Origin of the sequence: Bianquea renquensis, assembly GCF_014384895.1 — a bacterium.
Taxonomy (GTDB): domain Bacteria; phylum Bacillota; class Clostridia; order Lachnospirales; family Bianqueaceae; genus Bianquea; species Bianquea renquensis.
The window spans coordinates 1-57,671 of sequence record NZ_JACRSQ010000002.1; the positions used below are offsets into that span (position 1 = coordinate 1).

At 50.4% G+C, this 57,671-nt stretch carries 47 protein-coding genes (1 of these 47 running past the window's edge); 35 read left to right on the plus strand and 12 right to left on the minus strand.

The genetic code is table 11. From position 1 onward, the window contains the following. From H8730_RS01495 to H8730_RS01510, 4 genes are all read left to right on the plus strand, one after another. Window positions 1–372, plus strand: a 372-nt coding sequence (locus H8730_RS01495; RefSeq protein WP_249289219.1) for a DUF4368 domain-containing protein, incomplete at its 5' end; no start/stop codon positions are given. 390 nt (window positions 373–762) lie between these two features. After that, window positions 763–1,461 (plus strand): ABC transporter ATP-binding protein, encoded by a 699-nt coding sequence (locus H8730_RS01500; RefSeq protein ID WP_177713601.1) that lies wholly within the window; start codon window positions 763–765, stop codon window positions 1,459–1,461. A 12-nt stretch (window positions 1,462–1,473) separates the two neighbouring features. Then, on the plus strand, window positions 1,474–3,699 hold the full coding sequence (locus H8730_RS01505; RefSeq protein WP_177713600.1) for an ABC transporter permease: 2,226 nt from the start codon (window positions 1,474–1,476) through the stop codon (window positions 3,697–3,699). 6 nt (window positions 3,700–3,705) lie between these two features. Then, window positions 3,706–4,503 carry a class I SAM-dependent methyltransferase gene (locus tag H8730_RS01510; protein ID WP_177713599.1) on the plus strand — a complete coding sequence of 266 codons (798 nt, stop codon included), beginning with the start codon at window positions 3,706–3,708 and terminating at the stop codon, window positions 4,501–4,503. Here the strand turns inward: H8730_RS01510 and H8730_RS01515 are convergent. Then, on the minus strand, window positions 4,500–6,845 hold the full coding sequence (locus H8730_RS01515) for a GH36-type glycosyl hydrolase domain-containing protein (RefSeq protein WP_177713598.1): 2,346 nt from the start codon (window positions 6,843–6,845) through the stop codon (window positions 4,500–4,502). The two genes, H8730_RS01510 and H8730_RS01515, sit on opposite strands and share 4 nt — an antisense overlap. Window positions 6,846–7,109: 264 nt before the next feature. Then, window positions 7,110–7,742 carry an AAA family ATPase gene (locus H8730_RS01520; RefSeq protein WP_249289221.1) on the minus strand — a complete coding sequence of 211 codons (633 nt, stop codon included), beginning with the start codon at window positions 7,740–7,742 and terminating at the stop codon, window positions 7,110–7,112. A gap of 165 nt (window positions 7,743–7,907) precedes the next feature. On the opposite strand from H8730_RS01520, the gene H8730_RS01525 reads away from it, so the two are divergent. From H8730_RS01525 to H8730_RS01570, 10 genes are all read left to right on the plus strand, one after another. Continuing rightward, window positions 7,908–8,675: a glucosamine-6-phosphate deaminase gene (locus H8730_RS01525; protein ID WP_177713597.1), complete on the plus strand. Its 768-nt coding sequence runs from the start codon at window positions 7,908–7,910 to the stop codon at window positions 8,673–8,675. 123 nt (window positions 8,676–8,798) lie between these two features. Then, a complete protein-coding gene (locus tag H8730_RS01530) occupies window positions 8,799–9,695 on the plus strand; it encodes a sugar phosphate isomerase/epimerase family protein (RefSeq protein WP_177713596.1) in 897 nt (298 codons plus the stop codon). 136 nt (window positions 9,696–9,831) lie between these two features. Continuing rightward, the gene (locus H8730_RS01535) at window positions 9,832–10,902 is read left to right on the plus strand and encodes a Gfo/Idh/MocA family protein (RefSeq protein WP_177719082.1); all 1,071 of its coding nucleotides are present in this window, start codon (window positions 9,832–9,834) and stop codon (window positions 10,900–10,902) included. Between the two features lie 14 nt (window positions 10,903–10,916). Further along, complete coding sequence (locus H8730_RS01540) at window positions 10,917–11,795, plus strand: Gfo/Idh/MocA family protein (protein ID WP_177719083.1); 879 nt, start codon at window positions 10,917–10,919, stop codon at window positions 11,793–11,795. A gap of 294 nt (window positions 11,796–12,089) precedes the next feature. Then, window positions 12,090–12,884, plus strand: coding sequence for a sugar phosphate isomerase/epimerase family protein (locus tag H8730_RS01545; RefSeq protein ID WP_177719084.1), 795 nt, complete (start codon window positions 12,090–12,092; stop codon window positions 12,882–12,884). A gap of 56 nt (window positions 12,885–12,940) precedes the next feature. Beyond that, the gene (locus H8730_RS01550) at window positions 12,941–13,660 is read left to right on the plus strand and encodes a 5'-methylthioadenosine/adenosylhomocysteine nucleosidase (RefSeq protein WP_177719085.1); all 720 of its coding nucleotides are present in this window, start codon (window positions 12,941–12,943) and stop codon (window positions 13,658–13,660) included. A 134-nt stretch (window positions 13,661–13,794) separates the two neighbouring features. Next, window positions 13,795–14,799, plus strand: a complete 1,005-nt coding sequence (gene galE / locus H8730_RS01555; protein ID WP_177719086.1) for a UDP-glucose 4-epimerase GalE — start codon at window positions 13,795–13,797, stop codon at window positions 14,797–14,799. Window positions 14,800–15,114: 315 nt separating this feature from the next. Beyond that, window positions 15,115–15,795: a sugar transferase gene (locus tag H8730_RS01560; RefSeq protein WP_249289223.1), complete on the plus strand. Its 681-nt coding sequence runs from the start codon at window positions 15,115–15,117 to the stop codon at window positions 15,793–15,795. A gap of 5 nt (window positions 15,796–15,800) precedes the next feature. After that, window positions 15,801–16,880 (plus strand): glycosyltransferase family 2 protein, encoded by a 1,080-nt coding sequence (locus H8730_RS01565; RefSeq protein ID WP_177719087.1) that lies wholly within the window; start codon window positions 15,801–15,803, stop codon window positions 16,878–16,880. A 141-nt stretch (window positions 16,881–17,021) separates the two neighbouring features. Continuing rightward, on the plus strand, window positions 17,022–18,404 hold the full coding sequence (locus H8730_RS01570; RefSeq protein ID WP_177719088.1) for an O-antigen ligase family protein: 1,383 nt from the start codon (window positions 17,022–17,024) through the stop codon (window positions 18,402–18,404). Window positions 18,405–18,480: 76 nt separating this feature from the next. Here the strand turns inward: H8730_RS01570 and H8730_RS01575 are convergent, their stop codons facing one another. The 4 genes from H8730_RS01575 to H8730_RS01590 all read right to left on the minus strand — a co-directional run bounded on the left by H8730_RS01575 (window position 18,481) and on the right by H8730_RS01590 (window position 26,044). After that, entirely contained in the window at window positions 18,481–20,667 is a 2,187-nt protein-coding gene (locus H8730_RS01575) for a right-handed parallel beta-helix repeat-containing protein (protein ID WP_177719089.1), read from the minus strand. 81 nt (window positions 20,668–20,748) lie between these two features. Then, entirely contained in the window at window positions 20,749–22,461 is a 1,713-nt protein-coding gene (locus H8730_RS01580; RefSeq protein WP_177719090.1) for a hypothetical protein, read from the minus strand. A 421-nt stretch (window positions 22,462–22,882) separates the two neighbouring features. Beyond that, window positions 22,883–25,480 (minus strand): ATP-dependent chaperone ClpB, encoded by a 2,598-nt coding sequence (gene clpB / locus H8730_RS01585; RefSeq protein WP_177719091.1) that lies wholly within the window; start codon window positions 25,478–25,480, stop codon window positions 22,883–22,885. 222 nt (window positions 25,481–25,702) lie between these two features. Further along, a complete protein-coding gene (locus H8730_RS01590; protein WP_177719092.1) occupies window positions 25,703–26,044 on the minus strand; it encodes a hypothetical protein in 342 nt (113 codons plus the stop codon). 311 nt (window positions 26,045–26,355) lie between these two features. On the opposite strand from H8730_RS01590, the gene H8730_RS01595 reads away from it, so the two are divergent. The 9 genes from H8730_RS01595 to rsmI all read left to right on the plus strand — a co-directional run bounded on the left by H8730_RS01595 (window position 26,356) and on the right by rsmI (window position 35,674). Next, the gene (locus tag H8730_RS01595; protein WP_177719093.1) at window positions 26,356–27,180 is read left to right on the plus strand and encodes a hypothetical protein; all 825 of its coding nucleotides are present in this window, start codon (window positions 26,356–26,358) and stop codon (window positions 27,178–27,180) included. Beyond that, window positions 27,167–29,035: an FAD-dependent oxidoreductase gene (locus tag H8730_RS01600; protein WP_177719094.1), complete on the plus strand. Its 1,869-nt coding sequence runs from the start codon at window positions 27,167–27,169 to the stop codon at window positions 29,033–29,035. The genes H8730_RS01595 and H8730_RS01600 overlap by 14 nt, the downstream gene beginning before the upstream one ends. 60 nt (window positions 29,036–29,095) lie before the next feature. Continuing rightward, window positions 29,096–30,544: an aminotransferase class I/II-fold pyridoxal phosphate-dependent enzyme gene (locus H8730_RS01605; RefSeq protein WP_177719095.1), complete on the plus strand. Its 1,449-nt coding sequence runs from the start codon at window positions 29,096–29,098 to the stop codon at window positions 30,542–30,544. A 69-nt stretch (window positions 30,545–30,613) separates the two neighbouring features. After that, window positions 30,614–30,943: a cyclic-di-AMP receptor gene (locus H8730_RS01610; RefSeq protein WP_177719096.1), complete on the plus strand. Its 330-nt coding sequence runs from the start codon at window positions 30,614–30,616 to the stop codon at window positions 30,941–30,943. A gap of 35 nt (window positions 30,944–30,978) precedes the next feature. Next, a complete protein-coding gene (holB, locus tag H8730_RS01615) occupies window positions 30,979–32,007 on the plus strand; it encodes a DNA polymerase III subunit delta' (protein ID WP_177719097.1) in 1,029 nt (342 codons plus the stop codon). Continuing rightward, window positions 32,004–32,918: a PSP1 domain-containing protein gene (locus H8730_RS01620; protein WP_249289225.1), complete on the plus strand. Its 915-nt coding sequence runs from the start codon at window positions 32,004–32,006 to the stop codon at window positions 32,916–32,918. The genes holB and H8730_RS01620 overlap by 4 nt, the downstream gene beginning before the upstream one ends. An 11-nt stretch (window positions 32,919–32,929) precedes the next feature. After that, entirely contained in the window at window positions 32,930–33,682 is a 753-nt protein-coding gene (locus H8730_RS01625) for a tRNA1(Val) (adenine(37)-N6)-methyltransferase (protein ID WP_283243821.1), read from the plus strand. Next, window positions 33,679–34,821, plus strand: coding sequence for a DUF362 domain-containing protein (locus H8730_RS01630; RefSeq protein ID WP_177719100.1), 1,143 nt, complete (start codon window positions 33,679–33,681; stop codon window positions 34,819–34,821). Before H8730_RS01625 ends, H8730_RS01630 begins: the two co-directional genes overlap by 4 nt. Before the next feature lie 19 nt (window positions 34,822–34,840). Beyond that, entirely contained in the window at window positions 34,841–35,674 is an 834-nt protein-coding gene (gene rsmI, locus H8730_RS01635; RefSeq protein ID WP_177719101.1) for a 16S rRNA (cytidine(1402)-2'-O)-methyltransferase, read from the plus strand. Window positions 35,675–35,743: 69 nt separating this feature from the next. Here the strand turns inward: rsmI and H8730_RS01640 are convergent, their stop codons facing one another. The 6 genes from H8730_RS01640 to H8730_RS17820 form a co-directional block, all read right to left on the minus strand. After that, entirely contained in the window at window positions 35,744–36,733 is a 990-nt protein-coding gene (locus H8730_RS01640) for a 3-hydroxyacyl-CoA dehydrogenase (protein ID WP_249289227.1), read from the minus strand. A 530-nt stretch (window positions 36,734–37,263) separates the two neighbouring features. Further along, window positions 37,264–38,145: a GNAT family N-acetyltransferase gene (locus tag H8730_RS01645; protein ID WP_177719102.1), complete on the minus strand. Its 882-nt coding sequence runs from the start codon at window positions 38,143–38,145 to the stop codon at window positions 37,264–37,266. 135 nt (window positions 38,146–38,280) lie between these two features. Then, window positions 38,281–38,538, minus strand: a complete 258-nt coding sequence (locus H8730_RS01650; RefSeq protein ID WP_177719103.1) for a CD3324 family protein — start codon at window positions 38,536–38,538, stop codon at window positions 38,281–38,283. Window positions 38,539–39,228: 690 nt separating this feature from the next. After that, the gene (locus H8730_RS01655) at window positions 39,229–39,870 is read right to left on the minus strand and encodes an SGNH/GDSL hydrolase family protein (protein WP_177719104.1); all 642 of its coding nucleotides are present in this window, start codon (window positions 39,868–39,870) and stop codon (window positions 39,229–39,231) included. Between the two features lie 24 nt (window positions 39,871–39,894). Then, the gene (locus H8730_RS01660) at window positions 39,895–40,530 is read right to left on the minus strand and encodes an SGNH/GDSL hydrolase family protein (protein ID WP_177719105.1); all 636 of its coding nucleotides are present in this window, start codon (window positions 40,528–40,530) and stop codon (window positions 39,895–39,897) included. Window positions 40,531–40,701: 171 nt separating this feature from the next. Beyond that, complete coding sequence (locus H8730_RS17820) at window positions 40,702–41,772, minus strand: winged helix-turn-helix domain-containing protein (protein ID WP_177719106.1); 1,071 nt, start codon at window positions 41,770–41,772, stop codon at window positions 40,702–40,704. A gap of 281 nt (window positions 41,773–42,053) precedes the next feature. On the opposite strand from H8730_RS17820, the gene H8730_RS01670 reads away from it, so the two are divergent. The 12 genes from H8730_RS01670 to rdgB form a co-directional block, all read left to right on the plus strand. Next, on the plus strand, window positions 42,054–42,755 hold the full coding sequence (locus H8730_RS01670; protein ID WP_177719107.1) for a hypothetical protein: 702 nt from the start codon (window positions 42,054–42,056) through the stop codon (window positions 42,753–42,755). Window positions 42,756–42,834: 79 nt separating this feature from the next. After that, window positions 42,835–43,317 carry a hypothetical protein gene (locus tag H8730_RS01675; protein ID WP_177719108.1) on the plus strand — a complete coding sequence of 161 codons (483 nt, stop codon included), beginning with the start codon at window positions 42,835–42,837 and terminating at the stop codon, window positions 43,315–43,317. A 27-nt stretch (window positions 43,318–43,344) separates the two neighbouring features. Beyond that, window positions 43,345–43,761, plus strand: coding sequence for an HIT family protein (locus tag H8730_RS01680; protein WP_177719109.1), 417 nt, complete (start codon window positions 43,345–43,347; stop codon window positions 43,759–43,761). Next, window positions 43,758–44,825 (plus strand): undecaprenyldiphospho-muramoylpentapeptide beta-N-acetylglucosaminyltransferase, encoded by a 1,068-nt coding sequence (gene murG / locus H8730_RS01685; RefSeq protein WP_177719110.1) that lies wholly within the window; start codon window positions 43,758–43,760, stop codon window positions 44,823–44,825. Before H8730_RS01680 ends, murG begins: the two co-directional genes overlap by 4 nt. Window positions 44,826–44,900: 75 nt before the next feature. Then, complete coding sequence (locus H8730_RS01690) at window positions 44,901–47,642, plus strand: galactokinase (RefSeq protein ID WP_177719111.1); 2,742 nt, start codon at window positions 44,901–44,903, stop codon at window positions 47,640–47,642. A gap of 50 nt (window positions 47,643–47,692) precedes the next feature. Further along, entirely contained in the window at window positions 47,693–48,499 is an 807-nt protein-coding gene (locus tag H8730_RS01695; RefSeq protein WP_283243822.1) for a peptidylprolyl isomerase, read from the plus strand. A 291-nt stretch (window positions 48,500–48,790) separates the two neighbouring features. Beyond that, the gene (nifJ, locus tag H8730_RS01700) at window positions 48,791–52,333 is read left to right on the plus strand and encodes a pyruvate:ferredoxin (flavodoxin) oxidoreductase (protein WP_177719112.1); all 3,543 of its coding nucleotides are present in this window, start codon (window positions 48,791–48,793) and stop codon (window positions 52,331–52,333) included. Between the two features lie 85 nt (window positions 52,334–52,418). Beyond that, the gene (locus H8730_RS01705) at window positions 52,419–53,060 is read left to right on the plus strand and encodes an energy-coupled thiamine transporter ThiT (protein WP_249289228.1); all 642 of its coding nucleotides are present in this window, start codon (window positions 52,419–52,421) and stop codon (window positions 53,058–53,060) included. 320 nt (window positions 53,061–53,380) lie between these two features. Then, window positions 53,381–54,901, plus strand: a complete 1,521-nt coding sequence (locus tag H8730_RS01710) for a SpoIIE family protein phosphatase (RefSeq protein ID WP_177719113.1) — start codon at window positions 53,381–53,383, stop codon at window positions 54,899–54,901. Between the two features lie 150 nt (window positions 54,902–55,051). Further along, complete coding sequence (locus tag H8730_RS01715; RefSeq protein WP_177719114.1) at window positions 55,052–56,344, plus strand: S1C family serine protease; 1,293 nt, start codon at window positions 55,052–55,054, stop codon at window positions 56,342–56,344. A 307-nt stretch (window positions 56,345–56,651) separates the two neighbouring features. Beyond that, entirely contained in the window at window positions 56,652–57,344 is a 693-nt protein-coding gene (locus H8730_RS01720; RefSeq protein ID WP_177717887.1) for a response regulator, read from the plus strand. A gap of 31 nt (window positions 57,345–57,375) precedes the next feature. Beyond that, a protein-coding gene (gene rdgB, locus H8730_RS01725) for an RdgB/HAM1 family non-canonical purine NTP pyrophosphatase (RefSeq protein ID WP_346726536.1) crosses the window boundary here: on the plus strand, window positions 57,376–57,671 show its start. It continues 361 nt past the right edge of the window; only the first 296 of its 657 coding nucleotides appear in the window; its start codon is at window positions 57,376–57,378; its stop codon lies off the right edge, out of view.

A 57,671-nucleotide genomic window follows, 5' to 3' on the forward strand; every position in this document is an offset into this window, starting at 1 on the left:
GCGATCTCCAAGCGGTTGCCGGAACTGGACAAGCTGATCATGTCTGCCTATGAGGACAAGGTGCTGGGGCGTGTGCCGGAAAGCGTCTGTATTCAACTGCTCAATCAGTACGAGGCAGAACGCAGAGAAAAGCAGGATCGCCGCAGGGAACTGACCGAGCAGCTTGCCGTCAGCCGTGAGAATGAAAAGTCCGCGGACGCATGGCTGGATATGATGCAGGACTACGCCCAGCTGGAAGAACTGGATCGCCCGACACTGGTGCGTCTGATTGAGAAGATCGTCATCGGTGACCGCTACACCGTGGACGATCACGAAGAACGGGACATTCACATCTATTACAACTTCGTCGGTTACATTGAAATCGAAGAATAATGCTGTCATACTTTATGCGAAGTGAACTAAAAAATTATACCCAGAGTAATCACGATTTTTTCTCATGGTTAGTGAAGCAACAAATTGGCATGGCGTTTCATCTGCCGGATATATTGACAAACAACCGGATGTATAGTATACTGATAGTTAGCAACAACTAACTATGGAGGTTAGTATTTTGGTAGGAAATAGTTAGTTTAAACTAACCTCTATATAAAAATTGGGGATGCAAAGCATAGAAATAACAAAGGCTTTTGAAAAAGGGCGGCATTCTCTCGCGGATATGGATTTTGAGGGCGGCGGCTGTCGCTCTGCTGGTTTGGTGCGGTATATAGAAAAGACGGAATCTGCCGGTGAGATAACGGTATGCAAGATAAAGGAGAGATAAGGATGCTGATACGCGTAAAGGATGCTGTAAAAAAGTACGGCAAGGGAGAGACAGAGGTATATGCGCTTGACCATGCGGAGCTGGAACTGGATGAGGGCAAGATATGCGTCATCCTTGGCCCGTCAGGGTCTGGAAAAAGCACGCTTCTGAATATGCTGGGCGGACTGGATACACTGGACAGCGGAGAACTGACGGTAGCAGGCAGGAAGGTAACGGGACTGTCGCAGGAGCAGCGCACCGATTACCGCAAGGAGGATGTGGGCTTTGTCTTTCAGTTTTACAATTTGATTCCCGATCTGACGGTGGAAGAGAATATTGAAGTGGTGGCGGATATCTCCGCCCATCCACTGGATATGGATGAGGTGCTTCGGGCGCTGGACATTGAAAAGTATCGCCGCCGTTTTCCCAAAGAGCTGTCCGGCGGACAGCAGCAGCGGGTGGCAATCGCCCGCGCGATGATCAAGAATCCCAAGCTGCTGCTCTGCGACGAGCTGACCGGGGCGCTGGATACCAAATCCTCCAGGCAGGTGCTGAAATTTGTGGAGAAGATGAATCGGCAGTTCGGCACCACAGTCGTCATCATCACACATAACGAAGCGATTGCAGGTATGGCGGATCAGGTGATCCGGCTGAAGGACGGGCAGGTTTCGGAGAGCCTGCTAAACCAGCGGAAAATTCCGGCGGCAGAGCTTGTGCTGTGAGGAGGCGGTGGGATGAAGCTGAACAGACGCTATACCCGGAATATCCGGGAAAACCTGTCCTTTTATATTGCTTCCACGATATTGACCATCGTAACGCTGTTGCTGTATTTCCTGTTCAATATCGCCGGAAACGCAATTCTGGATTTCAGCGAGGATTTTTATGAGCGGAATCAGGTAGAGGACGCGCATTTTACCACCTATATGGCCATTCCGGAGGAAGAGCTTGCGAAGCTTTCGGATACATATCATGTGACCACAGAGGCACAAAGGTATATCAATATTGAAACGGACGGCGTGACCGCCCGTGTGTTCAGCAGAACGGAAAAAGTGGACCTGTATGAGGTTACGCAGGGCAAGGACGCTGAACGTGATAATGAGATCGTCATCTCCGAGGGATACGCCGTTGCCAATGCCGTTTCCATCGGAAGCCGTATGAAAATCGGTGACAAGGAATACACGGTCGCCGGTTTTATGCAGCGCCCGGATTATCTGTACATGCTGGAGAGCGAGGAGGATGCCTACAAAAATGTTTCCACCTTCTATCTCTGCTACATGACCGGCAGCGCGTTTGAAGCTCTGGGCGATACAGGCTGCCAGTATCTTGTGAGATATACAGGGGATTCCGACATCACGGGATTTCGCAAGGCCGTGCATGAGCAGTACTATATGCGCTCCTATTCCTCCGCCGCGGAAAATCCCCGGATCACCATGGTGGAACAGCAGGCGCAGATGTTTATCGTAATGGCGTATGTGCTGTTGTGCATCCTTCCTTTGATCGCGGTGGTCCTGATCAGTATTATTATCAGCCGTAAGGTGAAATCCGAACAGCGCATGATCGGCACGCTTTCGGCTCTCGGCTATAAAAAGGGACAGCTGATGCGCCATTATGCCGGGTTTGCGGTGATTCCGGGACTTGTGGGAGGTGTTTTCACGGCAATCATCTCCGCAATCGCAGCCCAGCCGCTCAGCGAAATGGGGCTCCAGGACTATGAACCCATGCACGTTGCGGGACATTTGAATCCGCTTGCCGCGCTGCTTGGCTTGCTGGTTCCCACGGCCCTCTATGTCATTGCCGCGCTGCTCTCTGTCCGGCGGCTGCTCAAAAAAGATACGGTGCTGCTGCTCAGCGGCAATGCCGACGGCGGAAAGAAAAAACTGAGACGCGTTTTGGCAGGAAACAAGATGTCCTTTCGAATAAAGTTGGCAATTCGCTCCCTCCTCGGCAATCCCGCGCGGAGTCTCGTCATTCTCTTGGGCGTGTTTCTCGGCTTCTTTATTATGCTGCTCGGCCAGGGCTTCTTCGATTCCATCAACCGTATGGGCGATACAGCAGCGGAAGCGGCCGGAAGCTTTGAACACCAATACATTTTAAATGAGATGCTGACGGAAAATCCTTACGGCGGGGACACCATGCTGGTTTCCGCTGTGGAACACGACGGCGGAAGTAAGCTGTCCGTCATCGGAACAACAGACTCCAATCCATACCTTGAGCCCAAGGATGCGGACGGAAACATCATCTCCATTGAGAACGGGTATTATATTACCAGTCTTGCACAGCTGACTCTCGGCTGGCAGACGGGCGATACGGTGACAGTATACAATCCGCTTTCCCTGGAAAAGAAAGAAATTCAGATCGCGGGCGTTATTCAGAATCATGTGCAGAAAAGCATTATCACCTCTAAAAGGCTTGCCGCGGAGCTTACAGGGCTCGACGAGAACAGCTTCAACTGTATAGTCAGCAGTGGTGCGCTGTCCATCCCCGAGGCGAAAATCGCGCAGGAAAGCCAAAGGTCGGATATCACCGAGCAGGCGAAAACCATGACAGCGCAGATGGATTTCCTGCTCCAAATGATTATCGGGCTGGGCATTGTCATCTGCATTGCGGCGGTGTATGTGGCGGTAAATATGCTGGTGACAGAAAGCCGCAGCAATATATCCATGCTGAAAGTGCTGGGATATCGGGATAAACAGATTAACAAAATTGTGCTGCGGACGCACCATATTCTGCTGCCTATAGGCATTTTGCTGGCAATTCCGTGTACCTACGCGGCGGCTCACGCCTTTTTCCTGATGATGGTGGATTACGGAGTGATGCTGATCGACACCTATATATCGCCTAAGAGCTATATTCTGTCCATTCTGCTCACGGCCGGCTGCTATTTCGGTTCCCTCTGGCTGCTGCGCCGAAAGGTGAAAAAGGTGGATATGATCGAAAGTCTGAAAGATAACCGGGAGTGAAACGCTATGGAAAAGGTGAATATACAAGGCGTGCCGGAAACCATGCTGCAAACACTGTATGCCCGCGCCACCTATTCCAAAAGTAACAGCCGCATCTTTTGCGATGAAAAATCCGTTGAGGTGGTCAAGGCGCTGGACTACGATTTTTCAAGCGCGGAGAAGGATATGCTGATGAGCAAGGGTGTGATTGCCCGCACGCTGCTGCTGGACCGCATGGTGAAAGTATACATAGAAAAAAATCCCAATCTCACAGTGGTGAATATCGCCTGCGGCATGGATACGCGGGTATACCGGCTGGATAATGGAAAGCTCCGCTGGTACAACCTCGACCTCCCCGAAACCATCGAGGTGCGCCGCCACTTTTTTGAGGAAAACGGGCGGATTTCCACCATTGCCAAATCCGCTATGGATGACAGCTGGGCGAGAGAGGTTGAACCGACAGAAGAACAGGTGCTGGTCATTATCGAGGGGCTGACCATGTATCTGTGCGAAACAGATGTGCGGAAGATTCTTTCCATTATCGCGGATGCCTTTGCAAACGCGGAGGTGATCATGGAGATCATGTCGCCATTCGCAGTAAAACACATCAGGGAAAAATCGATTTTGGACTCTAAAGCGAAGTTTACATGGGGACTGAAATCCGGCAAGGAATTGGAGCAGCTTGCGCCGTCCTTTCGCTGGGTAGAGGACGTCAGCCTAGCGGAAGGCATGAAAATGATGACGCCCTCTTACCGTCTGGTATCATGGATCCCTGCCGTGCGGAACATTTCTAACAAGCTGGCGGTGCTGTCTGAAAGAACTTAATACACGACAACGATTTCCACCGATTGCTTGCCGCGTATGGTATCGTAAGGCAGGAAGTTGCTGTCCAGCGTTTCCCCGTCGACGATGATTTTCTTTGCGCGCGCGTTTTCCACAGGGAGCTTGGGGGATTGAACCGTGCAGGAAATTCCCCGGTAAATTCTCGTGTAGGAGAAACCGTCCCATTCCAGCGGCACACAGGGATCGATTATGACCCCATCGTAATCCGGACGGAAGCCCAGGATATACTGAGAGGCAGCGAGAAACATCCACGAAGCCGTACCGCTGAGCCATGAGCATTCGCCGGAGCCGTAGCGCTCGTGCGACGGACCCACCATGGAGGACGAGTAGATATACGGCTCAACTTTGCATACATCCGCTCGGTCATTGCGAACCGTGGGGAGTTCTCTGTGATAGAGGGAGTAGGCATCCTCGTTTCGCCCGAGAAGCGTCTCCGCAATAATCGCCCATGTGCTTGCGTGGAAGAAGAGTCCGCCGTTTTCACGTATGCCGGTCTTCATGCCAAAGAAATATTTCTTTTGAAAATCGATTCCGGAGGAAGCGGGGGCGTGGGAGACAACGCCGAGATCGCAGAACAGATATTGTTTGACGTTTTCAAAGCAGGAATTCCCCTTTTCCGCCGATGGGAGACGGCTGAGGACCGCCCATGACTGCGGATTTAGGAATATCTTGTTGTACTCATCATCGTCGGTACCATACTTCTCGCCGTAATCGGTGAAACCTCGCAAATACCACTTGCCGTCCCATAGGACTGGTTCCACACTCCGGCACCACTCATAGTACTGTTTCGCCCACTGCGTGTTTTCGGTATCCTTCAGGTGCTCGAAGAGGTGGATCAGCTCGTAGGCTGCATGCGCGGCCTGGAAAAAGACAAATGCGCTCTCCGCCTTATGCTTATCCCATGAAATTTTCGAGAGGCTGTCGTTCCAGTCGCTTCCGAGAAAAAGCGGTACGCCGTGCTCTCCGAGATGATGTTTTGTGAATTCAAGCCCCAGCTTCAGATGTTGCAGAACCGTTCCCTCTCCGCCGTCGATAAAGGGGATCAATTCTTCGAGAAAACCGTAATCTCCAGTCTCCTTCACGTAGGTGCAGACAGAGAACACCGTCCAGATATGGTCGTCCGAGCGCCCCCCGCCCATGGACTCACCGGTTCCGGGAAAATAAAGGGTGCGAGCGTTACCATCCGACTTCTGAATGCCCATAAGGGTCCGCAGCCGCTCCTTCACTTTATCTGGAGCGGAGTGGACAACGCCGAGAACATCCTGCATACTGTCGCGGTAGCCCCATCCTCTGTCCAGTCCGCGCTCATAAAATGAAATAAATCTTGACCAATTAAAGGTCATGCGGCACTGGTAGGGGTGCCAGATATTGAGCATTGTATTCATCTGCTCATCGGGGGTTTTGACTTGAAGATAGCGGCTGTTCTTCCTCCACGCCGCCTTGAGCTCCTCAAGCTGCTCATGGACGAGGGGGTAATCTGACGCGCTTGCCACCTGCTCCTTTATCTCCTCTTCGTCGCATGCGTTTCCTATGGTAAAGACGAAGCTTTTTTCTTCCCCCGGTGCAAGGGACACCGGACAGCAAAAGCTTCCGCACGCATTATCGCCGTTTATATCGGAGTTGCCGCACACACCCCGCTCCACCGCAATGGGGTTGGATTCGTCGCGGCATGTTCCGAGAAATTCAATGCGCGCGCAATCATGCCCCTCTATGGGCAGGTCAGTGGCAATATAGCTCAGCAGCCGCTTTTCTCTGATGAAATCGTCGGAAGGATTGAAGATGATTGCGTTGCCCTTTCTCCGGCAGTCAAAAAAGTATCGCGGCCAGTCGCATTCGATATCGTATTTTGCAATATAGCAGCTGAATTCAACATAGCTAAAGAGTTTTAGATTCTTAACGGTTGCCGATGTATTTTTCACGGTTCCCTTCCAGATTTCGTACTGTTTTCCCTCTGGAATAAAATATGTGATCTCGCTTTGGATTCCGTCCTTTTCCGAAGAAATTCTTGTATAGCCCATTCCATGGCGGCAGCTGTAGCTGTCCAGCTCAGCCTGCACCGGCTGCCATGTGGGAGACCATACCGCACCGCTGCCCATATCCTTAAAGTAAAGGTATCTTCCGGGACGGTCGTAGGGAATTCGATTAAAGTTATAGCGCGTGATGCGAAAGTTTCCAGGATCTCTGTCGAACACCAGCCCACCGGCGGTATTGGAAATAATCCCGCTAAAACCGCCGTCGCCCAGATAATTGAGCCACGGTGTAGGCGTGTCCGGCCGAGTTATCACATATTCCCGATTGTCATTGTCATAATATCCATACTTCATCAAGCGATTCCTCCGTTTTTGAATGACGTACTTTGGCTAGATTATAACACAAATGAGTGTTAAATTCAACAAAGTTTGAACTTTGGTTCTGAATAAAAATTCATGAAGAATTTTTGATTTCAAATTCTTGTTTCCACAGTCATGCTGCGATTCCACCAGGCGCAGTTTTCTAGTGGTACTGGCTTTCCCTCCATACCTGGACTTTTATCAACGGAAAAGGCGGTATACTTTTATGTGATTCCCATTGTGCAGCATATGTTTTATCTATGCTTCCAAACAGTTCTGATTCAACAGAAAATCATATAATCCAATATGCAAAATGCCGTCCTCATCTGTCCATGGTTTCGCATGTGTTTTGGTTATAATAATTTTTTTAAAAAAATCATTTGTGTTTTTTAATGGTCTTAACTCTGTTGTCAATTTATCTTGTTCGCTGACGGACAAGGCAGACTGAATATAGTACCTTTTGGAACCCATATTTACAACAAAGTCAATCTCGCATTGCTTTCTTACCCTTTTTCCGTCACTTGTTTCCGAAACCTCAACAACGCCAACATCCACAGCATAACCCCGATATATTAATTCATTGTATTCACTTATATCCTTGAAATACACTTCTGAAAACAGGTTCTTGAGATAATTCATTTTTTCTTTATCATGTTTAAAAAAAATAAGCTGCGGCATACCTCCATAGAGAGCATACTCCTCATAGGCTTCTGATTTATCTCCGCCGACATACTCAAAATATTCCTTAAAGGTCAGTGGAAATACTTGAAGCTGGTCGCCTCTGCCTCTGAAAGCTGTCATTACATCTTGCGATAAAAGCTTTGAATTACTTCCCGTTACATAAATATCAACATTGCGAAGCCGCATTAAACCGTTTAAGACATTATACAACTTAATGTTTTCCGGATTTTCAATTTCCTCTTTTGAAATGGCGTACTGCGCCTATACAAAAAAATTATCAATAGTTCTTGACTTTCTCGCGAACCTGGTATAGGATAAAAGGCAGATATAGATATCGATTTCTATTAGATTCGATTGGCAAAAAAGGAGGCTACCATGAGAGATAAGGATGGACAGTATACCGCAATGTTTAGCGTCAGACAATTTCCAACGAGAGACGCATTGGGAGCGGCTTCCTGTGATGATGTGGTCAACACCATCGCAGAACTTCTCAAAGTGAAAGAGACAATTTCTATGATCTTTGCCGCTGCGCCATCACAGATGGATTTCCTGAGCCGGTTCCGGCAGGATTCCAGAGTAGACTTTACTAGGATTCACGCCTTCCACATGGATGAGTACATAGGCCTGGCGGAGGGAGCGCCCCAGGGATTTGCCCAATTTCTGAAGGATGCTCTGTTCGACCACGTTCCCTTTGCATCCGTGAACTGTCTGAATGGAAACGCGGGAGATCCGGAGGCGGAGTGCCGACGGTATGAGGCCCTTCTACAGGAAAATCCGGCGGACATAGTGTGCCTTGGCATTGGGGAGAACGGTCATATTGCCTTTAATGATCCCCACGTGGCGGATTTTCACGACCCGCGGCTGGTGAAAATTGTGGAGCTGGACCAGACGTGCCGCACCCAGCAAGTCCATGACGGGTGTTTTCAGGAGATATCCCAGGTGCCGGCCCGCGCCATGACGCTGACGATCCCCGCTCTCATCTCTGCGCCCTACCATTTCTGCATGGTGCCGGCGCCGACAAAGGCTCAGGCGGTGTACCGCACAGTCACCGGCCCCATCGAGGAGGCGTGCCCTGCAAGCATCCTGCGCACATGTAGGCAGACTGTGCTCTATCTGGATCAGGATAGCGGCGCACTTTTGTAAGGGGGCTCGTGTGAAAAATAAGCTCGATCGCGTATTTTTCGCACAGCTATTTGTGCCGGAGCGTCACAAATAGCCGTGGTGGCAGAATTGCCCCGTCGCTGACGCTCCAGAATGGAGATTTTTATGTTCAAGATAGGGGTTATCACAGATGAGGTTTCCCAGGAGTTGGAGCCCTCCATTCAGTTGGCAGAGCGTTTCCAATTGGATGGCCTGGAGCTTCGCACGGTAAAGGACAAGGGCGTTTTTGATTTTACCCCACGGGATATAGCAGAAGTCAAGGCCAAAGCGGAGGAAGCAGGTTTGTCCATCTGTGGCATCAGCGCTCCCTTTTATAAATGTGAATTGACAGATGAAAAGGAGATTGCGGAGAGTCTGCGGGGGCTGGAAACCTGCCTTCGAATGGCGCAGACCTTTCACACAAAGATGATTCGGGGATTTACCTTTTGGCGGCGGAAACCCTTTGAGGAGGTCTTGGATACCATTCTTCGGCGGTTTGAGGAGCCTGCCGCAATGCTGAAGGGAACTGGCGTCACCTTGGCGCTGGAGGCGGATCCCAGTGTGAACGCTTCCAATGCATCCCAGCTGGCGGCGGTCATCGAGGGGGTGGGATCTCCCCAGATTCAGGCGCTCTGGGATCCCGGCAATCAGCTTTACACGCCTGGCGCAGAGGTGCCGTATCCAGACGGATACCAGCGGCTGCGTCCCCATATCGCCCATGTTCACCTTAAGGACGCGGTCTTGAACCCAAAGGGGGAGGCGGTGGGCTGCGCCTTCGGAAGGGGGCTTGTGGATTACCCGGGACAATTTCGCGCCCTGGCGGAGGACGGATATGACGGATATGTGGTGATGGAAACCCATTACCGCAAGAAGGGAACTTTATCGGAGGAGCTTTTAAAGCGACCCGGCGGGGCGGCATTTTCAGCCGATGGGTATGAGCCCACGGCCGAGTGTCTAGAGAACCTGCGGGAACTGCTTACAAAACAAGATAGCGCTGGGGCGCTGGAATGGAGGTTAGTGTGAAAAATAAGCTTGATCGCTTATTTTTCACACGGCTATTTGTGCCGGAGCGTCACAAATAGCTCTGGGGGCAGAAGAGAAATCGCCTTCGCGAATTTCTCTTCGCCTCTGTCGCTAACGCTCCAGAATGGAGGTCACTATGAAAAAATTACGAATCGCAATCATTGGACAGGGCCGAAGCGGACGGGATATCCATGGGAAGTACCTGCTCACAGATACCGACCGCTTTACCATCGCGGCGGTTGTCGATGAGCTGGTGCACCGCCGCGCTCGGGCGGAGAAAGAGTACGGCTGTGAGTCTATGGCGGATTACAGGGAACTTTTTGGCCGGGACGATATTGATCTTGTGGTCAATTCCACTTTCAGCCATCTCCACATGCCAATTACGGTCGATCTGCTCAACCATGGATTTAATGTTCTGACGGAAAAGCCATGCGCCAGAACAGCGGACGAGATGCAGGCGATGATCGACGCCGCCGAGAAAAACCATCGGATGCTTGCGGTTTTTCAGCAATCACGCTTCGCCCCGTATTTCGAAAAGGTGAAGGAAGTGCTAGCGTCCGGCGTTCTAGGGCGTACAGTGCAGATCAGCATCGCATTCAATGGGTACAGCCGGCGCTGGGATTGGCAGTGCTGCCAGGATTTCAACGGCGGTAATCTGTATAATACCGGCCCGCACCCGGTCGATCAGGCGCTAAATCTATTGGATTATTATGAGGGGACGCCGGGAATCTTTTGCAGGATGGACCGGGCGAACACCTTTGGCGACGCGGAGGACTATGTAAAGCTGATTCTGACTGCGCCGGACCGGCCACTCATCGATGTGGAGATCAGCTCCTGTGACGCGTATCCGTCCTATACCTACAAAATCCAGGGAACACGAGGTGGACTCAAAGGCTCCATGACCCACATCGACTGGAAGTACTACAGTGAGATCGATGCGCCGAAACAGCATTTGATTCGCGTGCCATTGGAGAATGCGGAGGGATTGCCGGCCTATTGCTCCGAAAAGCTGACATGGACGGAGGAAAGCTGGGATACCAGCGATCCCAGGACCTTCACATACGCGGCAAAAAAGCTATACAGCAACCTCTATGATCATCTGACAACGGGAGCACCGCTGATTGTCAAGCCGGAACAGGTGAAGCAGCAAATGTACGTCATGGAACAGTGCCATCTGCAAAATCCCCTTGGCCCGGTGGAAGAATAAGGAGGACTCGTCCTATGTATCGAATCGGAATTATTGGAACGGAAAATTCCCACGCCATCACCTTTGCCAAACTTCTGAATTTGCCCGACGAACAGGGGCGGTACCGGCACGAGGATGCCCGGATTGTCGGAGTTTACGGTCCGGATATGGAGTCGGCACAGGAGATCGTGGAGAAAACAGGGGTCTCCTTTATCGCGGATAAACCGGAAGACTTCATCGGGAAGGTGGACGCAATGATGATCACATCCCGGCGGGGGTCCGTCCACGCACAGTACGCCATGCCGTTTATGGAAGTGGGAATCCCACTTTTTCTGGATAAGCCGGTGACATCCGACCCCGCCCAGGCGGCGGCGCTCATGGAGGAGGCACGAAGGAGAAACGTACCGGTTATGGGAGGTTCGGGCTGCAAGCTGGCTGGCGACTTGAAGCCGGTGGTCCAGGAAGTGAATGCGCTGCGGGAAAAAGGAGAGTTCATCACGGCCGCCATGAATTTTTCCGTTGACTTTCACAGTATCTATGATGGATTCTATTTCTATGCCCCCCATTTGACAGAGATGGCGCTCACGGCCTTTGGCTATGATATGCGAAGTGTTTTGGCCTGTGAGACAAATGGAACGGTCTCCGCCATCGCCCGGTATGATGATTTTGACGTGTCTCTGTGTTACACGGCTGGCAGCGCACAATCCGGATGCCTGGTGTTCGGAAAGAAGGGGAACGCCTACCACGAGATCGGGATCTCCGATATCTTTGCGGCGGAGGTGGATCATTTTGTCCACATGCTCCACACTGGGGAGATGCCCCTACCCTATGACAAGCTCATTCGCCACGTGCAGGTGATCGACGCGATTTTGACGTCGCTGAAAACCGGGAAGGAAACGCCTATTTTGGCATAGAGTTTGAGTCGAGAAGGGGCTATTTGAGAAGATAAGAAATGATATGCTCCGCATTTGAATCAAATAAGCTGTGGCCGCGGATATCTGTCATACGGATATCCGCGTTTTTTGAAAAGCCTCGTCTGGCTAGGAGGGCCAGGAGTATCCCGCAGGTAAGCGAGGGAATCCGTATACTTGTACAATACTATATCATTGACTTCTGGTGTAGTTGACAATATAATGATAGTACAGAATTCAGAGAACGGTATGGTGCCTAGTATCGATTTGAAAATACAACGTAAGGAGGCGCACTGTATGAGACTTTGCGTGCCAATCCCCTGTTTCTTTCATGAGATGGATTTCGTTTCTTCCCTCTATAAAGTTCGAGAGTTGGGCTTTGACGCCGCGGAGACCTACAATTGGAGGGGGCTTGATCTGGACAGGGTCCGAGAGGCTTGTCTGGAGACTGGTGTGGAGCTTTTGAGCATGTGTACGACGGAGTTCCGGATGACCGACCCGGACTGCCGCGGGTTATGGCTTGCGGGCTTGCAGGAGAGCTGCGAGGCGGCAGAGCGCATGGGAGTCAAGCGGCTCATCACCCAGGTGGGGCAGGATACGGGCGCTCCCCGGGAAGAGCAGTATGCCAGCATTGTGGCGGCCTTGACGGCTGCAAAGCCCATTCTCGACGCATTCGGCGTTACCATCATGATTGAGCCGCTCAACACTCTGTTTAATCATCCGGGGTATTATCTCTGGTCTGCGGTGGAGGGCTTTGACATTATTCGGGAGGTTGATCACCCCTTAGTCAAGGTTGTCTACGACATTTATCACCAGCAGATTATGGAGGGAAATATCATTCCCAACATCACGAACAATCTGGATTGCATTGCGCACCTCCACAGCGCGGGACATCCAGGACGCCATGAGCTGCAATTTGGCGAGAGCGACTACAAAGTTATTTTTGCGGCTGTCGATAAGGCAGGCTACACAGGAGCGTGCGGACTGGAATACTCGCCGCTCATGGAGCCGGTGGAGAGCTTACAGGAAGCTCTCCGGCTTTACGGTCAAGCTGAGAGGGGAGATTTAACAGCGGAACTTGTTGTAGGATGAGCCCCAGCGTGGTATACTATACATAAGTTTGACCGGTGGAGGTAGAAAATCAGATTATGAAGACGACGCGAATTGCAATCATAGGCGCGATGGAGGAAGAGACGCGAGAGATTGAACAGTTTTTGACACATGTGGAGAAGATCGAGGGAAAAGCTGGACTTGCGTTTATGGAAGGCGAATACGGCGGGCTTTCGGTCATTGCAGTGCGGTGCGGGATTGGGAAAGTGAATGCCGCTCTGTGCACGCAGATTGTACTGGACCTGTATGACCCGGAATTGGTGATCAATGTCGGCGTGGCCGGCGGGATCGCGCCGGGACTTCGTGTTGGCGATGTGGTCATATCCGACAAGGCGCAGCAACACGATGTGGATACCTCGGCCTTTGGCGATCCAAAGGGAGTTATCCCCCGCATGGAGACGAGCGTATTCCAGGCGGACCCTGAGCTAATTCAACTGGCACAAAAGGTAGGGCACAGGCTGGGTTTGTCCGTCACCGTAGGAAAGGTCATCAGCGGAGATCAATTTATTGCGGATGAGGGATTGAAAAAAGCTCTATTTCAAGATTTTGGAGCCTCCTGTACCGAGATGGAGGGGGCCGCTATTGCCCATGTGTGCGCTGTCAATCAGGCGCCCTTCTTGCTGATACGATCCATATCCGATGCGGCCGGAGAGCAGGCGGTCATAAGCTACCAAGATTTTGTCACCACTGCTGCCGCCAATGCAGCTGCCCTAGTCAGGGGAATGCTGGATGAAAAACTTCATGGCCTCCAGCCTTGAGAGTGCGCCGCGAGCACGATCGATAACAATGGATGATTTTCCATAAACCTTGAAGATTCTCTCTTTTCAAGGTTGCCTCGGTATGTTACAATGAAAAGGAAATTGAGATAGGAGAAGAAAGGGAGGAGATTCGAATGATTTTAGTCACTGGAGGCGCTGGATATATTGGCAGCCATACCTGTGTTGAATTGATGAATGCCGGTTATGATGTGGTCATTGTGGATAACTTTATAAATTCTAAGCCGGAATCACTGCGCCGAATCGAAGCCATTACAGGTAAGCACGTTCGCTTTTACGAAGTTGACTTGCTGGACCAACCGGCCCTGGACGCCGTATTTGCGGAGAACTCCATCGAGGCGGTTATCCATTTTGCTGGACTCAAAGCGGTGGGAGAGTCGGTTTCCATTCCGCTTCGCTATTATCACAACAATATCACGGGCACATTACTTTTGTGTGAGACAATGAAGAAGTACAATGTAAAACGGTTGGTCTTCAGCTCCTCCGCCACTGTATACGGAAGCCCGAAATCTGTGCCCATTCGGGAGGACTTCCCGCTATCGACGACGAATCCATACGGGAGCACGAAGTTGATGATCGAGCGGATTTTGGAGGATGTCCATGTCTCAGACGCGGAGTGGAGCATCGCTCTGCTGCGCTACTTCAATCCCATCGGGGCCCATGCCAGCGGCCTGCTGGGGGAAGATCCCAACGGGATCCCCAATAACTTGGTGCCTTATATTGCAAAGGTTGCAGGTGGACAGCTGGAGAAGCTGCATGTATTTGGCGATGATTACCCGACGAAGGACGGTACCGGGGTTCGCGACTATATCCATGTGGTGGACTTAGCCCTCGGTCACATCAAGGCTGTGGAAAAGGTGATGAAGAGCACGGGAGTGGAGGCATACAATCTTGGGACTGGCGTGGGCTACAGCGTGCTGGATGTGGTGAAAGCCTACGAGAAAGCCAGCGGGCAATCGGTGCCCTACGTCGTGGATCCCAGGCGTCCCGGCGATATCGCGGAATGCTACGCGGATCCGGAGAAGGCCGCTACGGAGCTTGGGTGGAGGGCGACCCTTGACCTGGCGCAAATGTGCAGGGATAGTTGGAATTTCGTTCAAAAGAATCCCAATGGTTTATAATCGAGAAAGTGTTCTGTGCGGGGACAGAAAAAGGACGAGTGGGAAGTGATGGCTTCTTGCCCGTCTTTTTTTATCCTATAGGAACAAGCGCAAAGCGGAACAAGAAATAGGAAAGGGGGGAGGTGTAAATGTAAATATGATATGAAATTTTCTTTTCATAAAACTTAAACATCGCCCGGAAACCTTTCAATTTTCGTAATCTAATTGACATTGGATGGAATATCCATTACAATAACGGATGTTTATTGGAGTCCAATAACGGGAATCCTGTAAATACACAGAGAGATAGAGTAGCGGGCGATTGAGGGATTGTTGATGAAAATTGGTTTGATTGGAGATGAGTATATGGCAGTCTATGAGTGGAAGACAAACGTGGCGCCTCTCTATAAGAAAGAGGCGCGGACGCGAGACAAACGGTGGGGTTATACATCGGTTAAACGGGGCACGGATATTCTAGTATCGGCTGTTGGCTGTGCGGTGGGCTTTATACCCATGGCCGTCTGTGGACTTTTGATTAAATTGGAGGACGGTGGCCCCATCGTCTATCGCCAGACGCGACTTGGACAGGACAAACGGCCATTTCAAATTTATAAGCTGCGCACCATGAGGACCGATGCAGAGAAAGATGGCGCGCAATGGGCAGCTAAGGATGACCAGCGCGTGACCAAAATTGGCCGGTTTTTGCGCAGAACCCACTTAGATGAACTTCCTCAATTTTTCAATATTTTAAAGGGCGATATGAGCTTGATCGGCCCACGGCCGGAGCGGCCGGAACTGACCGATCACTTTGAGAGCGAGATTCCTGGATTTACGAACCGGCTTATGGTAAAGCCGGGCTTGACAGGGCTAGCGCAGGTCAATGGCGGGTATGATATTTCACCTGAGGAGAAGCTGCGGTATGATTTGGAGTATATTTGGAATCAAAATGTTTTCCTGGATGTCAAAATCTTAATGCAGACGGTCTGGGTAACACTGACCGGTAAGGGGGCTCGCTGACAGAAATGAAGTCCGATCACAGTCCCCTGATAAGCGTTATCATGCCGGTGTACAAAGTCGAGCCCTATCTCCCGTCCGCAGTGGAAAGCGTGCTGGCACAGACATTTCAAGACTTTGAGCTCATACTGGTGGACGATGAATCGCCGGACAACTGTCCGGCTCTTTGTGATGCATATGCAAGGCAGTATGAAAAAGTTCAGGTTCTACACAAACCAAAAAATGAAGGGCTCGGGGCGGCGCGCAATACGGGAGCCGCAGTGGCCCGAGGGCGATATCTCTATTATATGGACTCAGACGATTGGATTGATCAGGATCTATTTGAGCGGGTCAGCGCGTCGATCCAGACGTATCCGGCAAAAGTCATTATGATCGGATTGCTTGAGGAATACTACGAGAATGGGGTCCTTAAAAAGACAATACCGGTAACAGTGCCGGGGTGGACCGCCAAGACGGCAAAAGAAGTCCACAAAAAGGTGGCGGCTCTAGAGCGGGCGGGCCTCTATGGATATGCCTGGAATAAATTCTATTCCCGTGAGCATATCCAGGCGCAACAGCTGTCATTTTCGTCCGTCACCCTGATTGAAGACATTGAGTTCAATGTTCGTTTTTTTGAATCCATTGATTCCTGTACTTACCTGGATTGCACGCCGTATCATTATGCAAAGCGGATGAAGGGAAGCCTGACCGATAAATTTGTGGCCGACTATTTTTCCCTGCATGAGACGAGAATTCGAATGGTAAAAGAGCAATTACAGCGCTGGGGCGAATATAAGGGAAAGAGCCGCGAAATTCTGGGTGAGCTGTATTTGCGGTATTTTTACTCTGCGATCTGCCGAAACCGTCAGAAGGAATCTGGCATGAGCAGAAAAGAGCAGAAGACATGGGTGCAGGCGCGATTTCAGGATGCTTTTTTTCGGGACATATTGGGGGGAATCCATCCGTCAGAGCGGATACTTCGCTGGATGTTGTATCCAGTTAGAAAGCGGTGGGCTGGCGGATGTCTGGCACTTGGTGCTGTAATGTATGCAGCAAAGCAAAAAAGTCCTGTTTTATTTGCTAAGGTGAAACAAACCGGGCGGCAATAATAAAGATAAAACTGAGGCAATTAGTGTGAAAAATAAGCTTGATCGCGTATTTTTCACACGGCTATTTGTGCCGGAGCGTCACAAATAGCTCTGGGGGGCAGAATTCGCCTCTGTCGCTAACGCTCCAGAATGGAGAGTACTATGAAAAAGCTGCGAAACAGAGAAACATGGGTGACTCTGTTTAAATATATGTATCTCGTACTGCTATTTTGTTCTTTCTTAAATTTTACATGCGAACATGTCTCGGGGCTGGCGTATCTTGTGACAGGGATAGGGGTGGCCTTGATTGTCTGGGATCTTTTGACAGACCGAAACTGTCTGCACTCACGGAATATGGTATTTCTGGCTGGGCTGTTGGCTGTTTACGGAATCAGCTCCCTTTTGAACGTCCGATATGGGCTTTTAGAGAACATAAAGGGTTTTTTGTGGATGGTGTTGCAATACGGGCTCCTTTTCAGCTATAATGCGTCGGCGGAGAAGAAGCTCTATCAGAGGCAGGCGAAAGGTCTCATGATCGCGTTCTGCTTTTTAACCTTCGCCGCATCCTTAGCGGGAATCATCATGTTTTGGCAAGAGTATGGGAGAGCTTTTGAGACAGATAGCGGAAAACTTATCATCCGAGGATTTATGTATGGCCGTCTGTGGGGGGAGTATACCGATCCAAACTATGGAAGTATTTTTGCAGCCCTTTCCCTTTTGTTTTCAGGGTATTTATTTTGCCAATATCGCAAACTGGGAATCCGGATTGTACTGATACTGAATGGTCTCCTTCAGCTGTCCTATCTGGCGCTGTCCGATTCTCGCACTGCTCTGGTCAGTTTAGGCGCCACTGTCGGTATCGGGGTGGCAGGTCTGATCTATCACCGGTTTCACAAAGGGTGGAGAGCCGCAAAAACGGCCATTGTCGCGGGGGTATGCCTGCTACTCAGCGCGGGGGTGACTATGGGATGCATTCGTGGCATACAGACGGGATGGTCCTATTTGTCAGCCTTACACCAACAGAGGGTGGAAGAAGGGGAATCGGGGTCTCATACAAGTACAAAGCCGTCACTATCCGAAGTTGAAGTTGGCCGGGAGGATATGCCGGAGGATGTCAGCAACCAACGATTCAATATATGGGGCAGCGGTTTTGAAATTCTGTGGACATCGCCTCTTTTTGGCACGTCGCCCCGAAATATGCTGGCCTACGCCCAAGATAAGCTGCCGGATACGTACGTCGTGCAGGAAAATTTTAACAGCTTTCACAATGGCTTTTTCGATGTGCTCTTTTGTCTGGGAATCGCGGGAATCGTGATGGTGGTCCTGTTTGTGGTTGGCCAGCTTCGGTTCCTTGTCCCCAATCTACTACAACATATTCAGGAGCAGGATTTTGCCTTTATCTTTCTCTCTTTTCTGACAGTGCTGCTGATTGCGTGTTCCGCTATGTTTTTGACGGAGATCTTCTTGATTAACTCGGTGGGAGCCTTTTTCTTCTGGAATTTCTTAGGCTATTTAAACCAATATTTTGAGAGAGCCCGGCCCTGACCTGTCACGAGGAAAAGAGCCCATCACAAGAATATCCCACCGCCCAGATAGGCAGTGGGATATTCTTGTGATGGATTTATTCCGTTGGGGGCGTTTCGGACAGTGTACTGACGTAGTCAGCTTTCCACGTATCCATCTGTTCCATCGTTGCGGTACGGATACCATCCGAAAGGGTTTGCATGTAAGCTTCCTGTGCTTCCGGTGTATCATAGAGGACCGTGGGCATCTGGAAATCGCCGAGCTCCGAGATCAGAGGCATATCGTTGAAGGTAAGGGTCGCCCAGTCATTGACTGTGCCGACGGATATCTCGTTGTAGACTTTGTTTCCCGTTGGGTACATGGGGTTGAGAATATCTGGCTCATCCACGTCGCGCAGACTCTTATCCGGATACATTTTTTGATGTGTATCGCTCCAAACCTCAACAAGATGCCCGTCTGTGGCTGCCAGCTTCGGATATTTGGCCGCCCAGTATTCGTTGGTGATGGGGACCTGTTTATATGGCTCTGAGACAAGATCTATGTTGAACCAATCGCTGAAGGTGCGGTCGTTGGCACCGATTTTCCAGCCTGGCGTATCGATGTAAATATTGTCGTGGATTTTGATGTCGCGTCCGCCGCCCAGGCATATACCCTGCATCCACCAGTTTGAGATCACGTTGCCATAGACTTCCACGCTGCTCAGAGCATCGTCCAGGTAAATGGCAAAAATGACATGGCCGTTGAGCCATTCCATACCATGGAAGAAGTTGTAGCGCATGACATTACCGCGGCAGGTCCAACTGCGTCCACCGTAGATCGCGCCGGCATCCGAGGTGTCGTAACATACGTTTTCAATATCGTTGAATTCCATGAGATGGTCATTTCCGTACCAGCCGATGGCGGTGAGGGGCAGGTCGTAAATGTGATTCCGGCGGACAATCTGGCCTACGCCTGTCACGGTTACGCCGTTCCCCGAGACACTATAGATATCGCTGTATTCGAGGATGTGTTTGGAGTTATCTAGGGTTGTGAAATCCCCGCCATCTAAGGTTACACCGCTGTTTGCTATATCATGGATACGGCATCCGCTGACCACCACATTGTGACCGCCGCTGACAGCAATACCGTCCTTGCTGCAGCCCTTCACTTCTGCACCTTTAATCTCACAGCTTTCACAGTTGTTTAGCTTCACGCCTGTGCTCAAGGTGTTGCTGAAATTAATTCCCTGGAAGGATACATAGGATACCGCATTCATCGTCAGCAGCGTTTCATTCAAGATGGCCATTGTCACCGTTTTGTCGCCAAGCCCGTCGCCGACATACAGGTACAGCTTGTCGGCTCTTTCACCGTCGACTGTGGAGCGGTCGATATAAAACTCGCCGTCAGTGTCCAGCTCGCACAGCAGATTGAAGGCATAGAATCGACACATACTCTCGTCACAGGTCAGATTCGTGAAGCCCGTCAAGGTTTTTTCCGTTGCGTTTACTTTTACCTGCAATGTGCTGAGGAGCCATTCATAGGCAAAATTACCGCGCAGGAATACTTCGTCTTCATTGGCCCATTGATCGATGCGTGCCTCCTCCGTGTGCCCTTCATATCCCATAACCGGAGGTCTCTGCCCCAGGCCGTCACCTTGGTCCTTGTCATCGATGGGAGACCAGCCTTTATCGATAATGCGGGTCGGCTTTATATAGTTAGCCGTCCCGTTTTCTGGCTGATTTGGATATTCGGCCAGCCTCTGAACTTTGCCGGCCACATAGAGGGTGGGAGATGCCGTAAGGATTTCGCCCGTGGGAATCCCCTCCTGTCCTAAATCATACACAGCGATCTTACCCCGGGCAGACTCAGGAATCCGGTCCCAGATCCCTGGATCGGCATTCTCCTCCGTGACCACAGTAAAGTTTTGATTATTCAGCGTAACTTGACCGGTCAAGGTGACGGTCTCGTCTTCGTATGCGGCATACACAATGGGAGCTTCCGCCGTACCGGAATCCTCGCTCGTCAGCTCAAAGCCGGCAGTCAGCAATCTATAGTCGCCTTCCCGCAGGTAGACGGTGACACCGTCTTTCTTCTCACTGTCCGATAAATTGCGGATTGTATCCCGGGCCTTCTCCAACGTGGCAAAGGGCGCTTCTATCGTTCCCGGGCCATTGTCGTTGCCGGTGAGGGATACAAAGTAGGTTTTGCCAGGCGCTTCTTCTGCCTCGGCAACGCTCTGATTCAGCAGCGGTATAGCAGCGCAAAGTAGCGTCAAGGTCATAATCCATGAAATGATCTTTTTCAAGCTCTTCCTCTCCTTTTTCATTATAGTGAAAATTCTCATGATGGAAATCCGGCCAGCCGATTGTCTGGCCCACCAATCACCTTATCGGTCAACCTTTTGGCCTCTCTTTTTCATGATGATAACCGCTGCTAGACCGCCGCCACACACAATGAGCAGCAGGCTGTACAGCCAAATGGCGCTGTTGTCGCCGGTTTTTGCCGGTGCTTCCGGATTGGATGAATCCTCTGGATCAGATGAGTCTGCGGGTTCGGATGAATCTGCCGGATTGGAGGAGTCCTCTGGGTTGGAGGAGTCCTCTGGATTGGATGAATCTGCGGGGTTGGATGAATCTTCGGGAGTGGAGGACTCTCCGGGCTTATACTCAGGATCCGCGTCGCCACATACAGAACACGTTCCATTTTCAAATTTGTGGCCCGTGGCCTTGATAATAGTCTGTTCCTCGGTTATGAGGCTTGTGCCATTCTCATCGCTGAAATACTGATCGCACTCCTCGCAGAACCAATATTCTACATTGCCATCCTCGGTGCAGGTAGCCTGCTTTGCTTCAACCTTAGTCAAAGTATGCTCGTGGAGAACGTCTCCAGAATAGTCGCTGACGGTTGCTGTTCCCGCGCTGACGGTCACTGTCATGGTCACAGGCTCGCTGGAAAAATCTGCGTACAGGTCGCCGTTGGCTTCTTCTGAGAAGATTTTCAGCGTATATTGCCCTTGGGCTATACCCTTTACAGGGATGGAAAGGGTTCCGGATGAAGCTGTCTCACAGCTGGCCAACTTGGCGTAGTACGCGACATCGCCATTTTCGTCGGCCAGAACGCAGGAGACGAATTGGCCTCGGCCAGTGGTGGCATTGTGATAGCGAAAGCGAAGAACCGCGCTTGTCTGGTCCTTTTGCTCCTTAGTGGCTATGACACTCAGGGTCTGGGAGCTGTCGAGGATTGTGAATTTCATTGTGTTGGCGGGCGCCGGCATTCCGATGAAGCCATCGCCAACCGAGACAGCGGATTTGTCAGAGCTTCCAGTTGTCAAGAAAATTTTGGATCCATCCAGGCTAAAGGCTGGACGTACCGCCAGCTCAGCATAGGCTGCGGAGTCGATGTATGTACTGATCTTTGGAGTTGACCGGAAATGCTGCTGACCTGTTTCATCATGGACGCTCATGACTCTTGTCATGACAGCTTTTCGGATTCGGCTGTAATAGGGGTACGGTGTGCGGAGCAGGTAATCGCGGTCAAAGGTGCGGATGGTATCGTTGCCCAGAACTTGCCATTCCTCCTGAGACAGAGCCCAAAGCTTTTGGGCGATCTCCGGGCCTGCAATGCCATCGGCACTTGGCGCTGCCACCGTTCCGCCGCCTTGCAGGACTCTGTCCACAATGGCAGCCTGCTCTTTTTCTGAAAATCCCCCGGCAATAGCCTCCATCGCCTGTTGCAGCGTGCTCCCCGCGTACTCCGTAGGCGATATCCAAATGCTTCCGTCCGGGTTGGCGGCATAGTACATGTCGTTTTCGCTGTCATACTGGGAGCCATCAAACTCTGCGCCGTGTCCTTGACGGAATACGCTGTCCCCGTACACGTCCTCCTTGGCTAAAAGAGTGATATTGCCTGGCTGCTGGTTGATACCGGTTGTGCCATCGCCTACCACCCACCATTCGTGGCCAGCAAAGACAACAACGCTATCGTTCACTGTCACCTTAGGGTTCTCCTGAGGTTGGGTCGCCCAGGCCGGCGTTGGCAGAGCCATGATACAGGCCAGTGCTGCAACCATAGCTGCCATGGGTTTCTTTCTCGTTTTCATGTCCTTCTGATTCCCCTTTCATAAATTTATACTATATTATCATTTCTATTTTGCCATAATTTTGTGTGAAAATGCAACACAATATCCTGCCATAAAAGAGGAAAATCTTGCCATTATGATTTTGATACTGTCTAATTCCACATAAGAATAAGAGAAAAAATTCTGTATAAAGGCAATATTCAATCATATCAAACCATAGTATCGGTAGTTTTGGCATTAAAATTGCGCATTTTGATCCAGCCTTTTGTGATTTGACAGCCTTCCGAGAGAATAGTAGCGGTGATTGCCTTGTTTTGTGCGATTTTGAGAAATTTTTGGTGTGATCTCCCTTTGCATCGATTTTTTGGACAAAAAGCGCCAAACTAAAAACTGTTGCCCAACCATGAGATGGGCAACAGTTTTTAGTTAAGATTGGATGCTTTTACCGGATATAGAGGGATGTTCCGTCATACTCTACCGTGAGACAGGTTCCGGGATTGATGGCTCCCTCGATGATTTTGCGGGCGATCATTGTCTCCACATGGCGCTGGATGAAGCGGCGCAAAGGCCTTGCGCCGTAGACTGGATCATACCCCTCATCTACGATATAGCGCCGCGCTTCCTCGGTGAGGGTTACACTCAGCTGCTGATCCTTCATGCGGGCCGACAAATCCTGAATCATGAGATCCACAATTTTCGAAATTTCATCCTTCGTCAACGGTTTATAAAACACGATCTCGTCCAGCCGGTTTAAGAACTCAGGCCGGAAAGATTGCCGCAACAGCTGTTCAACCTGTTCCCGGGCTTGGGGCGTGATCTCGCCGCTGGCCGGGTCGATCCCTTCCAGAAGAGCGCTTGAGCCGAGATTGGAAGTCATGATCAGAATGGTATTCTTGAAATCCACAGTACGGCCATGGGAATCGGTGATCCGCCCGTCATCCAACACCTGGAGCAGAACGTTGAAGACATCCGGATGTGCCTTTTCCACCTCGTCAAAGAGGACGACGGAGTAGGGGTGACGCCGGACGGCTTCCGTCAGCTGTCCTCCTTCATCATACCCCACATATCCCGGAGGCGCCCCGATTAAGCGGGATACGGAGTGCTTCTCCATATATTCGCTCATGTCGATTCGAATCATGTTGTGCTCATCGTCAAACAAGGCCTGTGCCAAGGCCTTAGCCAACTCTGTTTTGCCGACGCCGGTGGGGCCAAGGAACAGGAAGGAGCCGATGGGACGTCTAGGGTCTTGAATTCCGGCGCGGGACCGGAGGATCGTCTCTGTGACTTCCGTCACCGCCTCATCCTGGCCGATGACGCGCTTGTGAAGTTCATCGTCCAAGTGCAGTAGCTTTTCGCGCTCGCCCTCCATCAATTTCGCCACCGGAATTCCTGTCCAGCGGGCTACGATCCTAGCAATCTCTTCATCGTTGACGCTATTGCGGAGATACTCATTGTGCGTGTCATTCTTAGACGCAGCCTCCGCTTCCTCCAGCTCCTTCTTCAAGGCGGGAAGCCGACCGTAGTTGAGCTCCGCGGCTTTGTCCAGATTATATTCCAGCTGCGCTCTCTCGATTTCCGCGTTGACCTGTTCAATCTCTTCGCGCAGTTTCTGAACTTTTGTGATGGATTCCTTTTCTTGCTCCCAGTGAGTCTTCATCACTTTGAACTCATCCCTAAGCGAAGCGAGCTCCTCCTGCAATTCCGAAAGATGTTCCTGGGAAAGCGCGTCCTTTTCTTTTTTTAGTGCCGCTTCCTCGATTTCCAGCTGCATGATCTTTCTTGAAATCTCATCCAGCTCTGTCGGCATGGAGTCCATCTCCGTCCGAATGACAGCGCAGGCTTCATCCACCAGATCGATGGCCTTGTCAGGCAGAAACCGATCCGAGATATAGCGGTGAGACAGGGTGGCAGCGGCGATCAGAGCGTTATCCATGATTTTTACGCCGTGATAGACCTCATACCGTTCCTTTAGACCTCGCAGGATGGAGATGGTATCTTCGACGGTGGGTTCCTCCACCATGACCGGCTGAAAACGCCTTTCCAATGCGGGATCTTTCTCAATATACTGTCGGTATTCATTGATGGTCGTAGCGCCGATGCAGTGCAATTCTCCTCGGGCGAGCAGTGGCTTTAACAGATTTCCCGCGTCCATCGCGCCGTCTGTCTTTCCGGCCCCCACAATGGTGTGCAGCTCATCAATAAATAGAATGATCTGCCCATTGGAGCTCTTGACTTCGTTCAAGACAGCTTTTAGTCGCTCCTCAAATTCTCCCCGGAATTTTGCGCCTGCGATGAGGGCGCCCATGTCGAGGGAAAAGACAACCCGGTCCTTCAGGCCTGCCGGAACGTCTCCACGCACGATTCGCTGTGCCAAGCCTTCCGCGATGGCGGTCTTGCCGACGCCGGGCTCACCGATGAGGACAGGATTATTTTTAGTCTTTCGGCTCAGGATGCGGATAACGTTTCGAATTTCTGAGTCCCGGCCAATGACAGGATCTAATTTCTGCTGGCGGGCTAGTTCTACCAGGTTCTGCCCATACTTCTTAAGAGAATCATAGGTATCCTCCGGAGTATCGCTGGTCACCCTGGTATTGCCCCTGGCGGTGGCGAGGGCCTGTAAGAAATTATTTTTTTCGATGGAATAGTTGCGGAATATATCCTTGACCTCCGCGTTTCCGTGTTCCAGCAATCCCAGGAAGAGATGCTCCACCGAGATATACTCGTCATTCATAGATTCCGCGGTGCGCTCGCTGGCGGTCAGCGCACGGTCCAGCTGTGAGGAGACATAGATCTTCCCCTCCTCACGCCCGGGACCGGTGACGCCCGGTATTTTGTCCAGCGAGACTTCGACGGCTTTGCGCAAACTCGCCGTGTCAACGCCCATGCGCTGAAGCAATGCGGGAATTAGACCGTTTTCTTGGATTAGAAGAGCTTCCAGGAGATGTTGACAATCGACATTGACATGGCTTCTTTCTATAGCGAGATTCTGAGCCGCTTGTATGGCTTCCAGAGATTTTTGCGTTAATTTTTGCAAGTTCATAAGAATAATCCCCCTTTCCGGATTCTGTCATAATTTTAATACATGCGATTTAATTTGTCAATACTATTATATAATAAAAAATGCAAAAATTTGAGCGGGAATATCAGTATTATGCACTGATGGGACTTGAAATTTAGAAGAACCGTCTGTCTTTTCTGTGGAATAAAAAATCCCCATCAGCAAGAACTTATGGGGATTGGTGGCTAATGGTGGGATAAATGGTCAGTTGGCGGATGAAGTCATCATGTATAGAAGTTTCATCTGTTCCTTTACGACGTCGGGGTCAAAATCGCTGCCGGCAATGGAATCATAGCCATGTTCCAAAAAAGAATTGCCGAGGTCCCGCAAGTAGGCTGGAAGCGAGGGATTGTCCATCAGCTCATGGATAATATTGGACGCCTCATAGTATCGCAGATCATTGCTTAGCTTCCATTCTTCGTAGATGGTAAAGTCGCTGAGTCCGTAAAAGGGGCTGATTACATTCAATAAGAATGGGTTGGACGCCAACTCTTGCCGATATAGACTCAGGTACTGCTGAAAGTTCTGGCGAAATACATCGTACATACCATTCACCTCACGATTTGTCCTGAAAAATAATCTATCTATAGCACACCTATTATAATGAAGGAATACTACAAAACAACTTGCAATGTATGAATAAAGAATGAAGTTTCATTAAGGAAATATTAAGTTTTTATAGTATATAAAATTAATATAGATTATGCACAGACCTCATAGGAGACTGCCAATTGAGGATGCAGAAAGAGTATATTCCCGTTTGAATATTGGGTGGCAATATGCTATACTTATGTTGCCGTTCTTAAGCGGAAATATTGCGCCGCTGCTGAGGTGCTCATTTGGAAAGGACGATCTAGATGCAAACCATATTTGTAGAGACGTTGATACTAGGAGCGAGTTATGCGGCGCTGGGATACGCGGCGGCGCATCCCGGCACGTTGATTGTAGAGGAGACGGAGGGGACAGGGGTAGAGTATGCTGGAAATATGCGTCCTTCAGACCTTGTCGATCTCCCAGTTACGGAGTTAGGAAAACAGTTCTATGCATTTTTAAAGGAACATGAACTTGTCACAGAGGAAGGGCGTCTGGATCTCTGTGGAATGACAACAGCGGTCAACCGCTATGCTGTAGCCCACAAACTATGGATTTTGTTGGATGCCGCCGTGGTATCCGTGAAAAAATCAGACAATGGGTATGTTGTGGAATGCCGCACGAACAGCGGCCTGCGGGAGATACAGGCCCGTATCTTGCTGGATACGACGTCCCGCCGTATCTCTTCCAGGGGCGCGGCGGCGGTGACGAGACAGTGGCTGCATGTATTGTGCAGCGAGGCCATGGAAGACCCATATCACCAGTTGAAGGAGGTCAATGGGGACATCATCACAACCCCTGGGTTTTGGCCTGGAGAATGGACCGTGTCGTTCCCCTTTTCGGGGGAAACCAAGCTCCCAGAGGCTCGTTTAGCGGTTGAGAGGCAATGGAGGGCGGCATTCCCCGGTGGGGAGACGTTGATTGATGCAGTGGGATTTGACTTCGATGTGGAGGCTGTTGATAGCGGAGATGAAGGAATATGCGCCTGGGTTGGCCCTCACCGCTATGGGAACCCGGTTGCCGCCTTTGACGGAGGAGCGGCCTTGTCGGTCAATGACGGGGAGGGGGTGCCAGGCCATGACGTATTATGAGCTGCGAGACAACCAGTGCTGCGCCTATCCGTGTCCTATACCAGAAGCAGACGAGTCCGTGGATTTGGTTGTGGTGGGAATGGGTTCTGCCGGCGCGTTTTGTGCACTTTCCGCCGCCCAGGAGGGACTGTCGGTGCTGGGGTTGGAGCGGGGGAGCTGCTGCGGAGGAATGTCGGTGCAGGGGGCAGTCAATGGCTACTATAATGGATATCCCGGCGGGGCCTTTGAGGAGATCGATGCATCGGTGCAGGAGGTGCTCGGCACGGTATATCGTCCATTTCTGAATCATCCCGACGCCAAAAAGCTGCGCATGGAACAGAAATTGCTATCAGCTGGGGTAAAAATCGAATACCACACGGTGGTGCTGGGGATCTACGCAGATGGGCAGCGCGTGATGGGAGTTCGAGCTCTGTGCAATGGGAGCAAGAGGGAGATCCGGTGCCAGTTCTTGTCCGATAGCACCAGCGACGGCCATCTGCTGCGTATCCTAGGAATCCGAGGATGGTTTGGGAGGACGACAGATGGCACGGCTCAGCCGTTTTCCAGCGTGCGGGTATATCGCCGGACGGATGGAAAGCTGGGACGGACTAATGATGACAGCGGGTATATAAATCCATACGAGGATGCTGAATTTTCTAGCCGAGTCCTGAAAGCCAATGCAAAGCATACGGAGGATGCAGTGGGATCGGAGGAGAGGCTGCTGTATCTAGCCCCACAAATCGGCATGCGGGAGGGGATGCGGTTCGAAGGGGAGGAGACCGTAACGCTGCAGGATGTTTTGGAGGAAAAGCTGTATCCCCATACGCTGTGTTGCGCGTATTCCGATATCGACCGGCATGGGCAGGATCGCGCCTTTGACGGCAGGGTGTATCAGGACTGGTATGTGTTGAGCAATCTAAGCACCGTGACAATGAAAATCCGATTGCCCCTTGAGATCCTTATTCCGAAAGGGTGGAAGCGCCTTGTATCCGTGTCGCGCTGTCTGGCCCTCGATGAGTATGTCTCCGCTGCGGTGCGCATGAATCGGGATATGTACCGCCTGGGAGAATCGGCAGGAGTTGCCATTGCCATGGCAGTTCAGGGGGGTGTGGAGAGTGTGCAGCAGATTGACATCGAGGAGCTGCACAGAAAACTTAAGAGCCGCGGTTGTTTTGACCCCCGCCCAGAGCAACTGCGGGGATTTGTCGATCCCAAGGCAGATCCTCCGTATCAACCTGTGGAGTGGCTTGAGGATTGGGAGGCAATTTGCCGGGAGTTAGCCACAGATTGTCCCGGAGTGGGAATCTGGTCCTGCCGCCGCCTGGGAGCTGCGAAGGTGGGAGATGACCTGGCCAGACTGATCCAGGAGACAGAGGACACAGAATTGCGTTATAATGCGGCGATTGCGCTGGGTGTTCTTGGAGATCGCCGCAGCCTGCCAGTGCTGCGCGAACTGGTGAAAGGCCGCAAAGCATATTTTTATGAGGATTGCCGCCGGTCCAACCAACTGCGAAGCGTAATCGCCATCTGTCTGTGCGGCCGTTTTGGAGATCCAGAGATCGTACCGGAGCTGACCGCCATTCTTAGCCCGGAAGAATATGAGCGACCGATGTATCATCAATATCTGGCGCCGGATTATAAGTATTCCATAACAGACCACCTCAATATGGTGTACTATCAGCATTTTTCCTTTGCCCTGGCGGCGCTGGCACAGATTGCAGATCAAAATCCAGATTTAAGGGGGCCGCTGTCTGAAACAGTCAAGAGTGCCCTTGCCGATGGGCGGTATAGGAGGCGAATGACTGCGGATCCCCCCGATTCTTCCTACGATCTGATTGTGCGGGCTTTGGGAGAATTTGCGGATAAAGCATTCTAAAGCAAGGGATGTGCAGAGGGAACGAGAATCTTGGCTACCAATCAAAAAAGGAGACAAACTGTGAAACGACCGATATACGATAGTTTGCGGCAAATTGCCGGTAGAGGATACCAATCCTGGCACATGCCGGGGCATAAGGGCGGCCAATTGTTTTCCCTAGACCAGCTTTACGCGCTGGACGTCACGGAGCTGGAGGAGACAGACAACCTCCAGCGGCCGGTGGGGATCATTCGGGAAGCAGAACAGAGGATGTCCGCCTTTTTTGGCGCGGAGGAGAGCTTCTTTTCTGTAAATGGCTCAACAGGGGGAATCCTGGCGGCAATTGCGGCTGTATGCAGACCCGGCGATCGAATCATTGCCTGCCGCAATGCGCATAAAAGCTTTTTCAACGCCTGTATTCATGTGGGGGTACAGCCCATCTATGTTCAGCCGGAGATCATAGAGCCTTTTGGTATCCCAGGTGGAGTTTTGCCGGAGCAGGTGAAGACGATCTTGCAGAACAATCCGGAGGTCAAAGGCATGTACCTCACAAGTCCTACATTTGAGGGGGTTGTAACGGATATCGCAGAGATTGCAGAGCTTCTGCATGAACAAAATAAAGTCCTGCTGGTAGACGAGGCTCACGGTGCGCATTTCTGCTGTATTCCCGGTTTTCCGAAATCAGCCCTCTCCATGGGAGCGGACATCGTAGTCCAAAGTCTTCATAAAACACTGCCATCGCCAACCCAGACAGCAATGGTTCATATTCAGGGAAGCCGTATATCGCAAGACAGGATGCGTCTGGCCCTCAATGCGTTTCAGAGTACAAGTCCATCGTATATTTTTTTGGCGGCCATGGATTATTGCAGGGCCTTTCTAGAGGGACAGCCAAAGGAATTTTTTCAATCCTACCGGGATATGCTAATGGAATACCGGGAAAAACTGCAAAGAGTGCCATCGTTTATTCTATTAGAAAAACGGGAGCAGCGATGGGATCTGGATCCGGCTAAAATCGTGTTACACTCTCGTGCAAAGGTTTCTGGCTCGGCGCTGGCCCACTGTTTGCGCAAAGACTACGGGATTGAGCTGGAGGGGGCATTTGGCGGAAATCTCGTTGGCATCTCGACAATTGCGGATTCCCGGGAGTCGTTTCAACAGTTCTATCAGGGGATTCGCGCTTTGGATTCCCGGATACAGTCGGGGGACAAAACATTATTTGAAAAATCAGGTAATTTCAACAAGAAAGAATTTGAAAATAATCAAAACTATGATATAATAGAGCTACCGAAAGTAAGCAGAACCTTGCGCGACGCATTCTATCGCCCATATGAGGCTGTCTCTCTGGCGCAGGCCAGAGGTCGAGTCAGCGCCGCATTTGTGACGCCCTATCCGCCAGGGATACCCATTGTTTGTCCGGGTGAGTTTCTATCTGAGAGGGAACTGTCCGTGATACAGGAAGCTTTAGGGCGCGGAGAGGACGTATTGGGGATGGAAGGCCAAGGGGAAATCCTCGTACTTTCGGAGTACTAAGCGGTCAGGGGAAGCACCTCTGAGGCTGGAGCAGGAGTAAGGAAATAATAGCATAAAGGAGGAATTCTTATGAAACTCGTACTTGCAATTATTCATGATGAGGACGCGCATAAACTGATGACGGCGCTCAATAAAAGCAATTTTCAGGTGACAAAGCTGGCGAGTACTGGCGGATTTCTGCGAGTTGGAAATACCACAATGCTGGTCGGCGTGGAAGAGGATAAATTGGATCAAGTTTTGAAGATTATCAATGATAAATGTCAGACGAAAAAACAGATGACGGTGGCGAATCAGCCGTATACAACAACTCCGGAGGGATATATCCCATATCCCATCGAAGTGACCGCCGGCGGCGCAACGGTGTTTGTCGTCGATATTGAACAGTTCCACAAATTCTAAAGGATTTCCGATACGGTAAAGAAGGAGGCTTTTTGGTGAATCGCCAGCAAAGCCACACACAAGATATATTTCCCTCGGTCGTTGGGCACCACGAGATAAAAGAGCATTTGCAAGCGGCGCTTGTCCACGATACGATATCCCATGCGTATCTGTTTGAGGGGATGGAAGGTATAGGGAAGAGAACCTTGGCGCGCCAGTTTGCCAAGGCTCTTCTTTGTACCCAGCCGCTGGAAGGGCATCGGCCCTGTGGGAAATGTGTCTCCTGTCAAACCATAGCGTCGGGCAATCATCCGGACGTCATCTATCTCAACGCAGGGGAGAAAGCAAGCATTTCCGTGGAGACGATTCGAGAGGGGCTGGTTCAGGATATGAGCGTCATGCCATACCGAAGCCGGTTCAAAGTTTATATTGTCGAGGAAGCCCACCGCTTGACAGTCCAGGCGCAAAACGCCATGCTCAAGACAATTGAAGAACCGCCGGAGTATGGCGTCATTTTGTTGTTGGCGACCAATATACAGAATTTTCTGCCGACGATTTTATCCCGGTGCGTTCGGCTGCGGTTTGTGCCGTTACCCTATGGGACAATCGGACAAGCCTTAACAGAGCGGTACGGCGTGTCGGAGGAGAAGGCGGCGCTCTGTGCGGCCTTCAGTCAGGGGGCTCTCGGCAGAGCCATGGAGTTGGCGGCATCGGAAGAATTTGGGGCGTTGCGCCAGGAGCTAAGCCGTTTCCTCATAGAACTGCCCACGAAAAAGGAGTCAGATGTCTTACAATTCGAAGACTTTTTTGAACAGCACAAGGACCAGCAGGAGCAGATTTTTGGGTTGCTGCTGCTATGGTTCCGCGATCTGCTTGTATGGAAAGAGATGGGGGATGAACGCTGGATTCTGAATCGGGATATGCAAAGCGCCATCGTGGATTCGTCTGCTATCTATTCCCGGGGAGAATTGATGACCATTCTCTCTGTCATCGGGGATATTCAAGATAAACTGAAACGGAATGGAAATTATTCATTGGCGGTGGATTGGCTGCTTCTGAATATGGTGAGGAGGACAATGCATTGATTACGATAATTGGCGTTCGATTTCGCCATGTGGGTAAGATTTACTATTTTCACCCGGGACGTCTACAGATTGATAAGGGAGAGTATGTGATCGTGGAGACGGCCCGCGGCGTGGAATATGGACTTGTGGTAACAGGGCCGCGGCTGGTTTCGGAGGAGGACATAGTCTCGCCCCTTCGGACCGTGATCCGGAAGGCGACGGAGCAGGATACGGAGACATTTCAGAGGAATCGGGCCCTTGAGAAAAACGCATTTTCCGTCTGCCAGGAGAAAATTGCGAAGCATAATCTGGATATGAATCTGATCGATGTGGAATACACCTTTGATGCAAACAAGATTTTATTTTATTTTACTGCGGACGGCCGTGTTGATTTTCGGGAGCTGGTCAAGGATCTGGCGGCGGTATTTCGCACCCGCATCGAGCTGCGCCAGATCGGAGTGCGGGATGAGACGAAGATGAGCTGCGGAATCGGTATCTGCGGCCGAAAATTTTGCTGTAGCTCCTTTCTGACGGATTTCGCGCCCGTCTCCATCAAGATGGCGAAGGATCAGAATCTATCCTTGAACCCCACGAAGATTTCTGGCACCTGCGGCCGCCTGATGTGCTGTCTCAAGTACGAGGAGTCGGCCTACGAGGAGTTGAATAAAAAGCTTCCGGATGAGGGGGACATTGTGCAGACGCCGGACGGAGCCGGCGAGGTGCTACACATCAATGTGTTGCGGCAGCTGATTAAGGTCGGCGTCAAACAGGAGAAGGGCGATGTGGCCATTGCAGAGTACAATTTGAGCGATATTAAGATCTTGCAGCACAAGAAGGGGCGGAAAGCGAATCAGGAGATGATGGACCAGGAGGAACAGCGGCAGCTGAAGGAATTGGAAAAAGAATTTCACGAGCAGCGCAAAAATCGATAGCGGTGACAGCGATGGTGAGAGAAGAGGAGCGGGTGGATGCCTTGCACCGCAAGGGCTATCAGATCATTCAAAACCCGTCGAGGTTCTGCTTTGGAATGGATGCGGTTCTCCTGTCAGATTGGGCAGTGGTCCACAAAGGGGATCAGGTGGTGGATCTGGGTACGGGAACCGGCATCATCCCCATTTTGTTGGAGGCCAAAAGTCCGCCCGCTCGGTTCTATGGGCTGGAGATTCAGGAGGAGATGGCCGATATGGCCAGGCGGAGCGTCGAGTTGAATCAATTGGAGCCAGCGATTGAAATTCTGCACGGCGATCTGTGTGAGACAGAGCGGTTCTTTCCGGCGCATTCAGTGGATGTGGTCACCTGCAATCCGCCTTATATGAAAGCGCCCGCAGGATTAAAAAATCGGGATGCGTCCGTTACGGCATCCCGGCATGAAATCTGCTGCACCTTTGCCGATGTGGCGCGGGCTGCGTCCCGTCTTCTGCGGAGCAAGGGGCGATTTTACTTAGTGCACCGGCCGGCGCGGCTGGTGCAGATTTTTGAGGAGTTGCGGCGGGAGAAGCTGGAGCCGAAACGCCTGCGGTTGGTGCATCCATTTCGAGACCGGGAACCGAGCATGGTTCTGGTGGAAGCCGTCCGCGAGGCGGGGGAGGAGCTGCGCACCGCGCCGCCGTTGATTATCTATGAAAGGCCAGGACAGTATACAAGGGAAATCTATGAGATCTATGGGTATCCATATCCTGGGGAGGAGACGGAATGATCAGCCTATATCGTTGTGACCAATATGAAGAGGGAAGGGTTATGGAGTCGCTGCGGCAGGCAATTGCCGCGCTGGGCGGTTGGGAAGCCTACTTGACCCCCCAGGATACGGTTCTTCTGAAACTCAACCTTGTGATGAACAAGCGGCCAGAGGCGGCGGCGACAACCCATCCGGTTTTTGTCAAGGCGCTGATCCGTCTGTTGCAGGAATACGGCTGTCGAGTCGTCATCGGTGACAGCCCAGGTGGACTCTTTAATGTGACGGCCCTTGGACGTATCTATAGGGGGACGGGCATTGAGTCCATCGCGGAGGAAACAGGGGCAATTTTAAATCATAACACTGGCTCCATGGACGTTCAGAACCCTGATGGCCAAGTGATGAAGTCTCTGACCATGACGGCCATGTTGCGGGATGTGGACAAGGTAATCTCTGTGTCCAAATTGAAGACCCACGGCATGATGACGTTTACAGGCGCTGTCAAGAATATGTTTGGCGTTATTCCAGGCACCATGAAGGCTGAGTATCACGTGCGAATGCCCCAGGCGGATGACTTTGCTGACGCGCTGCTGGATATCTGCCATGCGGCGGCGCCTGTCCTCTCCTTTATGGATGGCATAATCGGCATGGAGGGCAATGGGCCTACAGGGGGACGGCCGCGCGCGGTGGGCGCTGTCCTCGCATCGAGTAACCCGTATCAGCTGGATTTGGCGGCCTGTAGCCTCATCGGTCTGTCGATGGAGCAGGTTCCAACGCTGCGCCGCGCCTATGCCAGGGGATGGATCCCTTCGTCCGCCGATGAACTGGAGTGGAGCGGCGATCCGAGGGAGGAATTTTATGTGGGGGATTTTAAGCTGCCGGATCACATCGAGTCCGATTTGATCGGAAAAAATCTGCCGTCCTTTCTGGCAAAGCCTGTCAATGCACTTCTCAGGCCGAAGGTGACCTTTCATCACGATATCTGTGTCGGGTGCGGCGCCTGCGCTGCCAACTGTCCGGCCAAGGTGATCACCATGAAGGACCATCGCCCCTATGCGGACTATTCCAGCTGCATCCGCTGCTATTGCTGTCAAGAATTATGTCCGAAGAATGCTGTCTCGGTCCGGGAGTCGAGACTATTCAAGCTAGTGCGAAGATGGTAAGGAGAAGGTGGAGGGAAGGATGCAGGGAAAATTGTACGTGTGCGCTACACCCATCGGGAACCTGGAGGACATCACCCAGAGGGTTCTACAGACTCTTCGGACGGTGGATTTGATCGCGGCCGAGGATACGCGGCATACGAAGAAACTGCTGAATCACTATGAGATCCATACGCCGCTGATCAGTTATCACCAGCACAATGAGCGGGAGCGATCCCTTGAGCTTCTCCAGATGCTGCGGGATGGAAAACAGATCGCCCTGGTCAGCGATGCGGGTACGCCCGCCATATCGGACCCAGGCCAAATTCTCGTCCGGCGCTGCCGGGAGGAGGGCTTGGCGGTGACAGCGCTGCCGGGCGCGTGCGCTTTGATTACAGCCCTATCCATGTCGGGACTGGACTCCCGGCGGTTTGTCTTTGAAGGGTTCCTGCCGGCGAATAAGAAAGAGAGGGCTGTGGTGCTGGATAGACTGGTGGAGGAGACAAGAACGGTCATTCTCTATGAAGCGCCTCATCGGCTGGTTGAGACGTTGCAGGCCTTGTATCAGGCCGTTGGGGACCGAAAAGCAGCCGCTGTCCGCGAATTGACAAAGAAGTATGAGGATATCCACATGGCGCCATTGGGTGAGCTCTGTGCCTTTTATGGGGAGACGGAGCCGAAAGGCGAATTCGTGTTGCTGTTGGAGGGGCGAGAAGAGGCGCAGTTGACCCAGGAGAGACAGGCGCAGTGGGAGACCCTGTCTTTGACAGAGCACATGGCGGTCTATGCCCATCTACCGGAAAAAGAGGCGATGAAACAGGTGGCCAAGGATCGGGGCGTCTCCAAGCGGGATATCTATGAGCAGCTGAAGACGTAATCGTTAAGATACATTTTTACACAAAAAAGGGGCTGATAGCCCCTTTATCCATCACGTAAAAGTTATGTCTTACTTGTCATAGCTGGTATATTTGTAGAAGCCCTCTCCAACTGCGATACCGGTCTTGCCCTCCGCAATATACTTGTCCAAAAGCGCCACGCTCTTACCTAGAGTGGAATTTGGATCCTTTGCGCTGGGATCCATTCCCATGATATTCCGGCAAAGCGCTAGGCCGATCTTATCCATCTTGCGAAATGGCGTCTGCGTTGGATCCGCTCCCGTTGCAAGCTGCCACGTCATATCAATCGTCTCCGGATCAGAAACGCCGTTGGCGTAGAGCCCCATTGCGGCCTTCAGCCACGGGATCAGCAAAGTGTTTAAGATATATCCCGGCTGCTCCTTGTTCAGCCTCATGGGGAGCATACCGATTGCTCTGGCAAACTGATCTGCCAGCTCAAAGGATTCCTGAGAGGTTTTATCGGTTTTCATCAGCTCGGTCAGATTATTTCTCCAAATCTGGTTTGCAAAATGCAGTGTCAGAAATTTTTCCGGTCTGCCCGTGGCGTCCATAAACATGCTGGGAAGCATCGTCGAGGAATCCGTCAGGAGGAGAGTGCGCTCCGGAAGATGCTTGGCAAGTTCAGAATAGAACGCTTCCTTTTCCGCCTTATTCTCGTTGATGCACTCGACCACCACATCTGCGTTTCCAAAGGCTTTATCAAAATCGGTCTCAAACTGAATGTCATGCAACCGTTCTTTCGCCTGCTCCAAAAGCTGATCCACCTCTTCCGGCGTTAGGTCGCTTTTATCGGCCAAACCGCGACAATAGGCTTTAGGATCCGTTTTCATTGCTTCCAGCGTATCAATATACTGCCCGTAAATGGAAGCAAATCTGGGTTTTGCCCGTTCAATGGAAGCCTCGCTTCTGACCCATACCGTAACATGAAAGCCTTTATAAGCAATTTGAGACGCAATCTGGCTTCCCTGAGTACCACCGCCTGCAACCGTTACATTTTTAACATCCTGGATATTCATCGTAATTCCTTTCTGTGCGGTCATTTCCCGCGCACCCATAGATTGTCTCGTCTGCATTTGACTGGGACTGTTAATATTTTATCACTCTTGCCCTAAATGTCAAGCCCGTCTGTTTAAGCAGGAGAATTTTGTGGGCATTCGTTGAAACATTTGGCAGTCAGCCGGAGCTTTACGGCAGTATCATTATTAATGCTGTCGCAGTGTTGGCACCTCTGGTTTCAAAGGTACTGAGAAAAGCGGCGAAATTATCAAAGAAATTTTTCCGCACAGACAGCAGAGGCGGCGGCTTATCCTAAACTGCATAAGATTTACAAGGAATTAGTTAGGCAGAACGAGATTGACCGAATAAATGGCCCAGCCCTGTCCGTAAAATCGTACCTAAGTTTCCTGAATCGCTGGGGTTGACCAAAACAACATGCGACTTTCCGGGTTCAACATTCAATTGTAAGAGCCATTCCCAATGTATAGGAATAGGCAGCATCATGTTTATATCGCCCAATTTTCATAGTGTTCACTTGTCCTCCCACAAAAGTGACCCATTCATGCCTATCAGCTTATTCTTTCTTCCAATACGTCCATTTCACCGCAGACTTATAGCCAATTTTTTTATAGAACTCATTATCTCCGCCAGTCATATGGGTCGCACCTAACTTTTTCGTTTTGCGGTACATTTCCGATAATGCTGCAGCTGCCAGACCTCTGTTCCGATACTCCGGAATCGTGCAAAGGGGTTCCAAATAAGCTAGTTTATTCTCTGGAGTCCACCACATTCCCGCGCAGCATGCATACTCACCTTGTTCATCCGCGATTATGACGCCAAGCTCCATTGTTGCATGGGGGGCTACCTGTAGCTGGTAATTGTTCTGTTCATGTTGATGATCCCATGCGCCCTCAGTTTCCTCGTGATTAAAGCCTTTCCAGCAACACTTGCTTATTTTATCCATGTCATATTCTTCCGGCTTAACAAAATGAAAGCCTTCCGGCAACTGGTAGTCCAATACGTCCTCAAAATCGAATTGCATATCGGTTCGCTCATAAATCTGACAGTATCCCAGCTCTTTTGCAGTATTTATTAATGCGGTTTGTTCACCAAAAAGAATCAGTTGATTTTTTCCATCTTTCTTGGGCATATGCTTGTCCGCATATGTTATCATCTCTGGGGCAAGTTCTTCATATCCTGGCTTTAGACTGAAATAAATATCTGTCACGGGGTTTTCATAAAAACAAAATGCCACAATCTCTCCATTGTCTTCCCAGATACGATCCTTGTAGGAACAGGATATGTCCATCCAACTGTAAAACGACGAGAAAGCATATTCAAAGAAAGGAGCTGCCACACCGTTTCTCCAATCCCTCTCATAGATGTCCAACATAAACTGATAAATTTTCCCACAATCACCCAATACGCTAAATTGTCTGGTCGTAATATTTTTCATTCGTCATTTCTCCTTCCGTTTAGTGCTACCATACCATTGTATGAAACATATTGCTGAACCACAAGTAGAGAGAATGATTATAATCGAACTTGCTACTAAAAGACGCCCGTGTTGCATCACACAGGCGCCTTACGATTAACAATATACTATTTTTTTGATTGTACTATATGCCAGACCATATTGATTGGCCAAAGATTCTACGGAAGATCCCGATTGAAAAAGCCTTTGAATTTCCTTGTTTCTCTCTTGGTAAAATATCCGTGAACCATTAACGGCTCCCCATTCTTTTTTTGAGGAGGTCTTTGGAATATACAGGATCTCTCCTTCGACATACATTTGAAGCTCCTTCAATAGGTGTTCCGGCAATATTTCTGCTGCATTTAAATATTTCACCTTCACCGCTCCTTATTTATTGTAGAATAAATAAAGTGCAGAAACAGCAGAACATATAGTTTTTTCGCCCATACAGATTTCTATATGTCTGCTATTCTGCATGGGCAAAGAAGTTCTTGACTCCGTTTTGATACAACGCTTGTTCTCTTCGTCTCATAAAATCACTCCTCTCCTGCGAGTTTTCTTTTATCACTCATTTACGCACATATCATTTATGTACCTTCCTATGGATACATTATACTTTTCAGGATTAAGAAAGTCAACCGAATCTTTCCTTATAATCTATAATATTCAGCAAGTAAATATATCATAAAAGCTAAATAGTAAAACCAGCCGGAACAGTCAACGGTAAGATGAACGCCGCTTTGCACCACAGTTGACAGTCCCGTCTTGTTTTACTGGTGGGTAATCGAGACGCAGCAGCCGAAAGGTTTCTACCCCTTTGAATTATATATAAAAAATAGGGTGCTGTACCTTAAGTCTTGCTTATTACCATAATTCCAGAGAACCCTTTGCATATTACCCTCAAGTACGCTTTGGTAAATCATATCTGACTGATTCTGACTTAACGTAAGAAATTAGAAAAACGACATGAGTCAAACCCATGCCGTCAGCCTTTTTTTAATACGGTATAATGCATTTTGCTAAATCACCCCAAATGAGAAGTTCGGCGTAAACACAGTATTTTGTTTAAAGCGCCTTCAAAAATCCCATAAGCCGGCTTGCAATAAGCCGGTTGCCGGCATTGTTGGGATGGATGCCGTCCGGCATGTAGGTTTCCCTAATGACCGGAACGTCCGGCTGAATTCCGCTCGTTGCGTACAAGTCGAGCACAGGTACGGCGTAATACTCGCATACCTCCTTGAGAATATCGATGTATACCTTGAGAGGCTTGCCGTTACCAATACTGGGAACTTCTTCCATACATCTGTGCAGAGGCGTCATGACAACAATGACGGCCTCGGGATACTTTTCGATCAGACCGCGGAGCAGGACGTGCCACGCGCCGTAATAGGTTTCTTCCGTTCGATCATCGAAGGTGCCGAGCGGCGCTTGACCGTGACCGTGATCGTTTGTGCCTCCGAATACTACGATGACATCCGCATCATCATCCATCGACTGATACCGGTCACAAAAGGCTGGTTCTGTGCAGCAATCGTTCTCGACATGCTGTCTGGCTATGCGCGTGCCGCTGATTCCGTAATTCCTTGCGGCGGCAAGGCCGCATTCATTCTTCATAACATTAAGATAAATGTATTTGTCCTCCGTGGTGCCGACCCCTTGGGTAATGCTGTCCCCCAGAAAATTGATCTTTTTATTCTTGAGTTCCATAAAGCTCCTCCTCAACAAATGATGTCAAAGCGCCTTCAAAAATCCAATGAGACGGCTCGCAATCAGTCTGTTCCCCTCATCGCTGGGATGCAGACCGTCGGGCATATATTTTTCGCGGAGAATCGGTACTCTGGGCTGTATCCCACTCATCGCATATAGGTCAAGCACGGGTATGGCATAATACTCGCACACCTCTTTGATGATCCCGCGGTATGTCTTGAGAGGCTTTCCATTTCCCGGACTGGGAGTATCCTCATCATGGCGGTGAAGCGGCGTCATTGCGACGATGGTTGCCCTCGGATATTTTTCCATGAGACCGCGGAGCAGGACGTGCCACGCGCCGTAATAGGTATCCTCCGACCGATCCTCAAACGCGCCAATGGGAGCTGTACCGTGACCGTAATCGTTTGTTCCTCCGAAGATGACGATACTATCGGCGTCGTCATCCATGGATTTGTATCTGTCGCAGAAAGGATGCCCGTACTCAAATTCATCCGCCTGGCGGGCGATACGAGTGCAGCTGATACCATAGTTTCTAGCCTCTGCAAGATTACATTCTGCCTTTATGACATTGAGATATATATTTTCCGGTGCGCTTGTGCCGACCCCTTCGGTAATGCTGTCCCCCAGAAAATTGATCTTTTTGTTTGTCAGGACCATATTCCGTTCCTCCGTGTAAATGGTATATTCGAGTATTGGCATTGCGGCTATACTGCCGGATTAACCCGGCATGAGAGAGAGCACGCCTTGACCCAGACATTATAACAATTATACTTTACACCCTTCGCTCTGTCAATATACAGCGGTATAATAAGCTGCCAATGGATTTATTTATGTATTGACCATCATCCCATCAAAATACGTATCAATTTTTTGCTTAGCATAGAATAGATAGTCATAATTGATTCGATAGTAGTGTTCCCAACCATCCCTGTAAGAAATCAAGATTAATTCTTTCTCTAATGCTTGCACGAGTCGGATAATACTAGTTCTGGACACATGAAATATTCTCGATAATTGCGATACCGTTGCATCCCCCTTTTTTAAGATTTTAAGCATCTTCATCGTATACTCATGGCCTAAGAGCTGCATTGTTCTTTGAGGTTTAATATATCGATACCGGTATGCATACTGAACATAGCCTCCAATATGGTCTAACATTCGATTTCCAAAAATAAATATATAGCCATTCTCTTTACCCTGATACATTGTTATATATGGATTCATATAGCATATTGAGTAGGTTTGAGACTCTAAACGAAGGTTTTCCTCTAAAGAGTGGGCCTTTTTAAACTGACTCACTTTAATGTCATCGATAAATAATTCTTGCAAAGTCCTATGGGAATCCGCCAGCCGATTTTTATGATACTTTACCATATAGAACATGACGTTGTCCAAATACCGAATCAACTCCTCTACTACATTTTCAAAATGATAGAATAGCTCGGTATAGGTTTCCATGTAAGAATCCTCCAAGTCATATGTTTTACACAGATGCATCAAGCCATTTGCAATAGCTTCCGCATCGCCATCAAGAATTTTATCCATGTCGGCGTTTGGGATTTGCTCAAAATAATACGATATAATAAAATATTGAAAATCAAGAGGATTTGAACAAAGGTAGGCTCTAATATTTGTATGTGAAGTTGCAAAGTAACTTAGGTTTTTATCGCAAAAATCAGACAAAGGACAAGGCCGTTTGCCATTATAATAAAAAAATGGATAGATACTTTTATCTGGTATAACTTTATACTTTTCAAAAAAGTCAGTATAAGAAGAATACATCTCTTCCTGATCCTCCGTTATACTAGATAAAGTATTGGTACACATAGTACGGCAAAAGTATATTTCAGCATAGAAAATGGCATCATAAAGGCAAGCGGGTCCAGATACATAGTTCACAACTAAGCACCTCCATTTCGTTCAACAACAAATTTATTTTACCATTATTTTACTAATAATTCAATATATTTTAAGATATAAATACGCAAAATATTTGAATTCAAATTCAATGAATACATTTGGGATATAAACGAGAGGGTTCGATGCCATTGTATTTTTTGGCATAGCTTTTGCCCTCACAGGAGATGGGAGCCGACTAAAAATCATAGCGCTTGGAAAGAATAGATAGCGTAGTATCAATCGCCATCTGCGAAATCGTCAATGACAAGGAGCCTTACGCTATGGAACAAATACAATACATGCAAGCGCTATATGAGATGGATGTGGAGCCGCAGGAGATTTCCAACACCTTTGTCGATCACTTTCTCATCCACTTTTATCAATATTCGAAAAAATTTTACCAGGAGCCTCCGGAAGTCTTTTTTTCAAAGTATCTTTCGTTTCATTTTCCGAGGGACTGCGGCGGTCTTTTGCCGCAACAGACACTGGATTGTATTCGCGCGCTGGAAGAACGGCACAGCCAATGTGAAGGTAAGCTGGACCGCAGAACGATTAGAGCCTGTCGGACAGCCTGCGAGGAGGCAAAAACTGTACTCCCACGCTTACTGGACTTAAAACGGCGGCTCCGGATTCTAACCGGAGAGGCGGTGGTGCAGTATGCGCCACTCATCATCGATATCAATAAATACCGGCAACAGCGGCAGCCTGCGCGGAAGAAAGAGGACTTTACAGAGCGGTCTTATGTTGAGACCGGATATTTCCAGGTATTGGCCGTTCTATCGAATCAAATGGTTATGTTGACCAAGATCGGGGAAGAAGAGAAGAAAATCAAGGTGGTTCTTGAGAGAGAGCAGCTGCGCCACATGCGCACAGGGGATATTCTCCAGCTAAAAGTGGTGCGCCGTCTGTTTTACACCACATGGGATATGGAGGAAGTCCGCGGGTGCTACAGTCCCGTGGGCAGAAGCTTTTTGCCGGTATAATGCAAGGAAAGCCTGCATAAATATAGACTATCTGCCATATGCAAGTGGCAAAATTCGGCCTATGTCTGGGGGAATTCTGATGGAACCTAAGGTTATGCCGCCCCATTCTATGTCTGTGACCGAAGACGGGGGACAAGTGGTCGTGGAATGGTTGCAGGATCTGATGCAAGAAACGGATCAATACTGCGGGTTATACGAAATGTACGTCTATGGCGGCTCTTACAAGAAAAATCCTTTACAACAGAGGATGATGGAGAAGAATTGGATGGATAAGATCTACCAAGCAAAATTGCTGCGCCATCTGGAAAAAGATGCCTGTCACTCCGAGGCGGAAGAGAAATTGGGCATTAATATACAAAAAAGTAACAAATTCATTACATTTTCTTGTGAAAAGGAAGTTGTCGAGCTGGAGATTTTGTTGTATAATGAAATAGAAAATTTGAGCATCATGAAGGCTGTATGTTGCGGTATGGCCGGAGAGGCCCGCTCCATAGCGTTGGATCTGATCAGCTCGCAGCAGCAGATTATCGCCAGGACGACGGCCTTTTTGCTTCCGAAATAAGCAGACCGCCGGGAAAGGAAGGGTATCATGAGGGATTGTATTTTTTGTAAAATTGCTGCTGGGGAGATCGGGTCTCAGACAATCTATGAGGATGACGCGTTTCGCGCGATTTTAGATATTGGACCTGCGAGCAGAGGGCATGTGCTGATTCTGCCGAAGGAACACGCGGAGGATTTTTTTGCGCTTCCGGAGGAGACAGCCGCTGCCGCCATGAAGCTGGCCTCCAAGCTGGCGAAGGCAATGCGGGCGGCGCTTCATTTCGATGGATTGAATGTCTTGCAAAATAATGGAGAAGCGGCGGGACAGACAGTGAAGCATTATCATCTCCACCTCATTCCACGCTATGAGGGCGATGCGGTAACGGTGGCATGGCCGCAGGGAAGCCCCTCCGCCGAGGAGCTGAAGCAGACGGCAACCTTGATCAAAGGAGCGCTGGAAGAATGAAGAAGTGCGTTCTGCTTACTGGCGGAGGCACTGCCGGCCATGTCACGCCCAATATGGCGCTGATACCACATTTGCAGGAAGCCGGCCTGGATATCGTCTATGTGGGCAGTTATGATGGGATTGAAAAGAAATTGATCGAGGGGATGGGAATTCCCTATTATCCTATTCAGTCAGGTAAGATGCGGCGTTATTTTGATATCAAGAATTTTACGGATCCTTTCCGGGTCATTCAGGGATGGGGCCAGGCGCTGAAGCTGATTAAGAGGCTGAAACCCACCGTCATTTTTTCGAAGGGCGGTTTTGTCAGCGTTCCAGTGGTCATGGCCGGAAAGATGGCCGGTGTGCCCTGCGTGATTCATGAATCGGATATGACGCCAGGTCTGGCCAATAAGCTGGCGGTTCCTTTTGCAAGAAAAGTCTGCACCAATTTTGAGGAGACGCTTCAATATTTGCCTGAAAAAAAGGCGGTTTATACGGGGACGCCCATACGGGAAAGTCTCCTGAGGGGGAGTCGGTTCGAGGGGTTGCGGATCACCGGCTTTCCCGAGGATAAGCCGGTGATCCTGATTATGGGCGGCAGCATGGGAGCGGGGGCAGTGAACGAGACCGTCTGGCAGGCGGCGCCGGAACTGGTGAAAGAATACAGCGTGATCCATCTCTGCGGAAAGGGAAAGCGCAATGATAGTCTTGCCGGCCTTGCGGGGTATCTCCAGATGGAATACGCTGATACAGAATTGCCTCACCTGTACGCCATTGCGGATGTAATGGTCAGCCGGGCAGGAGCCAACGCGCTGGCTGAGATCATAGCCTTGCGTGTGCCCAATATTTTGATCCCGCTGCCTTTATCGGCCAGCCGCGGGGATCAGATTTTGAATGCGAGATCCTTTGAGAAAAAAGGGTACAGCTATGTGCTGGAGCAAGAGGGAATGACGGCTCAGCGATTGCGGGAAGCGATTGACACGGTGTATCAGAACCGAGGGGTATATAAGAGCGCCATGAGCGCGACCCATGTTAAATCGGGAATCGAGGAGGTTATGAAAATCATACTTCACTATGCGGGGTAGGAATCATAAAAAAGTCCGCCTCTCGGCGGTCCCTCCTATAGGATAAAAAATACGGAAGGATAAGGAAGATAGGGAATGGATTTAAAAAACAAATTTCTTGAGATGTATGGCGGAGAATTGCGTGACATTCACGAATATTTTGCTCCCGGGCGCGTCAATCTCATCGGAGAACACATTGATTACAATGGGGGCAAGGTGTTTCCCTGTGCGCTGGATCTAGGGACCTGGGCGGCGGTGAGCCTTCGGGACGACGGACAGGTTGCTTTTGCGTCGCTGAATTTGCCTCTTCAAGTGCAAGTGTCTCTGTCGGATATGGGCTATCAAGAGAAGGACGGATGGGCTAACTATGCGAAGGGTGTGATCCAAGAATTTCAAGCCCGCGGCTGCCGTCTTAAGGGGATGAACATCCTAGTCTATGGGACGATTCCCAATGGCTCAGGACTCTCGTCCTCAGCCTCCTTAGAAGTTTTGACGGCGGTGGCTTTGAACGATCTCTTCCAGTGCAATTTCAGCATGGTGGAAATGGTTCAGATGTGCCAGCACGCGGAAAATACATATGTGGGCGTGAACTGTGGGATTATGGACCAATTTGCTGTTGGGATGGGGCGAGAGGCCCAGGCGATTTTGCTGGACTGCAATACGTTGGACTACCAGTATGCACCGCTGAGGTTAGGGGACGCGAGGCTTGTCATCGGAAATACGAAAAAGCGCCGCGGTCTGGCGGATTCGAAATATAATGAGCGCCGGAGCGAATGTGAGACGGCGCTACAGCAGTTACAGCGTGAGCTTAGCATTTCTTCCCTATGTGAACTTACGCCGGCGGAGTTTGAAGTGCATCAGGCACTGATCCAGGATGAGACGTGCCGCAGGCGGGCGCGCCACGCAGTCTATGAAAACCAGAGGGTGTTGGAGGCGGTTCAAGCGCTGGAGGCGGGCAATATCCAGCGATTTGGACAGTTGATGAATGAATCTCATGATTCGCTGCGGGATCTGTATGAGGTCACAGGTCCAGAGCTGGACACCATGGTGGAAGAAGCCCGCGCCGTCCAAGGCACTTTGGGATCTCGCATGACGGGGGCTGGTTTCGGCGGCTGCACGGTGAGCATCGTTCGTGCCGATGCGGTGGACGCCTTCATTGAACAGGTGGGGCAGAGGTATGAACAGAGGACGGGGCTAAAACCGGAATTCTACGTGGCCCAGGTTGGAAAGGGAGCGGGGCCTGTCTATCCGCCTGCCGCCTATCAGGTTGAAGAGTTGATTGCCTACGCCATGGACCGGCACCTCATTCAGAGATGCGATGCGGTATACTGCCGCAATGCGCTGCTGGATTTGCTGCATTTGGAGGAGCCGTGGAATGAGGTGGATGGGATTCTTCCCTGTCAGGAAGCGGTGGAGTCCATGGCGGACAAAGTGAAGGGTGGGTCGCCCGAGCCGATTTTGCGAGGTCTTTTGGAATACGCCTATGAGACCGGCCTTTTCCCTGAGAATACCACAACGCACCGGGATCTATGGGACGCGCGGATCATGGGGATTTTTACAGCCAGACCGTCGGATACAGAAAAAGAATTCCGCCTGCGGTATGAGCAGAGTCCCGCCGCTGCCACAGAGTATTTTTATCATCAGGCGCAGGACAGCCATTATATCATGACGGAGCGGGTGGCGAAGAATCTGTATTGGGAGGCGCCCACCCCCTATGGCGATCTGGAGATCACAGTCAATCTCTCCAAACCGGAGAAGGATCCACGGGAGATCGCCAAACTGAAGTTTTTGCCATCGGCCTCCTATCCCAAATGTATGCTCTGCCCGGAAAATGTGGGGTATGCAGGTAGGCTGAACCACCCGGCGCGACAGAATCTACGGCAGATTTCGCAGACATTGGACGGGGAGAACTGGTATTTTCAGTATTCACCCTATGTGTACTACCAGGAGCATTGTATTGTGCTCAAGGAGGAGCATGTCCCGATGAAAATATCGGAGGCAACCTTCCGCCGGCTGTTTGATTTTATCGAATGGCTTCCCCATTATTTTTTGGGTTCCAACGCCGGCCTTCCGGTGGTGGGAGGCTCCATCCTCAACCATGAACATTATCAGGGCGGACACCACGTGTTTCCCATGGAGAAGGCGGCTGTGCGCTGGTCCTACTCCCATCCAGACTTTGACCATATGACCATCAGCGTGATTCACTGGCAGATGTCCGCCATCCGGATATCCGGTGCGTCCCGGCAGAGGGTGATTGCGTTGGCGGCCCACATTCTGCACAGCTGGGAAGCCTATGAGGATACAAGCGTCGGCGTCTACGCCTACACAGAGAAGGATGGCGTGAGGACTCCACACAACGCCATCACGCCCATTGCGCGCTTCAACGCGAAAGGTGAGTATGAGTTGGACCTGGTGCTGCGGAACAATCGCACCAGCGAGGAATTCCCCGACGGGATTTTCCATCCGCACCCGCATCTGCACCACATCAAGAAGGAAAACATTGGATTGATCGAGGTTATGGGGCTGGCGGTGCTGCCTGGACGGCTGGACAAAGAGCTATCCTTGATTTCTCGGCTTCTGACGGGGGCAAAGGCGTGGGAGGATTTCTCACAAGGGGAACAGGAGGCGCTGGAAAAGCATGTGCCCTGGATTACCGATATGCAGTCCCGGTATGGACAAGTTTCTACGGAAGAAGAGGCGGACGCGATTTTGAAAAGAGAAGTCGGAGAGATTTTCTCTCAGGTGTTGGAGTGCTCCGGAGTATTCAAAAATACGGAGGAAGGCTACGAGGCCTTTGCGCGCTTTATGGCGTCCTTGGGATGCATTCGTCAATCATAAACCTGTGCTGTAAAAAAGAAGGCGGATATACAATCTAGGAAGAGAGGGTCATGATGAAAACGTTTAGGAAAACAGGGATTTGCTTCATTTTAGTTTTGACCGTGGCATGTCTGTCTCTGGTGGGGTGTAGCAAGAGCTACGACTACCAGTTCTCCATGCCAAAGAAGGGCGAGACCATCGCCGTTTTTAAGACCTCCATGGGTGATTTTACCGTGCGTTTTTTTGAAAAGGAGGCGCCAAAGGCCGTCGAGAATTTTGTGGAACACGCGAAGGCGGGATACTATGACGGCGTAACCTTTCACCGGGTCATCGAAGATTTTATGATCCAGGGAGGGGACCCTGAGGGAACGGGGAAAGGTGGGGAGAGTATATACGGCGAAGCTTTTGAGGATGAGATTGTCTCCTACCTGTCGCCCTACCGAGGGTCGCTGTGTATGGCCAATCGGGGTGCTGACAACACCAACACCAGCCAGTTCTTCATCGTAACCTGTACGGATACGGATGTGTCCAGGGCAGAGCGCTTGAATAAGAGTGACAGCACGCCGAAGGAGAACAGAGTGGCCCAGGAGAAGCTGGATCTGTATGCGGAGAAGGGCGGCGCCATATGGCTGGACAATGAAGTCAGCACGCTGTATAATCTATCCACAGGGGATCGCGCCAATAAGCATACGGTATTTGGACAGGTGATCGATGGGATGGACGTGGTCGACGCCATCTCCCAGGTGCCGGTGTATTCGGAGGAAGAGTATATTGACGCGCAGATCGATGACAAAAATCAGACAGAAGTTATGGAGAACAAGCCCAAAGAGGATGTGATTATCAACACTATTGAGATCACGGAGTACTCGCCAAATTAAAGTTTTGGAAAATGGGAAGGGGACTGTGTCAAGACAGAATTTTTGGATCCGGTGTGATATGGCGGATCAAGATTCTTGTTTTGAGACAGCCCCTTTTTGCGGCACAAAAATCCAGGAGATAAACAAATTTTTAACATGTTGTCTCTTTACATCTCTGCGAAAAAATGATAGAATAGGGAATAGGTTAAGGGGAGACTGCCTTTCGCACAGACCCTTGGCAAGTCCCTTCCGAATACTACTGTAATCGGCAGCCTCTTCTGGCTGCCGAACATTACGAAAGGAAGTACAATCATGGCAAGAAAAATGAAAACCATGGATGGCAATAATGCCGCAGCGCACGTTTCCTACGCATTCACTGAAGTGGCGGCCATCTATCCGATCACTCCTTCCTCCACCATGGCTGAAGTAGCCGATAAGTGGGCAGCTGAGGGCAGAAAGAATATCTTTGGAGAGCCGGTCAAGATTGTGGAAATGCAATCCGAGGGCGGCGCCGCTGGTGCTGTGCACGGATCCTTGTCCGCAGGTGCTCTGACGACAACGTTTACCGCATCCCAGGGATTGCTTCTGATGATCCCGAATATGTATAAGATCGCTGGAGAATTGCTTCCGGGCGTTATCGATGTATCCGCCCGCGCGCTGGCCAGCCATGCTCTTTCGATTTTCGGGGATCACTCCGATATTTACGCCTGCCGCCAGACCGGCTTTGCGTTCCTCTCCTCCGGCAGTGTACAGGAGGTTATGGATCTGGGCGCCGTGGCACATCTGGCTGCCATCAAAGGACGCGTCCCCTTCGTTCACTTCTTCGACGGGTTCCGTACCTCCCATGAGATCCAGAAGATTGAGATGTGGGATTATGACGATCTGAAAGATATGCTGGACATGGATGCCGTCAAGGCTTTCCGCGAGAGAGCCCTCAACCCCAATCACCCTGTTCTGCGCGGATCCGCGCAAAATCCTGACATTTTCTTCCAGGCGAGAGAAGCGTCCAACCCCTACTATGAAGCGGTTCCCGCCATTGTGGAAGAGTATATGGACAAGGTCAATGCGAAGATCGGCACCAATTACAAGCTCTTCAACTACTACGGAGCTGAGGACGCCACGGAAGTCATCATCGCGATGGGTTCTGTCTGCGACACCATCGAGGAGACTGTCGATTATATGAACGCTCACGGATCAAAGGTCGGACTTGTAAAGGTTCGCCTGTACAGACCGTTCAGCGCAAAGCATCTGATCGATGCGATTCCGGACACCGTGAAGAGAATCAGCGTACTTGACAGGACAAAAGAGCCGGGCGCCATGGGCGAGCCGCTGTATTTGGATGTGGTCGCCGCGCTGAAGGGCTCCAAGTTCGATCAGGTTCCCGTCTTCACCGGCCGCTATGGACTGGGTTCCAAGGATACCACACCGGGTCAGATCAAGGCCGTGTTTGATAATACTGAAAAGCAGCAGTTCACCATCGGTATCAAGGATGATGTCACCAACCTGTCCCTCGATGTGAAGGAAGAGATCAACACGGTACCGGAGGGGACAACGAGCTGTAAATTCTGGGGATTAGGCGCTGACGGAACGGTGGGAGCAAACAAGAATTCCATCAAGATCATCGGAGATCACACAGACATGTACGCCCAGGCCTACTTCGACTACGATTCTAAGAAGTCCGGCGGTATCACCATGTCGCATCTCCGTTTTGGTCACAAGCCGATCAAATCCACATATCTGATTTCGACGCCAGATTTTGTTGCCTGCCACAATCCCTCCTATGTCAATAAATACGATATGGTTCAGGAACTGCGCAAGGGCGGTACATTCCTGTTGAACTGCGGTTGGGGCGAAGAGGAGATCGAGAAGCACCTGCCGAACCGAGTAAAGAAATATATTGCCGACAACGACATCAGCTTCTACACCATCGATGGTGTGGCGATTGCCAAGGAACTAGGGCTTGGCGGACGTGTCAACACCATTCTGCAGGCAGCCTTCTTCAAGCTTGCCAACATCATCCCGGAAGCAGATGCAATCAAATACATGAAAGATGCCGCGACCGCTTCCTATGGCAAGAAGGGCGAGAACATCGTCAAGATGAACCATGATGCCATCGACAGAGGTATGAAGGATGTCAAGAAATTCGAGGTTCCCGCATCCTGGAAGAGCGCTGGCGAGGATAAGCCGGAGACTGCCGCCACTGGAGACCGCAAAGATTTGGTGGATTTCGTCAACGATATTCTGAGACCGGTCAGCGCGCAGAAGGGCACGAAGCTTCCTGTATCCACCTTCGTAGGCCGCGAGGACGGTACGATGCCCCAGGGCTCAGCCGCCTATGAAAAGCGGGGAATCGCAGTGGATGTCCCCACCTGGAATCCTGACAATTGTATCCAGTGTAACTTCTGTTCCTATGTATGTCCTCACGCGGTCATCCGTCCTGCCGTTATGACGGAGGAGGAGGCGGCGAAGGCCCCTGCGGGAACGAAGCTTTTGAATATGACCGGTATGCCAGGCTATAAGTTTGCCATCAGCGTATCCGTTATGGACTGTACTGGATGTGGCTCCTGCGCCAACGTATGTCCCGGCAAGAAGGGGGAGAAGGCGCTGACCATGCAGCCCCTGGAGAGCCAGCTGGCTCAGCAGGATGTCTTCGACTATGGCATCGACCTGCCGGCCAAACCGGAAGTCCTGGAGAAATTCAAAGAGACAACGGTTAAAGGAAGTCAGTTCAAACAGCCGCTGCTTGAATTCTCTGGAGCGTGTGCGGGCTGTGGCGAGACGCCCTATGCGAAACTGGTCACACAGCTCTTTGGCGATCGCATGTACATTGCCAACGCCACCGGATGCTCTTCCATCTGGGGTGGATCTGCCCCCTCAACTCCTTACACCGTCAATAAAGAAGGGCATGGGCCTGCCTGGGCTAACTCCCTATTTGAAGACAACGCGGAATACGGATACGGTATGTATCTAGCACAGGCTACCATCCGGAACCGTGCCATCAGCATGGTATGCGATACCGTCAAGAATACCACCAACGAGGAAGTCAAGGCGGCTGGCGAGGAATTCTTAGCGACAGTCGATGACGGAAAGGCCAACAAAGCAGCGACGAATAAGCTCGTTGCGGCGCTGGAAGCCTGCGGCTGCGATTCGGCCAAGGAGATTTTGGCCTACAAGGATTATCTCTGCAAGAAGTCCATGTGGGTATTTGGCGGTGATGGCTGGGCCTATGACATCGGCTTTGGCGGTTTGGACCACGTCATCGCGTCGGGGGAGGATGTCAACATCCTCGTCTTCGATACGGAGGTGTACTCCAACACCGGCGGACAGTCCTCCAAATCCACACCCACCGGCGCCATCGCGCAGTTTGCCGCGGCCGGCAAGGAAGTGAAGAAAAAGGATCTCGCCGGAATCGCCATGAGCTATGGCTACGTCTATGTTGCCCAGGTTTCCATGGGTGCGGATTACAACCAGTGCATCAAGGCGATCACAGAGGCGGAGAGCTATCACGGACCGTCCATCGTCATCGCATACGCTCCGTGTATCAATCACGGAATCAAGGTGGGCATGAGCAAAGCGCAGACGGAAGAGAAGAAAGCTGTGGAGGCAGGGTATTGGAATCTATTCCGCTTCGATCCCCGTCTGGCTCTGGATGGAAAGAATCCGTTCTCGCTGGACAGCAAGGCGCCGACCAGCAGCTATCAGGATTTCCTTCGCGGTGAAGTTCGCTATGCATCCCTTGAGAAGGCGAATCCGGAGCGCGCGAAAGATCTGTTTGCGAAATCGGAGAAATATGCGGCGGAGCGCTATGAGCATTTGAAGAAATTGCAGAGCATGTACGCTCCTGATGCAGAATAATACAAGAGAAGCGCCGCAGTGGAAAAGAACGGGTCGTATGATTCGTTCTTTTCTCTGTCTCGCGGCGGGATAGGAAGGGGATTGTATGCAAGCTTTTTTTGAATCCATGCCAGGAATTGTGCTGACGGTTCTGATTGCCTTTGTGGCACTTCTTGTGGGAGTTGGCTATTTTCATGCCAAGGAGAGGAAGCGGAACAGCGTCAAGATACTCGTATTTTCCGCCGTGGCGATCGCTTTGGGGACGGCGCTGAGCATGGTCAGTATCGTGAAGATGCCCCAGGGGGGATCGCTTACACTGTTTAGTATGTTTATTGTGTCGATGATCGGATATTTCTTTGGCCCGGTGCAGGGAATTCTGTGTGGCATCGCCTACGGCATGCTGCAACTAGCCATCGGCCCTTATGTCGTGCATCCTGCCCAGCTGTTGCTGGATTATCCCATCGCCTTTGGTATGCTGGGGCTCTCGGGATTTTTCCACAAGAGAAGCGATGGACTGATTCCAGGGTATATTGTGGGAGTCTTTGGCCGGCTCGTCTGCTCGGTTTTGTCCGGCGTTATATTCTTTGCAGAGTATGCAGAGGGAACGGGCTTGTCCCCCTTTGCATACTCCCTGGCGTACAATTTGGCCTATATGGGCGGTGAAGCGATGTTGACCTGTGTTCTGCTGATTCTGCCGCCAGTCCGAAATGCCATCGGGTATATACGCCGTTTTGTTTTGTCAGAATAATGGGGAAACAAAAAATCCGTGGGATGTTGACGCACATTCCATGGATTTTTTACTCCTAATAGGAAAGCCCGCCGTAAGCTGGGCCTAGTTCAAAAGTTCGCGGTTACGCGAACTTTTTATGTAAGGGAAACTTAATTTATTTTCCGAATTTCCCATTGAACTCAGTCACAATATGTTATATAATAAACTAAATGGTATAAAGTCGTGATATTTGCCAAGTATGGATGAAATCTTGCAAATTTTGGCTCTTTATAAAATAAGTTCGCAGGATTTTGTCAAAGTATGGCGGATATCGTATTAACAACGAGGTGGGATTGAGCATGGACAATGAACTAAAAATATCCGCGTTTGCCTTGTCCGTAACGGGAGACGGCCAAAATCTAGATAATGTGTATGTAAATGGGCGCTACATGACAGCAGGGACCGAACCTCGAACCAGCATCAATAAAGTTTCCCATGTGGATTTTCAGGTATACGGTGTGTGCGACGGTCAGGCGGAGGTTGCGGAAGACCAGGATCAGGCGGCTTCCCCGGCCATGGTGGTCATGCAGCGGCTTCAGCGGCTTCAAAGCGTGCTGGCGGAAGAGGGAAAGATCGAAAAAGACCGCATATGGCAGTTTATGGTCGATACCAATGACAAGATGGTGGAGTATCGAAATTCCTTTGAATCCGATGAGGTTGGGTCCACCTTTGCGGCCCTGTTTCTCCATGGAAACCGCGGGTTGGCAGTCCATCTGGGAGATAGCCGGATTTACGTGATCCGGGGTGGCCGGATGCTACAGATTACGGAGGATCATCTGGAATCCAGCGATCTATATAAAATGGGGATTATCTCTCAGCAGCAGGCGGAGATACATAAAAGGGCGTCTCATCTAACGGCCTATTTTGGAATGGACGATCTCTATGACGTGGAGGATGACGTCTTTTCTAAGTATTTTGTTTTTTATCCCGGCGACACATTTATCATCTGTACGGATGGAATCACGGATGCCATATCCAATGAGGCCATGGAGCGCATTGTGCGATCCCTTAAGGATGGGGCCAGGGATACGCTGGCAGCTCGCATTCTACAGGAAGTGGAGGATAGAAGTCAGGACGATCGCACGATCCTGGTTTTGGAGGTGGAGGACGCGCCGGGTGAAGCTCCTGTGCGGGGCGCCTCGACGATTCCGCGCACGGAAAATTACAAGCATTCGCCACAGCCCCAGGAGAAAGAGGAGGTCCTCCGCGCAACAGAGGAAGAGCCGTCAAGGCCAGTCAAGCGCCGTAAAGACCCGGAGATGCCTCCCGTGGAAGAGACCTATGATGGGGAAGATGACTACGAGGATGACGAGGAAGAAAGTGTCATGGATCGGATTCTTGGGAATCCGAAGATGTTGGCAGCTGTCCTGGGCGGCGCTCTGATTATTGTGTTAATCCTGGTGGTGATTCTGACATTGGCGAAGAGGGGAGATAAGCCGGATTCGGGGTCAACGCCCCCGCCTTCCCAGTCCTCCTCCCAGGCCGTCGATTCAGACGCCACTGATTCGTCTGCGCCGGAGCAGGATTCTTCTGATGAGTCCACGGCCATGTCGTCGCCGGAGGACAGTGGAGAGTCTTCCACAGAGTCATCCCAGGCGCCCTCCGATTCCAGCGATTCTACACCGTCGGATAGTGTCACAGAGTACACGGTGCAGAGTGGGGACAGTTTTTCCGCCATCATCAACAGACATTATAACGTAAACTACGATGAGAAGCTGATGAAAGCGGTTGCCGAGTACAATAATATCGAAGACATGAATAAGCTTCAACTGGGGCAGATCATCAAACTCCCCCCCAGGGAACAGCTGAACCTAGAGTAGAAATTTCCAGATTTTCATATTTATTCACAGCGGGTTCACATTTTTGTTAAATCTTATGTGTATACTATACGTAATCAAGGCGGTAAGGCCAGAAGGCCTTGCCGTCATTGTTCTAGAAAACAGAGTTAGCCTTGGATAAGGAGGATGGATATGGATTGGGATTTAGAAAAAGACGATGGGCAGAAGAAGGCAAAAAAGGGGAAGAAAAAAGCTCTAACCGCTGTCGTAGCTGTTTTAATCACCATTCTTGTGGGCGGTGCCATCGGCGGTGGCATTGGCGTTACGACTTGGTATTTAAATAAGGAAGATTCCTCTTCCACTTCAACCGGTTACTCCTTTGCCCAAAATGGATATAGTGGAAATTCTGTACAGGCCTTGCTTTCCGTCCCTCAAGCAGATAGCAATATTGCGGATATCTGTGGAAAGATGGAGGGGTCAGTTGTGACGGTGGTGACACAGATTATGATGCAAAACCTTTTTCAAGCCACGCAGACGGCGGAAGGGCTGGGCTCCGGCATTATTTTTGAGGAAGATGCAGATCACGTGTATATTGTCACGAACGCCCATGTGATTGAGGACGCCAATACGGTCTATATATATTATAACGATACGCAATCGGTGCCGGCCTACGTGCGGGGCGCTGACACGTCCGCTGATTTGGCGGTGCTGTATATGAAGAAATCCGAGATTCCGGAGGACATTCGGGCGGGAATCAAGGTTGCCACCCTTGGCGACAGCGATGCGATTCGGGTCGGGGAATTGGCGATCGCCATTGGAAGTCCGGAGGGAAAAGCTTTTGGAAATACGGTCACGGTTGGATGCATTAGCGGTACACAGCGGGAGATCACCGTGGATGGAAATTCTCTGAAAGTCATCCAGACAGACGCGGCCATCAATCCGGGAAATTCTGGCGGCGCTCTTGTCAATGCCAACGCAGAGGTCATCGGGATCAATACGGCAAAAATTAATGATACGGAAGTCGAGGGAATGGGGTTTGCTATCCCTATGGCGGTGGCCAAACCTATCATGGAGGAATTGCTGGATAAAGGGTCAGTGGAACGGCCGGCGCTGGGCATCAGCGAGTACGCGCTAATTCCGGAGGCAATCGCGGATGCCTATCATGTCCCGGTAGGAATCATGGTGTATGAGGTTTCCAGGGGCAGCGCCGCAGCCGATGCGGGAATCCGTCAGGGCGATATCATTACAGAAATTGACGGTCGGGACATCACATCGCTGGAGACCGTAACGGAGATTTTATCAGAGCATGAGGTTGGGGATGTGGTGGAAGTGACGTTGATCCGAAATCGCAATACCCATGAGCCGATCAAAGTGATGCTGACGCTGCAGAACCAGGAGGAAACCACCGGCGGAACAGAAGATTTCTGGGGACGGAGCGAGAGGGAGGACGACAGTGGGAATCGATCTCCCTTCACCATCGAATAATCTTGAACTGTTGAAAAGGCGGCTATTGGCCGCCTTTTCTTATAGGAAAGTTCGCCGTTAGGCGGACATAATTCCGAAGAACCGAAGGTTCTTCCTTTTTCGAGATCCTGTGTCGATAAGTACAAAAGGGACGGACTTTAGTATTTTAATAAATTTATAGAAAATAAACAAAAAAATTTCATGACTGAATTTTATGTGTAAAATTACTTTAAATTGCGTAATGAGTATGATATAATACTCCCAGAGTCGTTGAAGATTGTCTGTAGGCGAGGTCCCGCAGTTACTATTTTGAAAGGAATGAAAACAGATGATAACGGTATTGATTCTTGAAGCGGATCCGATGGTGCGCAGTATATTGGAAGATTTTCTTTCTAAGATGGAGGGGTTCGACCTGACAGACAGTGTTGCGTCGATTTCGGAAGCGAAGGACTCGCTTGAAGAGGAGATACCGGATATTATCATTTCCGATCTGCATTTTCAGGATGGTGACGTTCTGGACTGGATAGCCCAACTGCGAGGAGAGAATGTGCCACTGGATTTTATTCCTGTTACGGCGGACAAGAACTATGCAACTTTTATGAAGTCTATGTATCTCGGAGCCGTTGACTACATCCTAAAGCCCTTTACCTTTCTTCGATTTAAAGAGGGGCTGTTCCGGTATCGAGTTCGCAAGGATTTTATTTCTCCGGATCATCCTTTGGAGCAGAGGGTTTTGGATGAGTTTTTCTTTGCGGAGAATGTGCTAAAGGGCGGAGCCCCTGTCACCGATGAGACAAAAAATTTCAGTAAACATACATACGATATGATCTACCAATATGTCAAGGAGCGGAGCGATAAAAATTTTACGGCGCAGGAGGTGGCCGACGCGCTGGGGGTCTCCAGGATTACGGCGAGACGCTATCTAGAACTCTTGGAAAAAGAAAAAGTTCTGGAGGTGGAATTGCAGTATGGGAAGGTGGGCAGGCCGAAGAATAAGTATCGCTTTCGCAGAGCAGAATGATCCTGGAGGTAGGACCGGGAGGAGCGCAAACTTGAGAGAGAGAATAGGGGAAATTCGAGCGATGGATAAAATTGTGTTTGCAACGCGGAATCAGGGGAAGATCCGGGAGATCCGGGAGATCTTCCGTGGGATTCCCGTGATGACTATGGATGAAGCTGGCGTGCATATTGAGATCGAGGAGACGGGGACGACATTTGAGGAGAATGCCCTACTCAAGGCAAGAGATGTTTTCCGCGCACTGTCCAGCTCGGCGGAAAACGCTCTGGTCATGTCGGATGATTCCGGGATTGAGATTGACTTTTTGGGGGGAGAGCCGGGCGTGTATTC

Excerpts from the sequence above, each read along its gene's own strand:
- H8730_RS01500 (WP_177713601.1), top strand. The coding sequence starts at position 763 with ATGCTGATACGCGTAAAGGATGCTGTAAAAAAGTACGGCAAGGGAGAG.
- H8730_RS01505 (WP_177713600.1), top strand. The coding sequence starts at position 1,474 with ATGAAGCTGAACAGACGCTATACCCGGAATATCCGGGAAAACCTGTCC.
- H8730_RS01510 (WP_177713599.1), top strand. The coding sequence starts at position 3,706 with ATGGAAAAGGTGAATATACAAGGCGTGCCGGAAACCATGCTGCAAACA.
- H8730_RS01515 (WP_177713598.1), bottom strand. The coding sequence starts at position 6,845 with ATGAAGTATGGATATTATGACAATGACAATCGGGAATATGTGATAACT.
- H8730_RS01525 (WP_177713597.1), top strand. The coding sequence starts at position 7,908 with ATGAGAGATAAGGATGGACAGTATACCGCAATGTTTAGCGTCAGACAA.
- H8730_RS01530 (WP_177713596.1), top strand. The coding sequence starts at position 8,799 with ATGTTCAAGATAGGGGTTATCACAGATGAGGTTTCCCAGGAGTTGGAG.
- H8730_RS01535 (WP_177719082.1), top strand. The coding sequence starts at position 9,832 with ATGAAAAAATTACGAATCGCAATCATTGGACAGGGCCGAAGCGGACGG.
- H8730_RS01540 (WP_177719083.1), top strand. The coding sequence starts at position 10,917 with ATGTATCGAATCGGAATTATTGGAACGGAAAATTCCCACGCCATCACC.
- H8730_RS01545 (WP_177719084.1), top strand. The coding sequence starts at position 12,090 with ATGAGACTTTGCGTGCCAATCCCCTGTTTCTTTCATGAGATGGATTTC.
- H8730_RS01550 (WP_177719085.1), top strand. The coding sequence starts at position 12,941 with ATGAAGACGACGCGAATTGCAATCATAGGCGCGATGGAGGAAGAGACG.
- galE (WP_177719086.1), top strand. The coding sequence starts at position 13,795 with ATGATTTTAGTCACTGGAGGCGCTGGATATATTGGCAGCCATACCTGT.
- H8730_RS01560 (WP_249289223.1), top strand. The coding sequence starts at position 15,115 with ATGAAAATTGGTTTGATTGGAGATGAGTATATGGCAGTCTATGAGTGG.
- H8730_RS01565 (WP_177719087.1), top strand. The coding sequence starts at position 15,801 with ATGAAGTCCGATCACAGTCCCCTGATAAGCGTTATCATGCCGGTGTAC.
- H8730_RS01570 (WP_177719088.1), top strand. The coding sequence starts at position 17,022 with ATGAAAAAGCTGCGAAACAGAGAAACATGGGTGACTCTGTTTAAATAT.
- H8730_RS01580 (WP_177719090.1), bottom strand. The coding sequence starts at position 22,461 with ATGAAAACGAGAAAGAAACCCATGGCAGCTATGGTTGCAGCACTGGCC.
- clpB (WP_177719091.1), bottom strand. The coding sequence starts at position 25,480 with ATGAACTTGCAAAAATTAACGCAAAAATCTCTGGAAGCCATACAAGCG.
- H8730_RS01590 (WP_177719092.1), bottom strand. The coding sequence starts at position 26,044 with ATGTACGATGTATTTCGCCAGAACTTTCAGCAGTACCTGAGTCTATAT.
- H8730_RS01595 (WP_177719093.1), top strand. The coding sequence starts at position 26,356 with ATGCAAACCATATTTGTAGAGACGTTGATACTAGGAGCGAGTTATGCG.
- H8730_RS01600 (WP_177719094.1), top strand. The coding sequence starts at position 27,167 with ATGACGTATTATGAGCTGCGAGACAACCAGTGCTGCGCCTATCCGTGT.
- H8730_RS01610 (WP_177719096.1), top strand. The coding sequence starts at position 30,614 with ATGAAACTCGTACTTGCAATTATTCATGATGAGGACGCGCATAAACTG.
- H8730_RS01625 (WP_283243821.1), top strand. The coding sequence starts at position 32,930 with ATGGTGAGAGAAGAGGAGCGGGTGGATGCCTTGCACCGCAAGGGCTAT.
- H8730_RS01630 (WP_177719100.1), top strand. The coding sequence starts at position 33,679 with ATGATCAGCCTATATCGTTGTGACCAATATGAAGAGGGAAGGGTTATG.
- rsmI (WP_177719101.1), top strand. The coding sequence starts at position 34,841 with ATGCAGGGAAAATTGTACGTGTGCGCTACACCCATCGGGAACCTGGAG.
- H8730_RS01640 (WP_249289227.1), bottom strand. The coding sequence starts at position 36,733 with ATGACCGCACAGAAAGGAATTACGATGAATATCCAGGATGTTAAAAAT.
- H8730_RS01645 (WP_177719102.1), bottom strand. The coding sequence starts at position 38,145 with ATGAAAAATATTACGACCAGACAATTTAGCGTATTGGGTGATTGTGGG.
- H8730_RS01655 (WP_177719104.1), bottom strand. The coding sequence starts at position 39,870 with ATGGAACTCAAGAATAAAAAGATCAATTTTCTGGGGGACAGCATTACC.
- H8730_RS01660 (WP_177719105.1), bottom strand. The coding sequence starts at position 40,530 with ATGGTCCTGACAAACAAAAAGATCAATTTTCTGGGGGACAGCATTACC.
- H8730_RS01670 (WP_177719107.1), top strand. The coding sequence starts at position 42,054 with ATGGAACAAATACAATACATGCAAGCGCTATATGAGATGGATGTGGAG.
- H8730_RS01675 (WP_177719108.1), top strand. The coding sequence starts at position 42,835 with ATGGAACCTAAGGTTATGCCGCCCCATTCTATGTCTGTGACCGAAGAC.
- H8730_RS01680 (WP_177719109.1), top strand. The coding sequence starts at position 43,345 with ATGAGGGATTGTATTTTTTGTAAAATTGCTGCTGGGGAGATCGGGTCT.
- murG (WP_177719110.1), top strand. The coding sequence starts at position 43,758 with ATGAAGAAGTGCGTTCTGCTTACTGGCGGAGGCACTGCCGGCCATGTC.
- H8730_RS01690 (WP_177719111.1), top strand. The coding sequence starts at position 44,901 with ATGGATTTAAAAAACAAATTTCTTGAGATGTATGGCGGAGAATTGCGT.
- H8730_RS01695 (WP_283243822.1), top strand. The coding sequence starts at position 47,693 with ATGATGAAAACGTTTAGGAAAACAGGGATTTGCTTCATTTTAGTTTTG.
- nifJ (WP_177719112.1), top strand. The coding sequence starts at position 48,791 with ATGGCAAGAAAAATGAAAACCATGGATGGCAATAATGCCGCAGCGCAC.
- H8730_RS01705 (WP_249289228.1), top strand. The coding sequence starts at position 52,419 with ATGCAAGCTTTTTTTGAATCCATGCCAGGAATTGTGCTGACGGTTCTG.
- H8730_RS01710 (WP_177719113.1), top strand. The coding sequence starts at position 53,381 with ATGGACAATGAACTAAAAATATCCGCGTTTGCCTTGTCCGTAACGGGA.
- H8730_RS01715 (WP_177719114.1), top strand. The coding sequence starts at position 55,052 with ATGGATTGGGATTTAGAAAAAGACGATGGGCAGAAGAAGGCAAAAAAG.
- H8730_RS01720 (WP_177717887.1), top strand. The coding sequence starts at position 56,652 with ATGATAACGGTATTGATTCTTGAAGCGGATCCGATGGTGCGCAGTATA.